This window comes from Pseudomonas sp. UYIF39 (genome assembly GCF_029963765.1).
Classification (GTDB): Bacteria; Pseudomonadota; Gammaproteobacteria; order Pseudomonadales; family Pseudomonadaceae; genus Aquipseudomonas.
This window is the reverse complement of record NZ_JALBYU010000016.1, coordinates 1-55,923: the sequence shown is the minus strand read 5'-3', so window position 1 is coordinate 55,923 and position 55,923 is coordinate 1. Positions and strand designations below refer to the sequence as shown.

Genomic DNA, 55,923 nt, shown 5'->3' with positions numbered 1-55,923 from the left:
TGCATGCTGACAATACCGGCCCCGAGCACCAGGCTGGCGCTGTATTTGAGCAGTTGATGGAACAGACCGGTGCCGTCACGCAGATGACTTGATATCAGCAGGGCTGCAAGGCTGGCACCGATGGCGATCACAATGGAGAGGGCGAATAGCGCGGGTTGGTAATAGGCCATCGCACTCGAACGCATGGCGGTCATGCCCACGTAATGCATGGTGGCAATACCCAGGCCAATGCAGATCGAAGCCTGGAGGTACTGCCAAAAACTCAGGCGGGGATGACTGAGAGCATGCATGGCCAGCCACGAGGCGAGCAGGGCGATCAACAGAGAAAGGAGGGTGATGGGTAATTCATATTGAATGTCGATCGGAGCCTGAAACGCTAGCATGCCAATGAAGTGCATGGCCCAGATCCCACCCGCCAGGCAACCGGCGCCGACCCAGCGCCAGAGCCGCTGCGAGGCGGGGTTTTGCGCGTGACCGACCCGTTCGGCCATGTCCAATGTGGCAAAGCTGCCGACACAGGCGACCAAATAGGCCAGCAGTACAAGAAAAGGGTTATGTGTGCAGTTGAGTATTACCTGACCGTTCGCCGTCAGCTCGGTAATGAAATGCAAGCCAAGCCACTCCATAGCATGCCCCATTGTCATCCTGGCTGGCGCCATGAACGCTGGCGAATGCTTAGGAGTATAGAAGGCAGGTTTAGAGTGCAAACCATAGTGGCAAATTGGCTCTAACCATTTTGAAATGAGCGTTAGAGCGTTTGGAAATAACAATTGCATGGGCTGCGACATCTTCCATGGGCGGATATCAGCTTTACAAATAATGACAGACAGCTCTGGCGGGCCTGACTAGATTGCAGGTTCCGGGCTCGGATGCGCTGGCAGTGAAGCCCCAATAACAATAAAAGAGACGGACCCATGCAGAACTCGACCCAAGCGGCGAATGCCTGGCGCATTCTGTTCCTGCTGTTCCTGGCCAACCTGTTCAACTTCTTCGATCGCACCATTCCGGCCATCATCATCGAACCGATCCGCATGGAATGGCACCTCAGCGACTTTCAGCTGGGAATCATCGGTACCGCATTCACCCTCGTTTATGCCATTGCCGGCCTGCCTCTGGGACGGATGGCCGATACCGGTTCGCGCAGCAAATTGATGGGCTGGGGCCTGGCGGCGTGGAGCGGGCTGACAGCGGTCAACGGCCTGGTGGGGAGTTTCTGGGCTTTCCTGATCGTGCGCATGGGCATCGGCATCGGTGAAGCCAGTTATGCACCGGCCGCCAACTCGCTAATCGGCGACCTGTTTCCGGCCCACCGCCGGGCGCGGGCGATGGGTATCTTCATGCTGGGGCTGCCGTTGGGGCTGCTGCTGGCGTTCTTCACCATTGGCGCGATGGTCAAGGCCTTCGACAGTTGGCGCGCGCCGTTCTTTATCGCGGCAGTGCCGGGGCTGATCCTGGCGATCTTCATGTTCTTCATCAAGGAACCCAAGCGCGGTGCCGCGGAGAGTGTGCAAGTCTCGCAGGAACGCGTAGACCGGCCGATCCGTCGGGTGTTGGCGGTGCCGACTTTCCTGTGGCTGGTGATGGCGGGACTGTGCTTCAACTTCGCCACGTATGCCTGCAACTCGTTTCTGGTGCCGATGCTGCAGCGTTATTTCCTGATGCCGTTGCAGGAAGCGGCGGTGGCGACCGGGGTGATCGTCGGCGTGACCGGGTTGTTCGGCCTGACACTGGGCGGTTGGGTCGCGGACAAGATTCACCAGCGGGTGGCCAATGGGCGACTGCTGTTTGCCGCGTTCAGCTTGATCATCTCGACGGTGTGCACGGCCTGGGCGCTGCATTCCGGGCGGATCGAGATCGGGGTGTTTGTGGCGGTGTTCAGTGTGGGCTGGTTGTTTGCCTACAACTTCTACACCTGCGTTTACACCGCCATTCAGGATGTCGTCGAGCCGCGCTTGCGGGCTACGGCCATGGCGCTGTTCTTTGCCGGGTTGTATTTGCTGGGGGGTGGTTTGGGGCCGGTGGTGGTGGGCGCATTGTCCGACCACTTTGCACATACAGCGATGCTCTCGGCCGGAGCTGAACAGATGACCGAGGCATTCAAAGCTGTCGGCTTGCATGACGCGATGTATTTGATCCCGGTGGCGCTGTTTTTCACCATGGTGTTTCTGTTCCTGGCTTCGCGTTGTTTTGTGAGGGATGCGAAGCGGATGAAGGAAGGGTTGGTGGCGGTGGTTGAGCCTGAAGGTACTCCGGTGACTGCGTAACCGCTTTCGCGAGCAGGCTCGCTCCCACATTTGGAATGCATTCCCCTGTGGGAGCGAGCTTGCTCCGGGCGGCGTTCCGACGATGAGGCCATCAGCAACACCACATCATTCCCGCAGACAAAAAAAGGCCCGCATCGCTGCGGGCCTTTTGTTTTAGCGGTGGAGCCGGGGGACTTAACCCGCCACCAACACCCGAATCGCTTCCAGTCGCAGCGCAGCCTTGTCGAGCATGGCCAGGCCTTGCTCGCGTTGCTTGCGCAGGGCAACCAGTTCGCTGTCGCGCACGGTCGGGTTGACCGCTTGCAACGCGGTCAGGCGCGCCAGTTCTTCGTCGGTGTCGGCGGCCAGGCGACGCTGCGCCTCAGCCACGCGCTCGGCGTGACGCGGGAAGATCTTCTCTTCGCCGGCGTTGATCCGTGGCGTCAGCTGATCGCGCTGGGCCTGGATGAACTTGTTGGCGCTGGCACGCGGTACGCTTTCCAGCTGATCGTTAAGGGTTTCGAACGAGACCCGGGCTGACAGGTCGTTGCCATTGGCATCCAGCAGGCAGCGCAGGGCGGCCGGTGGCAGGTAACGGCCAAGTTGCAGCGAGCGCGGGGCAACCACTTCGCTGACGTAGAGCAACTCGAGCAACACGGTGCCAGGTTTCAGCGCCTTGTTCTTGATCAGCGCCACGGCGGTGTTGCCCATGGAACCGGACAAGACCAGGTCCATGCCGCCCTGAACCATCGGGTGTTCCCAGGTGATGAACTGCATGTCTTCGCGAGACAGCGCCTGGTTGCGGTCGTAAGTGATGGTCACGCCTTCGTCGTCGCCCAGCGGGAAGCTGGCGTCGAGCATTTTTTCGCTCGGCTTGAGGATCAGCGCGTTTTCCGAGTGGTCTTCGCTGTCGATGCCGAACGCGTCGAACAGAGTTTCCATGTAGATCGGCAGGGCGAATTGGTCGTCTTGCTCAAGGATGTCCTCGACCAGTGCATCGCCTTCACCGGCGCCGCCGGAATTGAGTTCCAGCAAGCGGTCGCGGCCGGTGTGCAACTCGGCTTCCAGACGCTCGCGCTCGGCGCGGGCTTCGTCGATCAGCGCTTGCCACTCGCCGTCATCGGCGTTTTCCAGCAGCGGCAACAGGCGCGGGCCAAACTGATGCTGCAGGGCGTTGCCGGTCGGGCAGGTGTTGAGGAACGCGTTCAGCGCTTCGTGGTACCACTGGAACAGGCGCTCTTGCGGTCTGGTTTCCAGGTACGGCACGTGCAGTTCGATGATGTGCTTCTGGCCGATCCGGTCCAGACGACCGATACGCTGCTCCAGCAGGTCCGGGTGCGCTGGCAGATCGAACAGCACCAAGTGGTGCGAGAACTGGAAGTTACGACCTTCACTGCCGATTTCCGAGCAGATCAACACTTGCGCGCCAAATTCTTCGTCGGCGAAGTAGGCAGCGGCGCGGTCACGCTCGAGGATGTTCATGCCTTCGTGGAAGACCGTGGCCGGGATGCCGGAGCGCACGCGCAGGGCGTCTTCCAGGTCCATGGCGGTTTCGGCGTGGGCGCAGATCACCAACACTTTGGTGCGTTTGAGCATCTTCAGCGTGTCGATCAGCCATTCGACCCGTGGGTCGAATTTCCACCAGCGTTCTTCTTCGTTGGCGTCCGGCTGGGCCTGGAAGCTGACTTCCGGGTACAGCTCGGCGTGATCGCCCAACGGCAGTTCGAGGTATTCGTCCGGGCACGGCAGCGGGTACGGATGCAGTTTGCGCTCCGGGAAACCCTGCACGGCGGCGCGGGTGTTGCGGAACAGCACGCGGCCGGTGCCGTGGCGGTCGAGCAGTTCGCGCACCAGGCGGGCGGCGGCTTCGGTGTCGCCATCGTTGACGGCGGTCAGCAACGCTTCGCCTTCGTTGCCGAGGAAACCGTGAATGGTCTTGTGCGCTTCAGGCGACAGGCGCCCCTTGTCCAGCAACTCCTGAACGGCTTCGGCCACCGGGCGATAGTTTTCGCTCTCGGCGCGGAAGGCGTGCAAGTCGTGGAAACGGTTCGGGTCGAGCAGGCGCAGACGCGCAAAGTGGCTGTCCTGACCCAGTTGTTCCGGGGTCGCGGTCAGCAGCAGGACGCCGGGAATGACTTCGGCCAGTTGTTCAACCAGCGAGTATTCCGGGCTGGCCTTGTCTTCATGCCACACCAGGTGGTGCGCTTCGTCGACGACCATCAGGTCCCAACCGGCGGCGAACAGCGCGTCCTGGGCCTTCTCGTCTTCCACCAGCCACTCGAGTGCAACCAGCGCGAGCTGGGTGTCTTCGAACGGGTTGGCGGCATCGCTTTCGATGAAGCGTTCTTCGTCGAACAGCGCGACTTGCAGGTTGAAGCGGCGGCGCATCTCCACCAGCCACTGGTGCTGCAGGTTCTCCGGAACCAGGATCAGCACGCGGTTGGCGCGGCCCGAGAGCAGTTGGCGATGGATCACCAGACCGGCTTCGATGGTTTTGCCCAGGCCCACTTCGTCGGCCAGCAAAACCCGCGGTGCAATGCGGTCGGCGACTTCACGGGCGATATGCAGCTGGTGCGCGATCGGTTGCGCACGCACGCCACCGAGGCCCCAAAGCGCGGACTGCAACTGGCGGCTGGTGTGTTCCAGGGTGTTGTATCGCAGGGAGAACCAGGCCAGCGGGTCGATCTGCCCGGCGAACAAACGATCGCTGGCCAGACGGAACTGAATGAAGTTCGACAGTTGGGTTTCCGGCAGGGTGACCACTTCGTTCTGCCCGTTGAGACCGTGGTAAACCAGCAGGCCATCGACGTCGTCGACTTCTTGTACGGTCAGTTTCCAGCCTTCGAAGTGAGTGATCGAGTCACCCGGCGAAAACCGCACGCGGGTGAGGGGCGCATTCCGTAGCGCGTACTGGCGAGTCTCGCCAGTGGCCGGGTAGAGCACGGTCAACAAGCGGCCGTCCTGTGCCAGAACGGTGCCCAAACCCAGCTCGGCTTCGCTGTCACTGATCCAGCGTTGCCCCGGTTGATACTGCTGCGCCATGCTGCCTGACTCCCACCTTGAAAAAGCGGGCTATCTTAACGGAATGAGGCCCTGAGGCCAAAGGATTACGCGTGTAAACGCATGTAGGCGCTGGCGAAGCCTGCGATCTTTTGATCTTAGGGAGCGCCACGGTTCCACGTTGTCCGATTAAAAGTTCGCAGCCTTCGGCAGATGCTGCAGTGCCAACCGGTTCACAACTTTGCGACCGATGGCTCAAGTCGCCACCCGCCTGGCCGACAGCCTGAAGACAGGAGACTAATAATCATGCTGCAACCGATGCTGCCCTTGAGTGCCGTGCCGATCACCTCTCAGCAGGACCCGATCCGCCAGCGCCCGGATATTCCGCCGGTCGTGCCGGTGCAGAAAGGCTCAGACGAAAGCACGATCGACCTGCAAAAACGCGACCCGGAAGAGGCCGCCCTGCAACTGCGCGAAGAACAGCGCCGTCGGCAGGAACAGGATCGCCGTCGCCAGGAAGCCGACGAAGACCCGGAAGTACACCTGGCGATTCCCGGTGACGAACTCAATGCCGACAACACCGTGCCAGTCGCACCGTTGATCGATGACGAGCCGCGCCAAGGCCTTTGGGTCGATATCCAGATCTAAAACTGACTCTGCCCCCGTAGGAGCTGCCGAAGGCTGCGATCTTTTCAGACGCCGCCACCCTCGGCCAATTCCCGCAAATGCCCCAGCAACACCTCAATCTCCTCCTCGGTATTCAAATAACTCACGGCAATCCGCGCAATGCTCTCCAGCCCCCTGGCCTGCATATCCAGCGGCGTATACGCCACGCCATTGGCGCCGATATTGATCCCGTGCTGCGCCAATCGCTGTTTCAATTCAACGCTGTCCCACCCCTTGAGCGTGAACGCGATCAGGCCGGATTGATGATCCGTGGGGCCGAGGTTGTGCAGCGTCAGGCCGGGAAGGGTGACGAGACGTTTGCGCAAATCCTGGCTCAGCGAATCGATCCGCTGACGAATATTTGCCGGGCCCAACGCGTTGCATTCCTCCAGCGCATTCGCCAACCCGGCCAGCAAAGCCACCGACACTTCACTGGTTTCAAAGCGCCGAGCATCGCCGCGCAGGGCAAAACCTTCGCCATCCCACGGGGCTGAAAGCACATCGAGTTGCGTCGGTTTGAGCCGTTGCATAAACCCCGGCCTTATATAAAGCAGCGCGGTGCCCCGTGGCCCGCGAAGGAATTTGCGCCCGGCGCCCTTGAGCACATCGCAATTCAGCGCCTGCACGTCGCAGGGTAATTGCCCCAGCGCCTGGCCGGCGTCGATGAAATAGGCAATGCCATGCTCTCGCGCCAGCGCGCCAATCGCCTCGGCGGGGTTGATCAGGCCGCCATTGGCGGGGAGCCATGTCAGGGCGATCAGCTTCACCTGCGGGTCGATCATTTGCTGTAGCGCGGTCACCGACACCGCGCCGCTTTCATCGCAAGGAATCACCTCCAGTTGCGCGCCAGCGGCGACGGCCCGGGCGATGCAGGCCAGGTTGCCGCCCCATTCGTGGCGACCGACCAGAATCCGCTCCCCGGTTTTCCACGGCCCCAGCGCATTGAACGCCATGCCCCAGGCCGCCGAACCGCTGCTGGCGAAGGCAATCGCTTCGGGCGCGCCGTTGAGCAACGTGGCGGCGGACGTGCGGGCGCGGGCCTGCACGTTTTGATCGGCCGCCTCCATCGGGCCGCCGAGGGCTTCGCGCTGCAATTGTTCAAGGATGGCGTCGAGGGTTGCCTGGCTCGGCAACGAGGCGCCGGCGTGGTTGAAGTGAACCACGCGGGCGCAACCGGGGGTGGCCGCGCGCAAATGCGTCACTTCGGCGCGGTTCATGGATGCAGCTCGAAGATCGCGTCGATTTCCACTGCCACGCCAGCGGGCAGGCTCGAAACGCCAACCGCCGTGCGTACATGCCGGCCTTTCTCGCCGAGGGTGTTGACCAGCAGGTTTGACGCGCCGTTGGCCACGACGCCCTGGTTTTTGAAATCCCCGGCGCTGGCGATAAACACGCCGAGGCGGATGATGCGCACCAGTTTGCTCAAGTCGTCACCCAGCGCATGGCTGAGTTGCGAAAGCAGCCCCAGCGCAGCCAGTTCGGCGGCATTGGCCCCTTCTTCGTCGCTGATCGCTTCGCCCAGTCGCCCGACGAATGTCGGTTTGCCGTCGAGCAACGGAATCTGCCCGGAAATGAACAACTGGTTCTGGCTGCGCACATGGTTGACGTAGTTGGCGATCGGCTGGCTCGGGGTCGGCAAGGCCAAGCCCAGTTGCTGGACGCGTTGGGCGAGTGAATCGGTCATGGGGAATCCTCCTGAATGAAGGGTCCAGCATGTTGGCGTTGGAGGAGGGCGACAAACGGATAGATTTAATCCGACGTATCCAAATAACTCATGTGTCGGCGATGTCACTCAACCATTGTGCGAAGCACTGCGCGGCATCGCTGGGCGGACGCTCCGGGGTGACCAGCCAGTAGCCGATTTCGCCGGTGAACGGCGGCGTGTCGAAGGCCTCGACCAGCGCGCCTTCCTTGAGCCGGCGTTCGATCAAATGCTGCCGGCCCATGGCGATGCCCTGGCCGGCCACGGCGGCCTCCACGACGATGTTGTAGTCGTGCAGCATCACGCTGGGGTAATGGGCGAGGTCGACGGCGTTGCGCGCGCTCCAATCGATCCATTCGAACGGCTGATGGGACTTGGCCATGAGCAGTGGGCCTTTGTCGACACCTTGGGCCTTGAACGCGGGGCTGCACACGGGGGTCAGTTTTTCCGCCATAAAGCGGCGGGCCTGGACCCTGGGCCAGCCGCCCTTGCCATAGCGGATCGCCAGGTCTACTTCGCCAGCGCTGACATCCGCCAGTTGCACCGACGGCAGCAGTTCCACATGAATCTGCGGATGGCGCGCGTTGAAACCGGCCAGGCGCGGCGCCAGCCACAGGGTGGCGAACGAGGCGAGCAGGCCGATGCGCAGGGTGATTGGCTGTTGCTCATCGCCGCGCAGTTCGCGGGTAGCCGCAGCAATAGACGCCAGTGCCGGTTGAATCTTGCGGTAGTACCGTTCGCCGGCCGGTGTCAGGTCGATGGCCCGGGTGCGGCGGACAAACAGCGGCTGATTAAGGGATTGCTCAAGCTTGTGCACTTGATGGCTGATTGCACTTTGGGTCACCGACAACTCCTCGGCAGCCTTGATGAAGCTCAAATGCCGGGCCACGGCCTCAAAGGCGCGCAGGGCCATCAAGGGCGGCAGGTCCTGGTGCAATTCCACGGTTGGGTCCTTTGGGTCCATCGCAAAGCGCCAATTGTGCGGCGAAAAATCGGCGTGAGCACATATTTTGTATGGCCTTGCCGCGCAGGTGACTGGTCAGCGCGGGCGCCAGACCGCATTATTGGCGCAATTCCGTTCACGCGATGCACAGAACACCATGAGCCAAGACGACAAACTGATCGACCTCAACGCCGAACGCGCCAAGCGGGTGCATGACCTCAACGACAAACGCCTGAACGAAGTACGCCAGGCGTTCGAACAGGCCATGCCGTTGGGTAAAGCGAAGAAAAAGCCGAAAAACAAACCGAAAAAGCGTTGAAACACCCTGCATCGGTTGATGCAGGTCAGTTATTTCCCCTCCTTTACGCCCAGTCTCGGGCGACATTGATCCCGGTCAATTTCTTCTCCTGTCTGATTGGTTAACTTAGCCCCATCGCAACAAGGCAAGTGCAGGAGGCCAGTCATGTTTTTCGACAACGTGGTGATCGCCGGAGTGCTGACAGTCGGCCTCATGGTTCTGTTTTTTGCAGGGTTTGGATTTTTTATCTGGAAGGATTCGCATAAGCGCAAACCGTAGGTCTTTCTGGAAGCAATGAGCACGCAAGGCATTTTGGGCAACTTCGGTTGCCCTTTTTTTGTGTCTGAAAATCTATCGGAATACGTGCCTGATCGTTCCGGCGGCCATAAAAAAGGCGCGAACCTCACGGAACGCGCCTTTTTTAGCAGCGATGGATCAGCTGCCCAGTGCCTTCGACGCCAGCCAGAACAGGCCGGCCGACAAGGCCACTGTGGCTGGCAGGGTCAGGACCCAGGCCAGCAGGATGGTTTTGACGGTGCCACCCTGAAGGCCGCTTTTATTGGCGACCATGGTGCCGGCCACGCCCGACGACAGGACGTGGGTGGTGGAGACCGGCAGGCTGAAGATGTTGGCCAGGCCGATCATGCACGCAGTGGTGATCTGTGCAGACATGCCTTGAGCGTAAGTCATGCCTTGCTTGCCGATCTTCTCGCCGATGGTCAGAACCACGCGTTTCCAGCCGACCATGGTACCCAGGCCGAGGGCCAGGGCGACCGCCAGAATCACCCAGAACGGGGCGTATTCGGTAGTAGTGGTCAGGTCTTTGCGCAGCTTGTCCAGGTCAGCCTTTTCACGGGGGGCGAGGCCAGGCAGCTTGCCGACTTTCTTCGCCGTGTCGTCCAGGCAGAGCAGATAACGACGCACTTCGATGCGGCTTTCAGACGGCAGCGAGTGGTAGTCCGCTACACCTTTAAGGGTGCCGAGCAGGGCGGTGATGGTCGGTTCGGTCTGTTGCGGGTTGCAACGGAACTTCTCCGGTAGATCGCCTTCCACGCTTTTGCCCAGGGCCAGGTACTCACCCAGCGTTTCGGCATTGCGCTTATAGAACTGGCTCAGGTGCAAGGTCGCATCGCGGGTCCGCTCGATCTGGTAGGTCGTGCTGCTCAGGTCGAGTACGAACTGCGCCGGCACGATACCGATCAGCACCAGCATGATTAGGCCGATGCCTTTCTGGCCATCGTTGGAACCGTGCACGAAGCTCACGGCCATGGCCGAGATCACCAGTACCAGGCGGTTCCAGAACGGTGGGTGCTTCTTGTCATCGAGTTTGCGGCGCTGGTCCGGCGTCTTGTGCATCTTCGACAGTGGGCGCCACCATTTCAGTCCGATCAGCACCAGAGCGGCAACGATGAAACCGGCCATTGGCGAGAACACCAGGGACGCACCGATATCGATCGCTTTCTGCCAGTTCACGCCATCAGCCAACGGAATGTCGTTGATCAAGGCGTTGGCAAGGCCAACACCGAGGATCGACCCGATCAGCGTATGGGAGCTGGAAGCCGGGATACCGAAGTACCAGGTGCCCAGGTTCCAGGTGATGGCGGCGGCGAGCAGTGAGAACACCATGGCCAGCCCGTGACCGGTGTTCACATTGATCAGCAGCTCCACCGGCAGCAGGTGGACGATGGCATACGCCACGCCGACACCGCCCAACAGCACGCCGAGAAAGTTGAAAACACCGGAAAAGAACACCGCCAGATGGGGCGGCATGGCTTTGGTGTAGATAACGGTGGCCACCGCGTTAGCGGTGTCATGAAAGCCGTTGATGAACTCGAAGGCGAGGACAAAGGCCAGGGCGAGCAAGAGGCTCACAAGCACCCAAGCATCTAGTCCGCTGAATAAATCGATCATGAAGGTTTTCTGACCCGGTCGTAAGGGGGCGCGATTATGCCAGAAAAGACTGCTAATCGATGCACTAGGTGCTCATCGGTAACATTCTTCAACGAATTAATTTTTAGCAGCAGCCCAAGTCCCAGGTTTTTACTGGGTTTTGCAAGTCATTGAATTGCTTTGAAAAGGCCGCAGCCACAAGGCGTCCTCTCGTAGGAGCAAGAGGTTTTAACGCTTGTGTGAAATATCTGAAAAGAGGGCCAGACATGCGCCATTTGCCTCATCCGGGGGGTGAGGTGGCCGCTGCCCGCTGGTAGCGGGCGCGAAAGGCATCATCGATACTCCCGCTTTTAACGGGTGCAGACGCAGACCCTTGAAAGGATTCAGGCGAGGGCTTATGGCTCTTCGGCTTTGAGTTCCTTTTCCATTTTCTGCAATTCTTGAGTGAAAGCCTGATCCTGAACGGTGGCGCGTTTACGCCAGGGTTTGCGTTCCGGTTCGGGCTGAGCGGCGTAGGTGGTGACTTCCCCGCCGTAAACTTCCTTGTAACGTTGTTCCTGGCGCTCAAGTTCCGCGCGCAGTTCGTCTTTCGTCACAGTGCTACCTGATTGAGTTGAGATAAATTCTGGTGAAACGCGCTGCAGCAAATGTATTTGACCACGCTCGCCGAAAGGACAAGGCCCGCAAAGGCATCATTTTTTACGGCATTGCGATCAATTACTTCCATTTTGCAGGCGGCCACGGCACCAGAGATAAATAGCTGACGTAGCATCAGTTTCCTGTTTCAGCGAACGCCTTGGCCAAGCATATGAAATGAGTGTCAGGCGCTTGCTGCGGTAACGGCGATGGAACATCGCGCTACCGGGTGGCGGAATCGGCAATTAAAAACCGGTCACCACTGAATTTCATTATAGCGGTCGATTCGAAGAACACTATCGTCAAAGAGTTAAAAGTGGGTCTTGATGTGTGATTGTTTTGTTACTCGCAACTTAGTACGGCTAACTAGGTCGTTCGGCGGCACGACGTTACAGTGATGTCTTTCTGACGCCATTAAGTCGAACAAGTTAGGACAATTACATCGACCCTTCTAGTCTGCGTCAGAGCCAATGTAAAAATAGTCCAAGCCATTCGATAGTCGGCTGGTCCTGAGGGAGTTGATTGCGATTATCGGTCGATGGTTCGATAATCGCACAGTCTTGGCTGCTCGGGCTTGTGTGAGGGACCGGCTGCCGCTTGTAATAGCCGCTGAACCGTGTGGGAAAAGGACCTTATATGAACGATCAAATGCGCAATTCCTTCGCTTCAGTGGCGCCGCCGATCGTTGCCTCGCCCGCCAAGCGGATTCAGGCACTGACCGGTGACCCGGATTTCATGACTTCCCTGGCCCGTGGCCTGGCCGTGGTGCAAGCGTTCCAGGAGCGCAAACGTCACCTCACCATCGCCCAGATCAGCCACCGCACGGAAATCCCCCGCGCTGCTGTGCGACGTTGCCTGCACACACTGATCAAACTCGGCTACGCCACTACCGACGGCCGCACGTATTCGCTGCTGCCCAAAGTACTGACGCTTGGCCATGCCTATGTGTCCTCGACGCCGCTGGCGGTTTCCGCTCAGCCCTACCTGGACCGCATGAGTGAGCAACTTCATGAAGCCTGCAACATGGCCACTCTGGAAGGCGATGACATCTTGTACATCGCTCGTTCGGCCACCACCCAGCGACTGATTTCCGTCGACCTGTCGGTGGGTGGACGTCTGCCCGCCTATTGCACCTCGATGGGTCGGATTCTTCTCGCGGCGCTGGATGATACGTCGTTGCGCGAGTACCTCGACCATGCAGAGCTGCAAGCCAAGACCAGCCGAACCTTGCACACCCCCGAGGCGTTGCTCGAATGCCTGCAAGAGGTACGGCAGCAAGGCTGGTGCATCGTCGATCAGGAACTGGAGCAGGGTCTGCGCTCGATTGCCGTTCCGGTGTACGACGCTTCCGGCCAAGTCGTAGCGGCGCTAAATGTCAGTACCCACGCCGGCCGAGTCAGCCGCAACGAGCTGGAACAACGTTTCCTGCCCGGCCTTCTGAGCGCGAGCCGCGACCTCAGCGCGCAACTCTTTGCCTAAGCTGTTCGATAAACGCACAGAGTCGCGTTTATCGAATTGACGCTCTTTCCCCAAGATCACTAATGTCGCGGCAGCGCCAGCCCTGGCTGGCTCCCGTCCGACTGCGTTCTTTGCGTGGAATAAAAATAATGAACCAGCCTCAGTCTGCTGTAGGAAACTGCCTCGACGTGCAGTCCTTCATCAATGCTCAACCCATTTCGCGCTACCAATGGCGAGTGGTGATCCTGTGTTTCCTGATTGTTTTCCTCGATGGCCTCGACACGGCGGCCATGGGTTTCATCGCGCCCGCCCTGTCACAGGATTGGGGCATCGACCGCGCCAGTCTCGGCCCAGTGATGAGTGCGGCGTTGATCGGCATGGTCTTTGGCGCACTGGGTTCTGGCCCTTTGGCTGACCGCTTCGGGCGAAAAGTCGTACTGGTGGGCGCGGTGCTGTTGTTCGGCGCGTTCAGCCTGGCTTCGGCTTACAGCACCAACGTCGATCAGCTGCTGGTGCTGCGATTCCTCACCGGCCTGGGCCTTGGTGCCGGCATGCCGAACGCCACGACGCTCCTGTCCGAATACACCCCGGAGCGCAAAAAATCCCTGCTGGTGACCAGCATGTTCTGCGGCTTCAATCTCGGAATGGCGGGCGGCGGCTTCATTTCGGCCAAATTGATTCCGGCCTTTGGTTGGCACAGTTTGCTGATGATCGGCGGGATTTTGCCGCTGATCCTCACAGTCGTTTTGTTTTTCTGGCTGCCGGAATCGGCACGCTACCTCGTCGTCCGCAATCGCGGCACTGACAAAGTGCGCAAGACCCTGGCGCCCATCGATCCAACCGTCGTCGCCCAGGCTTCGAGCTTCAGCGTGCCGGAACAGAAAACCGTAAAGGCCCGCAACGTATTCGCGGTGATCTTCTCCGGCACCTACAGCACCGGCACCTTGTTGCTGTGGCTGACCTACTTCATGGGGCTGGTGATCGTTTATCTGCTGACCAGTTGGCTGCCGACGCTGATGCGTGACAGCGGCGCGAGCATGGAGCAGGCGGCATTCATCGGCGCGTTGTTCCAGTTTGGTGGGGTATTGAGCGCGGTGGGTGTGGGCTGGGCGATGGACCGGTTCAATCCGCACAAGGTTATCGGCATTTTCTATCTACTCGCCGGGGTGTTTGCCTACGCGGTGGGGCAGAGCCTGGGCAACATCACGGTATTGGCGACGTTGGTGCTCGTGGCCGGGATGTGCGTCAACGGCGCGCAATCGGCGATGCCTTCATTGGCGGCGCGGTTTTATCCGACGCAGGGGCGGGCGACCGGGGTGTCGTGGATGCTCGGGATTGGCCGCTTTGGCGCGATTCTCGGTGCGTGGATGGGGGCAACGCTACTGGGGCTGGGCTGGAACTTCGAGCAGGTGCTGACAGCGCTGGTGATTCCAGCGGCATTGGCAACCACGGCGGTGGTGATTAAAGGCATGGTCAGTCATGCAGATGCGACCTGAATCCAGGGTTCAGGGGATCGGTAGCCAGACAACAATCTGTTCGATAAACGAACACTCAGTCGATTATCGGATTGTTTGGCGTTTTTCAGGGGCTTACTCTTCAGTCATTCCGGCGCTGCGCATCGCGCCTTTTTCTTCCACTGTCGGTTCATAACAAAACGGGAGCCTGCCCCATGGCTGAAATCCTTTCGCTGCACGACGCGGTGAAGCAATTCGTAAACGACGGCGATACCGTCGCGCTCGAAGGCTTCACTCACCTGATCCCTACGGCGGCGGGTCACGAAATCATTCGCCAGGGCAAGAAAGACCTGACCCTGGTGCGAATGACGCCTGACCTGATCTACGACCAGTTGATCGGCGCCGGTTGTGCTCGCAAGCTGATTTTTTCCTGGGGTGGCAACCCGGGTGTCGGTTCGCTGCATCGCCTGCGTGATGCCGTCGAGAAGCAGTGGCCTCACGCGCTGGAAATCGAAGAGCACAGCCACGCCGACCTGGCCAATGCCTACGTCGCTGGCGCCTCCGGCCTACCGTTCGCGGTGCTGCGTGCCTACGCCGGCTCCGACCTGCCGAAGGTCAACCCGCTGATCAAAACCGTCACCTGCCCATTCACTGGCGAAGTGCTCGCGGCCGTGCCTTCGGTGCGCCCGGACATCACCGTGATTCACGCGCAGAAAGCCGACCGCAAAGGCAACGTGCTGCTGTGGGGCATTCTCGGCGTACAGAAAGAAGCCGCACTGGCCGCCAAGCGTTGCATCGTCACCGTCGAAGAAATCGTCGACGACCTCAATGCACCGATGAACTCCTGCGTTCTGCCGACCTGGGCCTTGAGCGCGGTCTGCCACGTCCCTGGTGGCGCGCATCCGTCCTACGCTCACGGCTATAACGAGCGTGATAACCGTTTCTACCAGGCTTGGGACCCGATTGCCCGCGACCGTGAAACCTTCACCGCGTGGATCAACGAGTACATCCACGGCTGCGCTGACTTCAGCGAGTTCCAGGCCAAACTGGCCGCTGCTTCGGAGGCCAAGTAATGACTTACACCACCAATGAAATGATGACCGTCGCCGCTGCCCGTCGTCTGAAAAACGGTTCGGTGTGTTTCGTCGGCATCGGCCTGCCGTCGAAAGCCGCCAACCTGGCGCGTCTGACGTCCTCGCCGGATGTCGTCCTGATCTACGAATCGGGTCCGATTGGTGCCAAGCCGAGCGTACTGCCGCTGTCGATCGGTGACGGTGAACTGGCGGAAACCGCCGACACCGTCGTCCCGACCGGTGAGATTTTTCGCTATTGGTTGCAGGGCGGGCGCATCGATGTCGGTTTTCTCGGCGCAGCGCAAGTCGACCGCTTCGGCAATATCAACACCACCGTGGTGGGCGACTACCATCAGCCGAAAGTCCGCCTGCCGGGTGCCGGCGGTGCGCCGGAGATCGCAGGTTCGGCCAAAAGTGTGTTGATCATCCTCAAGCAGTCGGCGCGTTCCTTTGTCAACAAACTCGACTTCATTACCTCGGTCGGCCATGGCGAGGGCGGTGATTCGCGCAAGCGTCTCGGCCTGCCGGGCGCCGGTCCGGTCGGCATCATTACCGACCTGTGCATCATGGAGCCGGAAGCGGATACCCATGAATTCGTGGTCACCGCGTTGCACCCAGGGGTGACCCGTGAACAAGTGGTCGCCGCAACCGGTTGGGCGATTCGCTTCGCCGACACTGTAGAAAACACTGCCGAGCCGACCGAAGTCGAGCTTAAGGCACTGCGTGATCTGGAAGCCCGCACTGCCGCGGCCCACGGCCAAGCACCCGGAGAAGCCTGATGCGTGACGTTTATATCTGCGACGCAATGCGCACCCCCATCGGCCGTTTCGGCGGTGGCTTGGCGGCGGTTCGCGCCGACGACCTGGCCGCCGTGCCGATCAAGGCATTGATGGAGCGCAACCCGTCGGTGGACTGGAACGCGGTGGACGAGGTGTTCCTCGGTTGCGCCAACCAGGCCGGCGAAGACAACCGCAACGTAGCGCGCATGGCGCTGTTGCTGGCTGGCCTGCCGGAAACCATTCCGGGCGTGACCCTCAATCGCCTCTGCGCCTCGGGTATGGATGCCATCGGCACTGCATTTCGGGCGATCGCCAGTGGCGAAATGGAGCTGGCGATTGCCGGCGGCGTCGAGTCGATGTCCCGTGCACCGTTCGTGATGGGCAAGGCGGATGCCGCGTTTTCGCGCAACATGAAGCTGGAAGACACCACCATCGGCTGGCGTTTCATCAACCCGTTGATGAAAGCCCAATACGGCGTGGATGCGATGCCGCAGACCGCCGATAACGTGGCTGACGATTACGAAATTTCCCGCGAGGATCAGGACGCTTTCGCACTGCGCAGCCAGCAACGGACAGCCGCCGCGCAAGCCGCAGGATTTTTCGCCGAAGAAATCGTGGAAGTGCGCATTGCCCACAAGAAGGGTGAAAGTGTCGTCAGCCAGGATGAGCATCCTCGCGCCGAAACCACCCTGGAAACCCTGGCCAAACTGAAACCGGTCAACGGTCCCGACAAAACCGTCACCGCCGGCAATGCTTCCGGGGTGAACGACGGTGCCGCGGCGTTAATTCTGGCCTCCGGCGACGCGGTGAAAAAACACGGCCTCACGGCTCGCGCCAAAGTGCTGGGCATGTCCAGTGCCGGTGTCGCACCCCGGGTGATGGGCATTGGCCCGGTGCCGGCGGTGCGCAAGTTGACCGAGCGCCTCGGCCTGGCCGTCAGCGATTTCGACGTGATCGAACTCAACGAAGCGTTCGCCAGCCAGGGTTTGGCGGTGCTGCGTGAACTGGGGCTGGCGGACGACGCGGCCCAGGTCAACCCGAACGGTGGCGCCATTGCCTTGGGCCATCCGTTGGGCATGAGCGGTGCCCGCCTGGTACTGACCGCGCTGCATCAACTGGAAAAGACCGGAGGCAAGAAAGGTCTGGCGACGATGTGCGTCGGCGTAGGCCAGGGTCTTGCCTTGGCGATCGAACGGGTCTGACGCGCAGCGTTGATGAATAAGAACTGAGGAATGCTTCATGACTGACAAGCCTGGTTACCGCCGCCCGCAGGAAGACACCCAGCCGGAATACCTGCACCCGGCCTATCAATCCACCAACCGTCGCTCGCCGTCCAAGCCGTTGGTGTTTTTGCCCCATTCGCTGTCGGAAATTACCGGCCCGACCATCGGTGCCGAGCGCATCCAAGCGCAGGACAACGACCTGACCGCCCAGAACAAGGGCGAGCCACTGGGCGAGCGCATCATTATCCACGGCCGTGTGCTGGATGAAGATGGTTTGCCGGTGCCGGGTATTCTGGTGGAGATCTGGCAAGCCAACGCCGCCGGTCGCTACAACCATGACCGCGATCTGCACGATGCGCCGCTGGACCCGAATTTCACCGGCACTGGCCGCACCGTGACCGATGCCGATGGCTGGTACCAGTTCCAGACCATCAAGCCCGGCGCCTATCCGTGGGGCAACCACCACAACGCGTGGCGCCCGGCACACATCCATTTCTCACTGTTCGGGCCGAGCATTCTGACGCGCCTGGTCACTCAGATGTATTTCCCGGGCGATCCGCTGCTGGCCTATGACCCGATCTACAACTGCGTACCGGACACCAGCGCCAAAGAACGTTTGATCGCCAGTTTCGACCTGGAAAAAACTATCCCTTCCTATGCCCTCGGTTATCGCTGGGACATCGTCTTGCGCGGCCGCGAAGCCACGCCGATGGAGAAATAAGATGACGCTGAACGCGACCACATCCCACACCGTCGGGCCGTATTACCACATCGGCCTGACCTGGCTGAACCGCGAAGACCTGACCGTCGAACAAACCCTGGGCGAGCGCGTGGCGATCACCGGGCAAGTCATCGATGGCAATGGCGACGTCGTCAACGACGCGATGCTGGAAGTCTGGCAAGCCAACGCCGCCGGCAAGTATGACCACCCCGAAGACGATCAGGACAAACCCCTGGACCCGAACTTCGAAGGGTTTGGCCGGGTGCCGGTGGATGCGCAAGGGCGCTTTCGTTTCACCACGATCAAGCCGGGCACGGTGGAAGGCTTGAAAGGCACGACTCAGGCGCCGCATCTGGTGGTGCTGGTGTTTGCTCGCGGGTTGGTGAAGCACTTGCTGACGCGGATTTACTTTGATGGCGAACCGGCGAATGTCGAGGATCCGCTGCTGGAGTGTGTGCCGGCTGAGCGTCGCCATACTTTGCTGGCGAAGAGGGATGCGTCCGGTGTGTACCAGTGGAATGTGATCCTGCAAGGCACCGATGCCGAGACGGTGTTCTTCGACTACTAAGTACATCGCCAATCCTTGTAGGAGTGAGCCTGCTCGCGATAGCGGTGCATCAGAGCCATCAATGCTGAATGACACTCCGCCATCGCGAGCAGGCTCACTCCTACAGGGGAACGGGACTGTTGCAAAGTATGTCTAGACTGTCACTGTCCCCAAAGAGTGAAAAACAATGACAACGCCTACCGCTACTACGGCGCACTACACCGGCGAAGAGCGCAGTAAACGGATCTTTGCGATTGTTGGCGCCTCGTCCGGCAACCTCGTCGAATGGTTCGACTTCTACGTCTACGCTTTTTCCGCGATCTATTTTGCCCCGGCCTTTTTTCCTTCGGATAACCCGACTGTGCAGTTGGTCAACACGGCGGGTGTATTCGCCGCCGGCTTCCTGATGCGGCCCATCGGCGGCTGGATCTTCGGCCGGCTGGCGGACAAGCACGGACGCAAGAATTCGATGATGATTTCGATTCTGATGATGTGCTTCGGTTCTTTGCTCATCGCCTGCCTGCCGACGTACAACAGCATCGGCGTCTGGGCGCCGATCATGCTGTTGTTCGCCCGCTTGATCCAGGGCCTGTCGGTGGGCGGTGAGTACGGCACCACCGCGACCTACATGAGCGAAGTCGCCCTCAAGGGCCAGCGTGGTTTCTTCGCCTCGTTCCAGTACGTGACGCTGATCGGTGGGCAACTGCTGGCGGTGTCGCTGGTGGTGATCCTGCAACAGTTCCTCACTGAAGATGATTTGCGTGCCTATGGCTGGCGGATCCCGTTTGTCGTCGGTGCGTTGGCGGCGTTGATTTCTCTGTTCCTGCGCCGTTCGCTCAAGGAAACCACCAGCAAGGAAATGCGTGAAAACAAGGACGCCGGCAGTATTCGTGCGCTGTTCCGCGACCACAAAGCGGCGTTCATTACCGTGCTCGGTTACACCGCCGGCGGCTCGCTGATTTTCTACACCTTCACCACGTACATGCAGAAGTACCTGGTGAACACCGCCGGCATGCAGGCCAAGACCGCCAGCTACATCATGACCGGCGCGCTGTTCCTTTATATGTGCATGCAGCCGCTGTTCGGCATGCTCGCGGACAAGATCGGCCGACGTAATTCGATGCTCTGGTTCGGCGCCCTCGGTACGCTGTTCACCGTGCCGATTTTGTTGAGTCTGAAAAGCGTCAGCAGTCCGTTCCTGGCCTTCGTGCTGATTACCGTGGCGCTGGCGATTGTCAGTTTTTACACCTCCATCAGCGGCCTGGTAAAAGCCGAAATGTTCCCGCCGGAGGTGCGCGCCCTGGGCGTCGGCCTGGCTTACGCCGTGGCGAATGCAATCTTCGGTGGTTCGGCGGAATACGTGGCCCTGAGCCTCAAAGCCGGGGGCATGGAAAACTCCTTCTACTGGTACGTGACGGTGATGATGGCGGTGGCGTTCCTGTTCAGCCTGCGCTTGCCGAAACAGGCGAAGTATTTGGAAAACGACCATTGATCTTTACCCGTGGGCCTGACCGGCCCACGCCTCCAGGGACTGTTTATGAACGAGCGACCGGGCAATCAATTGTTCGATGCCTATTTCACTGCCCGCGACATGCGTGAGGTGTTCTGCGATCAGGGCCGGGTTCAAGCGATGCTTGATTTTGAAGCGGCACTGGCCCGGGCCGAGGCGCGAGTCGGGCTGATTCCACAAACGGCTGTCGCGTCGATTGAAGCGGCCTGTCAGGCCGGGCATTACGACTTCGCCGCCCTCGGCGAGGCGATTGCCACGGCGGGCAATTCGGCAATTCCGTTGGTCAAGGCGCTGGGTAAACAGATCGCGGCCAACCATGCCGAAGCCGAGCGCTACGTGCATCTGGGCGCGACCAGCCAGGACGTGATGGACACCGGTCTGGTGTTGCAATTGCGTGGCGCGCTGGCACTGATCGAAAGCGATTTGGCTCAACTGGGCGAAACGCTGGCGACCCAGGCGATGCGCTACGTCGCCACACCGCTGGCCGGGCGCACCTGGTTGCAGCACGCGACACCCGTCACCCTCGGCATGAAAATCGCCGGTTGGTTGGGCGCTGTGACACGCAGCCGTCAACGTCTGCAACAACTCAAACCGCGACTGTTGGTGCTGCAATTCGGCGGCGCCTCCGGCACCCTCGCGGCTCTCGGCGAGCAGGCAATGCCGATTGCCCAAGCGCTGGCTGAAGAATTGAAACTGACACTGCCGGATCAACCTTGGCACACCCAGCGAGACCGCTTGGTGGAGTTCGGCTCGGTACTGGGATTGATCGCCGGCAGCCTCGGTAAACTGGGGCGTGACATCAGCCTGTTGATGCAGACCGAAGCGGGGGAGGTGTTCGAGCCCTCGGCACCGGGCAAGGGCGGTTCTTCAACCATGCCGCACAAACGCAACCCGGTGGGCGCGGCGGTGTTGATCGGTGCTGCGACGCGCGTTCCGGGTTTGCTCTCGACGCTGTTCAGTGCCATGCCTCAAGAACACGAGCGCAGCCTTGGCCTGTGGCATGCCGAGTGGGAAACCCTGCCGGAGATTTGCTGCCTGGTGTCCGGCAGCCTGAAGCAGGCGCGGCTGGTGGCGGATGGACTGGAAGTGGACGCCGAGCGCATGGCCCGCAACCTCGATCTGACTCAAGGGCTGGTGCTCGCCGAAGCGGTGAGCATCGTCCTCGCTCAACGAGTGGGGCGCGATACTGCGCACCATTTGCTGGAGCAATGCTGCAAGCGCGCAGTGGCTGAACAACGTCATCTACGAGCGGTACTCGGCGACGAGCCGCAAGTGACCGCCGAACTCTCGCCTGCTGAACTCGATCATCTGCTGGACCCTGCCCATTACCTCGGTCAGGCCCATACCTGGGTCGAGCGAGCGGTGGCTGAACATTCTGCGTTGACTGCCTGAAGGAGATTGCTGTGGCTTTCGTACAACTCGCCGAGGGCGAACTGCACTACCAACTTGACGGCCCGGCGGATGCGCCGGTACTGGTGCTGTCCAACTCGCTGGGCACCGACCTGCACATGTGGGACGCGCAGATTGCGGCGTTCACCGAGCATTTCCGCGTGCTGCGTTTCGACACCCGTGGCCATGGCAAATCGCTGGTCACGCCGGGGCCGTACAGCATCGAGCTACTGGGCCGCGACGTGCTGTCGCTATTGGATGCCTTGCACATCGAGCGCGTGCATTTCTGCGGCCTGTCCATGGGCGGGCTGATTGGGCAGTGGCTGGGGATCAATGCTGGTGATCGCCTGAACAAACTGGTGGTGTGCAACACCGCGGCGAAAATCGGTGATCCGTCGGTATGGAACCCGCGGATCGAAACCGTGCTGCGTGACGGTCCGGCCGCCATGGTCGCGCTGCGTGATGCGTCGATTGCGCGCTGGTTCACTGCGGATTTTGCTGAAGCCAATCCTGCTGCCGCGAAAAAGATTACTGACATGCTCGCGGCCACCTCGCCTGAAGGCTATGCCGCGAACTGTGGCGCCGTGCGCGATGCCGATTTCCGCGAACAGCTGTCCTCGATCAAGGTGCCGCTGCTGGTCATCGCCGGCACCGAAGACGCGGTGACGCCGCCGTCCGGCGGGCACTTCATTCAGGAACACGTGCAGGGCGCCGAGTATGCCGAGTTCTACGCCGCGCACTTGTCCAACGTCCAGGCCGGTGCTGCGTTCAGTGACCGGGTAGTGACGTTTTTGTCAGCTCATTAAGGGGATTGTTGTGGACGAGAAACAACGTTACGACGAGGGATTGAAAGTCCGCCGAGCCGTACTCGGCGACGCCCATGTCGACCGTAGCCTGAACGCGCTGACCGAGTTCAACTCGGAGTTTCAGGAGATGATCACCCGTCACGCCTGGGGCGACATCTGGACCCGCCCGGGCCTGCCGCGCCATACCCGCAGCCTGATCACCATGGCCATGCTGATCGGCATGAACCGCAACGAAGAACTCAAACTGCACCTGCGCGCTGCCGCCAACAACGGCGTGACCCGCGGCGAGATCAAGGAAGTGATCATGCAGAGCGCGATCTATTGCGGCATTCCGGCAGCGAACGCGACGTTCCACCTGGCGGAGTCGGTGTGGGATGAGCTTGGCGTTGAGTCGCGGGAGTGAGGCTGTGGACTTGCGGTGTCTGAGAGTTGAGTCGCAATGCCGGTGCCGCATCCCAGGTCGTAGATGCGTTTGGGTTGTTTGAGGTCAACGCGATCTAGCAGCTCGCTCACCGGTCGTTGTCGAAGACGCGAGAATTGTTGGTAAGCCTTGGCGTCCCAATCGGTAGCGACGGGCTCAGATTTGAGTCGAGCGATCATGAGGTGGTCCTCTGGGGATCAGTGGTGTCTTCCGATGACAGCCTGGCTCAAGTCTTGGGGACCAACATCAACAGATAACGGAAGTGGGGGAGGGCTGAATATCGCCTGAGTCCTGTCAGGTTTTTTCACTGTAATTGAAGCTCGGCAAAGCGCCAGCCAGCCTGACGGGCGGCTGGCTGACTGACTGATCGCCTTACAACAAACTGATCGGATAGCTGACGATCAACCGGTTTTCATCGAATTCGTTGTTGCTGAAGTCACGGCGAATGGTCGAGTTGCGCCATTTAACGTTGAGGTCTTTGAGCGCGCCGCTCTGCACGGTGTAACCCAGTTCGCTTTCGCGGCCCCATTCCTTGCCGTCGGTGATGGTGCCGGTGTGGACGTTGTCGCCGCTGATGTAGCGGTTCATCAGGGTCAGGCCGGGAATGCCGAGGGCGACGAAGTTGTAGTCGTGCCGTACCTGCCAGGATTTTTCTTTCGCATTGTCATAACTGGCGTTGTAACTGTCGTTGGCCAGGGTGCCGCCGCTGGTGCCGTTGACCCGCATCCAGGCGTTGTCGCCGGTGAGTTTTTGCAGGCCGACATAGAAGGTGTTGCCGCCGTATTTGGCCGAGAACAGGCCAGACCAGGTCTTGTTGTCCAGCTCGCCAGCCCGGGCGCTGCCGTCATCCTTGCCGTAGAAGAAACCGAGGTTGGCGCCCAGGGTCCAGTCGCCGATGGGCTGGCTGTGGATCAGATTCACGTACTGCTGGCTGTAGATGTCCTTGAGTTCGGCGTTCCACACACCGATCTGGGTGCGCTTCTCGTTGAAGGCGTATTCGCCACCCTGGAAGTTGAAGCGGTCGGAGGTGAACGCTGGTTTGCCGGTCATCGACATGTCGTTCATGCTGCTGTCGTCCCGCGGGCTGTTGGCGCGGAACTGGCCGCCGTAGAGCGTCAGGCCGTTGACTTCCTTGGAGGTGATCTGGCCACCACGGAAGGTTTGCGGCAGTGAACGGCCATCGTCCGAACGCAGGATCGGCAGCACCGGCATCCATTCGCCCACCTTCACTTCGGTCTGCGACAGCTTGGCCTTGAACGCCACGTTGGTGCGCCCGAAGTTGTCCGCCGGGCGACCGTCGTGATCCAGCGGCAGCAACTGCGTACCGCCCGTGCCTTTACCGCCGTCGAGTTTCACTGAGTACAGCCCCAGCACATCCATGCCGAACCCGACGGTGCCCTGAGTGAACCCGGACTTGGCGTCGAGGATGAAGCTTTGTGTCCACTCTTCAGCCTTGCCCTGGGTTTTGGTCGGGTTGGTGAAATTGCGATTGATGTAGAAGTTGCGCAGGTTCAGGTTGACCTTGGCACCTTCGACAAAGCCTGACTCCTCGGCCATGGCGGGCAGAGCCGTACTGGCCAGTGCAACGGCGAGAAGGCTGGGGAACCAGTATTGAGTATTGGAAGGTGTCATGTGTTCGGGTCTCTCTAGTTTTTAGGCGTGAAACGGGGCGCTGCCGCAACCTGGGGTTGCAGACGAAAATTTGAATTCGGGATAAAAACGAACGGGATCAGCCGGACAGGGCAGGGCGCGGGGACATGTCGTCGAACCTGTTGTTATTGGTCTTGTGCGACGAATGGTGCGGGGAATGGACTGGATGGTTCAATCGGGAAAAGCGGGTTTTGGGCGATTATCGAACATAAGATTGGCTGGGAATTTGTGTTGTCTGTTCCGGCCTCATCGCGAGCAGGCTCGCTCCCACATTGGTCATTCTGTGCGCATGCGATCTGTGGCAGACACAAATCTCCTGTGGGAGCGAGCTTGCTCGCGATGAGGCCAGTCCTGGCGCCACAACTTTCCCGCAGACAACAAAAAGCCCACCAAAAGGTGGGCTTCTTGTTTTACAGCGCTATCAGAACAACTTCAGCTTCGGTGCTTCTTCTTTCAACGGTTCGTTCTTCGCCGTCTGCTCGTTCCAGCCACCGCCCAGTGCCTTGTACAGATTGACGGCACTGACCAGTTGCGCCAGACGGTCGGTGATCAGTACCTGTTGGGCACTGAACAGCTGGCGCTGGGCATCGAGGAAGGTCAGGTTGCTGTCGACACCAATGCGGTAACGACGCTCGGCCAGACGGTAGTAGTCCTGGTTCGCGGTGACGAAATCACGCTGGGCCTGCAACTGATCGGTATAGGTCTGGCGGGCAGCCAGGCCATCGGCGACTTCCTGGAAGGCCGTTTGAATGGACTTCTCGTAGTTCGCCACGCCAATGTCTTTCTGGATTTTTGAATAATCCAGGCTGGCGCGCAGGCTGCCGGCGTTGAAGATCGGCAGGTTGATCTGCGGCTGGAACAGCCAGGTGCCCGAACCGCCCTTGAACAGACCCGACAGGTCCGGGCTCAGGCTGCCGGCATTGGCCGTCAGGCTGATGCTCGGGAAGAATGCCGCCCGCGCCGCGCCGATGTTGGCGTTGGCCGCTTTCAGGTCGTATTCGGCCTGGAGGATGTCCGGACGACGATGCAGCAAGTCCGATGGCAGACCGGCCGGCACTTCGCTCAGCAGGTCGTCAGCCAATGGCTTGGCCGCTTGCAGATTGGCCGGGACGCCAGTGCCGAGCAGCAGCACCAGGATGTTTTCATCCTGGGCGACTTGACGGGTGTACTTGGCCTTTTGTGCGCGGGCGTTTTCCACCGAGGTACGCGACTGGGCGAGGTCCAGGGCCGAGGCGACACCCACTTCGTTGCTGCGGGCGGTGAGCTTGTAGCTCTCCTCGAACGCACCCAGGGTTTCCTGGGTCAGTTTCAGCAGTTCCTTGTCGGCCTGCCAGGTCAGATAGGCGTTGGCCACACTGGCCACCAGGCTGATCTGGGTGCTGCGGCGCGCTTCTTCAGTGGCGAAGTACTTCTGCAGCGCTTCTTCGCTCAGGCTGCGAACCCGACCGAACAGGTCGAGCTCATAGGCGCTGATGCCGACTGTGGCCGAGTAGGAACTGGTGATATCCGATTCGCCGGTCTGCGAGGCCCGAGCCGGGACCCGCTGACGGCTGCCGGTGCCGTTGGCCGATACAGCCGGGAATAGATCGGCACGCTGGATGCGGTATTGAGCCGCAAAGGCGTCGATGTTCAGTGCCGCGACACGCAGGTCACGGTTGTTTTCCAGGGCGACCTGGATCAGCTGTTGCAGCGCCGGGTCATGGAAAAACTGCTTCCAGCCCTGTTCGGCGGCAGCCTGGGCAGGCGCCTGGGCCGACGAATACGCCGGACCTTGCGGGTACTGGCCCGCCACCGGTGCTTCAGGCTGCTGATAATCGGGTATCAGCGAGCAGCCACCGAGCACGAACGCGGCAACAGCCAGGGAAAGTAGCGACTTGCTCATAAGCCAGCCTCTTTAGAAGGTTCAAGTGCGTCGTCCTGGTCAGCGGTTTTGCGCTGCCCCATGGCCGACACAGTGACGAAAAACAGCGGGACCCAGAAGATCGCCAGGATCGTGGCCGTGAGCATACCGCCAATCACCCCGGTACCGATCGCATGTTGGCTACCCGAACCTGCACCCGTGGAAATTGCCAGTGGTACCACACCGAGGACGAAAGCGAGCGACGTCATGATGATCGGTCGCAAACGCATCCGGCAGGCTTCGACCGCGGCATCGCGCAGGCTACGCCCTTGTTCATGCAGTTCCTTGGCAAATTCGACAATCAAAATGGCGTTTTTCGCCGCCAGACCAATGGTCGTCAACAGGCCCACCTGGAAATACACGTCGTTGGACAGACCGCGCAGGCTGGTCGCCATCAGCGCACCGATGATCCCCAGCGGTACCACCAACATCACCGCGATCGGGATCGACCAGCTTTCGTACAGCGCCGCCAGACACAGGAACACCATCAGCAGCGACAGGGCGTACAGCGCTGGCGCTTGCGAACCGGACAACCGTTCCTCGTACGACAGACCCGTCCAGGAAATACCGACACCGGCCGGGAGTTTCTTGGCCAGGGCTTCGACTTCGAGCATGGCTTCACCGGTGGAATAACCGGGTGCCGGGGCACCGAGGATTTCCATCGCTTCGACGCCGTTGTAACGTGACAGCTTCGGTGCACCGTAGATCCACTCACCCTTGGCGAACGCCGAGAACGGAACCATGGTGCCGGCGCTGTTGCGTACATACCATTTCTTGACGTCTTCAGGACTCATGCGCGCACCCGGCTGGCCTTGCACGTAAACCTTCTTCACCCGACCGCGGTCGATGAAGTCGTTGACGTAGCTACTGCCCAGGGCAATCGACAGGGTGTTGTTGATGTCGGTGAGGGTGATGCCTAGAGCGCTGGCCTTCTCGTCATCGATTTCCAGCTGGTATTGCGGTTCGTCGTTCAGACCGTTCGGGCGGACCTGCGACAGCACCTTGCTCTGCGCTGCCATACCGAGGAACTGGTTGCGTGCAGCCATCAGTGCGTCGTGACCGATACCGGCACGGTCTTGCAGGAACACGTCGAAACCGGTGGCGTTACCCAGTTCCAGCACCGCCGGAGGTGCGAAAGCAAACACCATGGCGTCACGGAAGGTGAAGAAGTGCTGCTGGGCTCGGGCTGCGAGTTTGAACACGCTGTTTTCGGCGTTACGTTCGTCCCACGGTTTGAGCATGATGAACGCCATACCCGAGCTCTGGCCACGGCCGGCGAAGTTGAAGCCGGTCACGGTAAACACCGAGGCCACCGCGTCGCCTTCACCGCCGTCCTTGCTCGGACGCAGCAGGAATTCACGCATTTCATCCACGACCACTTGCGTGCGCTGTGCACTGGAACCGGCCGGGGTTTGCACCTGGGCAAACAGTACGCCCTGGTCTTCTTCCGGCAGGAACGCGGTTGGAATGCGGGTGAACAGCCAGATCATGCCGACCAGGATGATGAGGTAGGCCAGCAAGTACGGAGCCTTGTTCGCGAGCATGTTGCCCACGCCACGCTCGTAGCTTTTGACGCCACGGTCGAAATTGCGGTTGAACCAGCCGAAGAAGCCGCGTTTCGGCACGCCGTGCTCGCCTTTCGGAATCGCCTTGAGCATGGTTGCGCAGAGCGCCGGGGTGAAGATCAGCGCGACCAGCACCGACAGGGCCATGGCCGAGACGATGGTGATCGAGAACTGCTTGTAGATCACACCGGTAGAACCGCTGAAGAACGCCATCGGCAGCAGTACCGCCGACAGCACCAGGGCGATACCGACCAGTGCACCCTGGATCTGCCCCATGGATTTCTTGGTGGCCTCCTTGGGTGACAGCCCTTCTTCGCTCATGACCCGTTCGACGTTTTCCACCACGACGATGGCGTCGTCCACCAGCAAGCCGATGGCCAGAACCATGCCGAACATGGTCAGGGTGTTGATGCTGAAGCCGAACGCCGCGAGGATCCCGAAGGTACCCAGCAATACGACGGGCACGGTCATCGTGGTGATGACGGTGGCACGGAAGTTTTGCAGGAACAGGAACATCACCAGGAACACCAGCACGATCGCTTCGACCAGGGTTTCAACCACGCCCTTGATCGACTCGGTCACCACAGGCGTGGTGTCGTACGGGAACACCACTTCCATCCCTTGCGGGAAGAACGGCTTGAGGGTTTCGATGGTCTTGCGCAGGGCTTTTGCAGTGTCGAGTGCGTTGGCACCGTTGGCCAGTTTCACTGCCAGACCGGAGGCCGGGCTGCCGTTGAACTGGGCGCTGACGCTGTAGTTCTCACCGCCAAGAGCGACATCGGCGACATCGCCGACGCGCACTTGCGAGCCGTCCTTGTTGACCTTGAGCAGGATCGCCTTGAACTGCTCGGCTGTTTGCAGACGGGTCTTGCCGATGATCGTCGCGTTCAGTTGCTGCCCCGGAGCGGCAGGCAAGCCGCCGAGTTGACCGGATGAGATCTGGACGTTCTGCGCGGCGATGGCGGTTTTCACGTCGCCCGGGGTCAGGTTGAAGTTGTTCAACTTGGCCGGGTCGAGCCAGATCCGCATTGCGTACTGGGCACCGAAGACCTGGAAGTCACCAACACCGGCGGTCCGCGAGATCGGGTCCTGCATGTTCGACACGATGTAGTTGGACAGGTCGTCCTTGGTCATGCTGCCGTCGCGCGACACCACGCCGATCACCATCAGGAAGTTTTTCACTGCCTTGGTCACGCGGATGCCCTGTTGCTGCACTTCTTGCGGCAGCAGCGGGGTGGCCAGGTTCAGCTTGTTCTGGACCTGAACCTGCGCGGTATCGGAGTTGGTGCCCTGCTCGAAGGTCGCGGTAATGGTCATGCTGCCGTCGGAGTTACTGTCCGAGGAGACATAACGCAGGTTATCGATACCGTTGAGCTGTTGCTCGATCACTTGCACCACGGTGTCCTGCACGGTTTGTGCGGACGCGCCTGGGTAGGTCACCTGGATCGCAATGGCCGGAGGCGCAATGCTCGGGTATTGGTTGATCGGGAGTTTGAGGATCGATAGTGCCCCGACCAGCATGATCACCAGGGCAATTACCCAGGCGAAAATCGGACGGTCGATAAAAAATCTGGACATGGTTTACTCCCCTTTGCCGCTGGAAGCCTTGTCAGCTACTTTTGCGGGGGCCGGGTTCTTTGCGCCAACGTTTGTCGCCTCAGTGGCTTTGACTTCAATGCCAGGTTTGACGTATTGCAGCCCTTCGGTGATCAGTCGATCGCCGGCCTTCAGACCGTCTTCGATCAGCCACTGGCTACCGACAGTGCGGCTGGCCTTGAGCTGACGCAGTTCGACCTTGTTGTCAGCACCGACGACCAGCGCGGTCGGGGTGCCTTTAAGGTCGCGCGTCACACCTTGTTGCGGGGCCAGAATGGCTGCGGCGTTTACACCGGCCTGAAGCTGGGCGTGTACGAACATGCCCGGCAGCAGGGTGTGGTCAGGGTTGGGGAACACTGCACGCAAGGTGACGGAACCGGTGGTCTGGTCAACCGAGACTTCCGAGAACTCGAGCTTGCCTTCCTGTTTGTACTGGCTGCCGTCTTCGAGGGTCAGCTTGACCTTGGCCGCGTTGTCGCCAGATTTTTGCAGACGACCGCTTTCCAGTTCGCGGCGCAGTTCCAGCAGCTCTACCGAAGACTGGGTCACGTCGACGTAGATCGGGTCGAGTTGCTGAATCACCGCCATCGCTTCGACCTGGCCGCTGGTGACCAGCGCGCCTTCAGTCACTGTAGAACGGCCGATGCGGCCGGAGAGTGGCGCGTAAACCTTGGTGTAGCGCACATTGATCTGGGCGCTTTGCAGGGCGGCTTCCGATTGCAACCGGTTGGCCAGGGCTGTGTCGTATTCCTGACGGCTTACAGCCTGTTCGTTGACCAGTTGCTTGTAGCGATCGGAGATCGATTTGGTCTGCTGCAGATTGGCTTCGGCGCTTTTCAGGGTGGCGTCATAAACCGCCGGATCGATCTGATACAGCTGCTGGCCGGCCTTGACGTCGCCACCTTCCTTGAACAGACGCTTGAGAATGATGCCGTTAACCTGAGGGCGAACTTCGGCGATGCGGTACGCGCTGGTACGGCCCGGAAGCTCGGAGGTCAGGGTGAAGGCTTGAGGTTGCAGAGTAACGACGCCGACCTGAGGGGGTGGTGCGGCAGGTGCCGCCTCTTCCTTTTTGCATCCGCTGAGCAGCGATGCCAAGGCGAGGGCGGTGACCAGAGCGGTAACAGCTGGCTTGAATTGCATGAAAATCCTCGGGTCAGGCGCGCAAATTGCGCACGAGAAATGTGGAAAGGTAAAAAATATGCGCTGAGTGGATAAGTAGCTTGCTAAGGAATATACTTACGTTCATGGTTGTTTGTAAATACCTTGGCCGCGTATCCACACCGTTACAAAAGCCGTTCAAGGGTTCGAATTGTAGGCCGGGGACGACGCCCGAGAGCGCTCGCCCCACTTTTATTCAGCGGATGTTCAGACATCGCTGAAGCATCCTGATTGAGGTTGTACTGCCATGGTCCGTCGTACCAAAGAGGAAGCTCAAGAAACCCGCAGCCAGATACTGGAAGCGGCAGAAAAAGCCTTTTACGAAAGGGGCGTGGCGCGCACGACACTGGCGGATATCGCTACCCTGGCCGGGGTCACGCGCGGGGCCATCTACTGGCATTTCAGCAACAAGGCGGATCTGGTGCAGGCCATGCTTGATACCTTGCATGAACCGCTGGATGAAATGGCCAGGGCCAGTGAGAGCGAAGATGAACTCGACCCCTTGGGCTGCATGCGCAAACTGCTGATTCATTTGTTTCATCAAGTTGCTCTGGACCCGAAAACCCGACGCATCAATGAGATTCTGTTTCATAAGTGCGAATTCACCGATGAAATGTGCGACCTGCGCCAGCAGCGCCGAGAGGTCAGCCTTGATTGCAATGTGCGGATCGCCCTGGCCCTGAGTAATGCGGTCAATCGGGGGCAGTTGCCGGAAGACCTCGACACTGCGCGAGCGGCCATCAGCATTCATGCTTATATCGATGGCATCCTGTATCAGTGGCTGTTGGCGCCCGACAGCTTTGAACTGCACATCGACGCCGAGCGTTTGGTTGATACAGGGTTGGACATGCTGCGCTTGAGCCCCAGCCTGCGCAAATGAAACAAAATGCGTAATTGGATCCGGTTGTATCAACATTTGAGGCGGATGAGAATCACCCTGACGCTCGCCTGATTGCAATGGGGTGCTTTTATATACGTACGCTCGCCAGGTTGATAGGTAGTGAGCTACCTGATTTGTAGGGATTTTGTGAGTAACCCGGTTGCAAAAAAGCCCCGGCTCTTTCGAGTCGGGGCTTTTGCATTTCAAGGGGGGACGCTTACAACACCGGGTAGTCGATGTAACCAACCGCGCCCTTGGAATAAAACAGCTCAGGACGTGGCTCATTCAACGGTGCATCGGCCTTCAAGCGTGCCGGCAGGTCCGGGTTAGCAATGAATGGCACGCCGAAAGCGACTGCATCAGCCTTGCCGCTGGCCAGCCAGGCGTTGGCACTGTCCTTGGTGAAGCGTTCGTTGACGATGTACGGGCCGCCGAACGCTTCTTTCAATTGTGGACCCAGGCTGTCGCCATCTTCTTTCTCGCGGGAGCAGATGAAGGCGATGCCACGTTTGCCCAGTTCGCGAGCCACGTAGGTGAAGGTCTCGGACAGGTTGTCGTCACCCATGTCGTGGGAATCAGCGCGCGGTGCCAGGTGCACACCCACGCGGCCCGCGCCCCAGACTTCAATCGCTGCGTCGGTCACTTCCAGCAACAGGCGAGCACGGTTCTCCAGGGAGCCGCCGTAGTTGTCGGTGCGCTGGTTGGTGCTGCTTTGCAGAAACTGGTCGAGCAGGTAACCGTTGGCGCCGTGGATTTCCACGCCGTCGAAACCGGCCGCCTTGGCGTTCTCGGCACCCACGCGGTAGGCGTCTACGATGTCGGCGATCTCAGCGGTTTCCAGAGCGCGCGGGGTTGGGTAGTCGGCCAAAGGACGGACCAGGCTGACATGACCTTTTGGCTGAATGGCGCTGGGTGCGACCGGCGCTTCACCGCCCAGGTACGACTCGTGGGAAACCCGGCCGACGTGCCACAGTTGCAGGAAGATTTTGCCGCCTGCGCCGTGGATAGCTTTGGTTACGTTGCTCCAGCCACGTACTTGATCGTTGGACCAGATACCCGGGGTGTCCGGGTAGCCGACGCCCATCGGCGTGACCGAAGTGGCCTCGCTGAGGATCAGGCCGGCGGAGGCGCGTTGTACGTAGTACTCGGCCATCAACGCGTTTGGCACGCGGCCTTCGTCGGCGCGGCAGCGGGTCAGCGGCGCCATGATGATGCGGTTGGCCAACTCGAGGTCGCCCAGTTTGATCGGATCGAAAATAGTCGTCATGAAATAGCTCTCTTGTAGAGATCAGTTGGTAGCAGGGGCCAGTTCGGGATTGCCGCTCTGACGGAAAGTAATCAGGGTCACCAGCAGGGCGAGTACCGCCAGTGCGGCTGCCGCGAGAGGAACGCTGGTCAAGCCGAAACCGTGGGCGATGACGCTGCCACCGACCCAGGCACCCAGTGCGTTGCCGATATTGAAAGCGCCGATGTTCAGGGTCGACACCAGGTTCGGTGCGGCGTTGCCGTAGGTCACCACGTTCACTTGCAGGGCGGGCACTGCGGCAAAGCACGCGGTGGCCCAGAGGAACAGGGTGATTTCGGTCGGAATCAGCGCAACGCTGGTCCAGGTCAGTACGGTCGAGATCACGGCCATCGAGATAAAGACGCCGATCAACGTTGCGGCCATGCCTTTGTCAGCCAGCTTGCCGCCGATGATGTTGCCGACCGTCAGGCCCAGGCCGATGAGCATCAGGGTCCAGGTCACGCCTTTGGGCGAGACGCCGGTGACATCGCCAAGCAGCGGGGCGACGTAGGTGAACAGGGTGAAGACGGAAGCCGCGAACAACGCGGTCATGCTCAACGACAGCCAGATCCCGGCGCCTTTGAGGGCGCGCAGTTCTGCGCGCATGTCGAGTTTCTCTTCATCACGCTTGGCCGGCAGGAAGCGGATCAGGCCGATCAGCGCGATTACACCAATCACGGTCACCGCCCAGAAGGTCGAACGCCAGCCGGCTTCCTGACCGAGCGCGGTGCCCAGCGGAACGCCGAGCACGTTGGCCAGGGTCAGGCCGGTGAACATCAATGCCACGGCCGAAGCGCGCTTGTTCGCCGGAACCAGGCACGCTGCTACCACTGAGCCAATGCCGAAGAACGCACCGTGGCAGAGGGCGGTCACCACACGGGCAAACATCAGCACGTTGTAGTCGGTAGCCATTGCACAGAGCAGGTTGCCGACGATGAAAATGCCCATCAACGCTACCAAAGCGGCTTTGCGCGGCAGTCTGGCGGTGGCCAGTGCCATGAACGGCGCACCGATGGCTACGCCCAGGGCGTAACCGGTCACCAGCCAGCCGGCGCCGGGAATCGACACCCCCAGGTCCGCCGCCACATCGGGCAACAAGCCCATGATGACGAACTCGGTGGTGCCGATGGCGAAGGCGCTCAAGGCCAGAATGAGTAGCGAGAGGGGCATTGTTGATTCCTTATCGGCGTACTGACGTAAAGGGTCAGAGCTCTTTGCTGAAGGTTTTGAGGAATTCCTGAATGGTTTCCTCATTGCGCTTGAAAAAATGCCACTGGCCGACTTTGCGGCTGCTGATCAGGCCGGCGCGTTGCAGGGTTGCCAGGTGTGCAGACACCGTGGACTGCGACAAACCACAACGTTGATCGATCTGCCCGGCGCAGACGCCGTGCTCGTTGCTGTGGGACTGGTCGGGGAATTCGACGGTCGGGTCTTTGAGCCAGTGCAGGATTTCTCGCCGTACTGGGTGTGCCAGGGCTTTTATTATTTCGTCGAGGTCGATGGTCATGGTTTGGGCTCGTGATGAGTAAAACGCTATATCGCGATGGGGCGAACTTTAAATCGGTATTTCGCGATATACCAATATGATTTTGGTCTGACGACCGAGTAATTCGGTATATCGAGTTATAACGATATTGTGGGTGTAACGATACAAAGGCGCAGTGCTAAGCTGCGCGCATGAACTATCTCGCACATCTGCACCTCGGTGGTCAGCGCCCCGGTCAATTGCTCGGCAGTCTTTATGGCGATTTCGTCAAAGGGCGGCTGCAAGGGCAGTTCGATCCGGAGATCGAAGCGGCCATCCAGCTGCATCGCAGCATCGATGTCTTTACCGACCGCCATCCGTTGGTGGACGTTTCGTTGTCACGGTTTTCCCTGACCCGCCGGCGTTACGCCGGGATCGTGCTCGACGTGTTTTTCGACCATTGCCTGGCCCGGGACTGGACGCTTTACGCCGACCAACCGCTGGAGCAATTCACTTCAGGCGTGTATCGGGTGCTGTCCACCGAGGCGCAATTGCCGGAACGGCTGGCGCAGATCGCGCCGCACATGGTCGCCAATGACTGGTTGGGTTCCTATCGCGAATTTGCGGTGCTTGAGCAGGTGCTGCGGGGGATTTCACGGCGGCTGACGCGGCCCGAGGAACTGGCCGCAGCGATGCGGGAATTGCGGGTGTTGTATGAGCCGTTGAGCGATGACTTTCGGTTGTTCTATCCGCAGCTTCAGGATTTCGCCAAAAACCGCTGACACCCATCTCTGTAGGAGCAAGCTTTGCTCCTACAGAAAAGCGGGGTCAGGCGGCGATGAGTTCGCCAGTACGCCGTGGTTCCGCCGGTTTGGCCACTTCGCCAAACAACGCCTTCTGCACCGCCTGCTGCGCCTCGAACGCCAGTGCTGCACGTTCGCGACCTTCACACGCGATCGGCTTGAGCAAATGAATCTCCACCTCACCCCGATCATGGGCAAACAAGCGCATCAGGTGCGAGAGCAAATCATCATCGCCAATGAACGGCGCCAGCGAGTCGAGCTTCCCGTCGCGCAGATAACGAATCGCCACCGGCTGCAACTTCACTTCCGAGTCGATCGCCGCAGACAGCAATCGACCGTGGAAAGTGCGCAACGAACGGCCATCGGTGGTGGTGCCTTCCGGGAACATCAGCAGCGGATGTTCCTGCTCCAGATGACGGGTCATCTGTTTGCGAATCAACTGGCTGTCGCCCGATCCTCGGCGAATGAACAAGCTGCCGGCCTTGGCCGCCAACCAGCCCGCCACCGGCCAGGTGCGCACTTCGGCCTTGGACAGGAACGACAGCGGCGTGAGCATGCCCAGCAGCGGAATATCGGTCCAGGACACATGGTTGCTGACCCACAGCATCGGCGCTTTCGGCAATTGACCGTGCACGGTCACGCGAAAGGGCAGGGCGTTGCTCAAGCGCGCCATGAAGAACCGCGACCAGCGTTGGCGGCGGACCATCGAATGAGCAATCCCCAAACGCTCGAACAGTCCGAACACTCCGGCCATGCTCAACCCCAGCGCCACCACCACCAGCACTCGCGCAATTCGCGCGTATACCCGTAACCGACTCATCACACGGCCGCCTTGAAGTGTTTGGCATAACGCGGGCAGAGTTCGTCGCGCTTGAGCAGGATGAACACGTCGGCGACCTGGAAGTCTTCGTCCCAGCACGGCTCGCCGCAGATCTTCGCGCCAAGACGCATATAGGCCTTGAGCAGCGGCGGCATTTCGGCGATGACGTTGGACGGGATGTCGAGGCTCGGCAGCGGTTTTTTCGGTTCGGCCCGCAGGTGTTCGGTGCACAGGTAGCGTTCGCGCAGGCGCTGCATGATTGCGTGGGCCTGAATGCCGCCGTCCTGCATCGGGATGCTCGCGCAACCCATCAAATAGCTGTAGCCGCCCTGGTTCAGCACTTCGGCCAGTTCGCCCCAAAGTACGGCGATGGTGCCGCCGTTGCGGTAGGCGGGGTCGACGCAGGTGCGGCCGATTTCCAGAATCGGGCCTTTCAGATGGAGCAGGCCGTGCAAGCTGAATTCTTCTTCGCTGTAGAACTTGCCCAGGCTGCTGGCGGCCGTATGGTCGAGCAAACGGGTGGTCGCCACCAGACGCCCGGTGTTCAAGTCCCGTACACCGATGTGGGCGCAGTGAACATCATAGTCATCCATGTCCAGACCCAGCTCTGCGCCTTTCAGCTTTGCGTTGAACTCGCCGCTGAACACGTTGAAGCGCAAGGCCTGGGCTTCCTGCAAGGCCTCGGCGCCCACCAGGCGTTCGGCTTGCAGGCGGCGTTCATTGCCGGTGTCGCTGATGCGGGCGATCTGAGTCATTGCGAATCTCCATACGGGCCGGTCACCCGTCTTGGGTTGCAGCCGATCGACTTTCTTTATGCGGCCGTGTTGTGCAAAGTCAGGCTATGTAGCCCCGGTGTCATCGCCATGAAGCTTTGGTGATGCTTATATGACAGCCCACGAGGAGCCTCTTATGCCCTGGCAAAACCTGCTGCGCCGCCGCGATCGTCTGCCCGCCAACCCGGACCTGGGCGAGGGGTTCGCGACCTTGTTGCACCAGTTGGGCAACGTCACGCCGTTCGAACTGGCGGTGGCTGGCGGGCGTTTGATGTCGACGCCGGGGCTGGCGTTTCTGGTGGGCTATCAGGCGGCGTTGCGCATGCTCTGGCCGAGCGCGCCGCTGAGCCTCGGCGCCTTGTGCGCGACCGAACAGCGCAGCCTGAAGGTGGCGGATATGCAGACCCGTCTGCACGATTTGCGTCTGAGCGGGCGCAAGGATTTTGTCACCGCAGGCGATGCCGCCGATTGGCTGCTGATTGCTGCTCGCAGTGAAGCCCCCGACGAAAAACCGCGCCTGAGCCTGGCGGTGGTCTATCCCGATGAACCGGGCGTGCGTCTGGAAAAGCTACCGGCGATCCCGTTGATGCCAGACATCAGCCATGGCCGGCTGTTTCTCGATAACGCTCAGTGCGAACTGCTGGCGGGGGATGGCTGGGATGCTTACATCAAACCGTTTCGCACCCTTGAAGACATTTACGTTCTGAGCGCCATGACCGCCTGGCTGTACGGCATCGGTCAGGACAGCGACTGGCCGCAAGGCTTGCAACTGCGTTTGCTGGCGCTGCTGGCCGGGTGTGCGGAAGTCAGCCGGCAGGCGCCGAATAATCCGTCCGGGCATGTGTTGCTTGGTGGCTTGTTCGCGCAGTTCGATGGGCTCAAGGCTGAGGTGACTCAGGCATTGGCCGATGGCCCGCAGCATTGGGGCGCGATGTGGCAGCGCGATCAGGGTGTGATGGATTTGGCGACGGGTGCGCGGGGGAAGCGATTGGCCAAGGCGCTCACGGGATCTTCGCTGGATTGACTGGCCCCTTCGCGAGCAAGCCCGCTCTCGCAGGAGGAATGCATTTCAAAATGTGGGAGCGAGCCTGCTCGTGAAGGCGGCCTCAAGAACAATGCAAACTCAAAAACTGTCATCAACCGCGACTAGGCTCAGCAGGTCCACCCCTCCGAGCCCTCACCATGTCCAAAGGCTTGTCCCTGGTTTTTATGCTCCTGCTCAGCCTCACGGCCCACGCCGAATATTGGCCTGCCGAGCAATGGTCAACCGGTCCGACAGTCAGCGGGCCGGCGCTTCAAGCGCTGGAGACTTACGCCTTCCCACCCCGTGATGAGGCCACCCGAAAAGGTATCCGCACCGATGCCTTGCTGGTGATCCGCGACGGCCAGTTGATCTACGAACGCTACGCCGGCCCGACCACCGCTGACACCCTGCACCTGTCCTGGTCCATCAGCAAAAGCTTGATGGCCACGGTCCTCGGCGTGGCCTATGGCGAAGGCCTGTTCAAGCTCCAGGACCCGGCGCTGAAGTTTTATCCACCGCTGGAAAAACACCCGATGATGACCATGGCCGACCTGCTGCATTGGGCCTCGGGCCTGGACTGGCAGGAAGACTATGAATACGCACCGTTGAAATCCTCGGTGGTCGCGATGCTCTACACCCGTGGTCACCCGGACATGGCCGCGTTCACCGCCGATCACGGTGAATACGCCAAACCCGGTCAGGCATTCCGTTACTCCAGCGGTGACAGCAATTTGTTGTCCGCCGCGCTGAAAACCATCGTCGGCCCGACCCGCTATCCGGACTATCCATGGACTGCTCTGTTCGAACCCTTGGGGATTCGCCACGCCGTCTGGGAAAGCGATGCCACGGGAACCTTCGTCGCTTCGTCCTATGCCTATCTCACCGCCCGGGATCTCGCGCGAGTCGGTCTGTTGATGGCCCGCAACGGTCGTTGGGGCGAGCGGCAATTGCTGCCCAAGGACTGGATTGCTTTCAACCGCGAACCGTTCGCCCACTATCAAGCCCATCAGGACGACGCCGTCCCCGGCGGCCATTGGTGGCTCAATCGAGCTGCGGATGGCGCGGCAAAACCCTGGCCCGATGCACCCGCCGACACCTTCTCCGCGCTGGGCCATTGGGGTCAGGCAATGTACGTGATTCCCGGCGAAAACCTGGTGATCGTGCGCTACGGCGATGACCGTGACGGCAGCTATCAGCACAACGATTTGCTCAAACTCGCGCTCAAGGCATTTGCCGCGAAGGTGCAGCCATGAACCGTCGCAGCTTTGTTCGTCGCCGACCGTTCAGCACGCTGTTGTTGATCCTGTTGATCGCCTTGCTCGGCTGGATCTGGCAGGAGCGCGTGGCGCTGTGGGCGTTCCCGGACATCATCAGCGCCTACACCGCGAAGGAGTATTGTTCGTGTCGTTACGTGATGAACAACCCGACCGAGTACTGCCACGGCTATTTAAAGCAGTGGCTGCCGACCAGTGGCTTTACTGATGACACGGCCAGCAAGCGCGTTACCGTCAGCGGCATGGGCCGCAGCAACAGCGCCGTGTGGGTCGGCGAACGCCAGGGCTGCCGCTTGAATCCCTGAGCACCACTGTCCTTGTAGCAGCTGGCGAAGCCTGCGTTCGGCTGCGCAGCAGTCGTGAAATCAGACACCGCGGTGTGTCTGGAGAATCTTGCATGCAGGATTTACGACTGCTTGGCAGCCGAACGCAGCCTTTGGCAGCTGCTACAAGTTTGCAATTGGCTCACGGGCGGTTAAGGTTCGTTCAGGTTTATCTGCCCCACGAGTCTCTATGTTCAACCGCTTCCTCTGCCAAACCCTCGCTTTCCTGTTATTGGGCGGCACCGCCCTGTCGGCGCATGCCGATTGGTATCTGGATGGCGAGTCCTCGCGGCTGTCGTTCATCAGCACCAAAAACACCAACATTTCCGAAGTGCAGCGCTTTCTGTTGCTGCACGGCAAGGTCAGCCCCAAAGGCCTGGCCGAGGTGGAAGTCGAGATGGACTCGGTCAACAGTGGCATCCCGCTGCGCGATGAGCGCATGCGCAAGGACCTGTTCGAGATCCAGACTTTCCCCGAAACACTGATCACCGCGCAGATTGACCTACGCCCGATCAACGATCTGGCGCCCGGCGCGCAACTTGAATTGCGCCTGCCGCTGGCCGTCAACCTCCATGGTAAACAACACGAATACACCGCCGAACTGCTGGCAACCCGTCTCGATGACCGGCGTTTCCAGGTGGTGACCCTCGAACCGCTGATCATCAATGCCGCGGATTTCGACCTGGCCCCCGGCCTGGAAAGTTTGCGCAAGATCGCCGTTTTGTCGGCCATCAGTCTGTCGGTGCCGGTGGGTGCGGTACTGATTTTCACGGCGCGCTGACATGGCCGGCGCGATTTTTCCCTGGCGTGAAGGCAACCGTTTTGAGCTGTTGATCGACGGTCCGCAGTTTTTTCCACGGATGCTGGTCGCGATTGCTCGCGCCGAAGAACAGGTCGAGCTGGAGCTGTACCTGGTGGAGGCGGGTGCCTGTGCCGAGGCGATGGTTCAGGCGTTGGTTCAGGCCGCCGAACGTGGTGTGCGCGTGCGCTGCCTGTTCGATGATTACGGTAGCCTCGCGTTCACCCTGACCCTGCGCCGGCGATTGATGGCGGCGGGTGTGGAGCTGCGTTTCTACAATCGCCTGAGCTGGCGGCGCTGGGTGGGCAACTTCTACCGCGATCACCGCAAGCTGTTGCTGGTCGATCAGAGCATGGCCGTGGTGGGCGGCACCGGGGTGACGGATGAATTCTGGACGCCGGGTGAAGACACCAGCGAATGGCACGAAGTGATGGTGGAAATCACCGGCCCTTTGGTCATCGACTGGCAGTTGCTGTTCGACCGCCAATGGATCGCCAACCGGTATCGGCGCGCCTGGAAACCCGCTTCGCATTTTGGCTTGCCGCGTCTGCCACGCGTGCCGTCCATGGGCGAGGGCATGGGCCGGGTCGCCTATGCCGACGCCCGCCAACACCGGGACATCCTGCAATCGTTGATTCGCGCGTTGAACAGCGGCCAGCGGCGGATCTGGCTGGCGACGCCGTATTTCCTGCCGACCTGGAAAGTCCGTCGTTCATTGCGCCGGGCTGCCGCCCGAGGCGTTGACGTGCGCCTGCTGCTGACCGGGCCACGCACTGATCACCCGTCGGTGCGCTACGCCGGGCATCGCTACTACCCGCGATTGCTCAAGGCCGGGGTGAAAGTCTTCGAATACCAGCCGTGTTTCCTGCATTTGAAAATGGTCTTGATCGACGACTGGGTGAGCATCGGCTCGTGCAATTTCGATCACTGGAATTTGCGCTTCAACCTGGAAGCCAACCTTGAGGCGCTGGACCCTGGACTGACGCGGGCGGTGGCGGCGAGTTTCGAGAGGGACTTTGCGCAGAGCCAAGAGGTGAGCCTGGAGGCATGGCAACGCCGGCCGCTGTGGCGGCGGGTGAAGCAAAGGATTTGGGGATGGGTGGATCGGCTGGTGGTGAATCTGCTGGATCGACGGGGATAGTCGCCACACCAAATACCACTGTGGGAGCGGGCTTGCTCGCGATGAGGTCATAACATCCAACATCTCTGTTGACTGTTACACCGCCATCGCGAGCAAGCTCGCTCCCACAGGTTTCGCAGTGTTTGGACGGTTACAGCAACTCGAAACTCTGCTGCGTCACGTCCTGTGAATCCAGGCCGATCTGCACGTTGAACTTGCCGGGTTCTGCCGCGTACTTAAGCTGGGCGTTGAAGAACTTCAGGTCGTCCTCGGTGATGGTGAAGTGCACGACTTTCTGTTCGCCGGCCTTGAGCGTGATTTTCTGGAAGTTCTTCAGTTCCTTGAGCGGACGGATCATCGAGCCGGTCACGTCCTGGATGTACAACTGCACCACGGTTTCGCCGTCACGCTTGCCGGTGTTTTTCACCATGACGCTGGCGTCGAGCTTGCCGGTTTTGTTCAGTGTGGTCGACGACAGCGCCATGTCGCTCAGGCTGAAATCGGTGTAGCTCAGGCCGAAACCGAACGGGAACAGGGGCCCTGTGGTGTCATCGAAATACTGCGAGGTGTAGTTGCCCGGTTTGCCCGGCGTGAACGGCCGGCCGATGCTCAGGTGGTTGTAGTAGGTCGGAATCTGGCCTACCGATCGCGGGAAGGTGATTGGCAATTTACCCGACGGGTTGTAGTCGCCGAACAGTACGTCGGCGATGGCGTTGCCGCCTTCGGTGCCGCTGAACCATGTTTCCAGAATCGCGTCGGCCTGTTCCTTCTCTTCGAGAATCGACAGCGGACGGCCGTTCATCAGCACCAGCACCAGCGGTTTGCCGGTGGCCTTCAGGGCCTTGATCAAATCGCGCTGGTTGGCCGGGATGTTCAGGTCGGTGCGGCTCGACGATTCGTGGGACATGCCACGGGACTCGCCCACCGCTGCCACCACCACATCGGCATCCTTGGCGGCTTTCACGGCTTCGTCGATCAGTACTTGGGCCGAACGCGGATCGTCCACCACTTCCGGTGCGTCGAAGTTGAGGAAGTTCAGGTAATCCAGCACCTTCTTGTCGCTAGTGATGTTGGCGCCGCGAGCGTAGATCAGCGTCGATTGCGCGCCCAGTGCGTTGGTCATGCCGTCGAGCAGCGTCACCGATTGCGCCGGTTTGCCGGCGGCGGCCCAGCTGCCCATCATGTCGATCGGTGCCTTGGCCAGCGGGCCGACCAAGGCGATTTTCGCGGTTTTCTTCAGCGGCAGGGTTTCGCCCTGGTTCTTCAGCAACACCATGCTGCGGCGCGCGACGTCACGGGCTTCGGTGCGGTGCAGACGGCTTTCGGCGTAAGTGTCGGCCGGATCATCCTCAGCCTTGCCGATGCGCAGGTACGGGTCCTTGAACAGGCCCATGTCGTACTTGGCGGCGAGCACTTCACGCACGGCGTTGTCGATGTCGCTTTGCTGGATCTCACCCGCCTTCAACAGCCCCGGCAGCTCTTTACCGTAGAGGGTGTCGTTCATGCTCATGTCGATGCCGGCCTTGATCGCCAGCTTCGCGGCTTCGCGACCGTCACGGGCGACGCCGTGTTTGATCAGCTCGAAAATCGCCCCGTGGTCGCTGACGGCCAGGCCCTTGAAGCCCCATTGCTTGCGCAACAGGTCGTTCATCAGCCAGGTGTTGGCGGTGGCTGGCACGCCGTTGATCGAGTTCAGCGCAACCATCACCCCGCCAGCACCGGCGTCGATGGCGGCGCGGTATGGTGGCAGGTAGTCCTGGAACATCTTGACCGGGCTCATGTCGACGACGTTGTAGTCGCGACCGCCCTCGACCGCGCCGTACAGGGCAAAGTGCTTGACGCTGGCCATGATGCTGTCGGCCGCGTTCGCGCCCGTGCCCTGGAAGGCTTTGACCATGACGCCGGCGATGCGCGACACCAGGTACGTGTCTTCGCCGAAGCCTTCGGAAGTCCGACCCCAGCGCGGATCACGGGAGATGTCGACCATCGGTGCGAAGGTGATGTCGAGGCTGTCCGCCGCGGCTTCCTTGGCGGCGATGCGCCCGGACAGGCCGATGGCGTCCATGTCCCAACTCGAGGCCAAGGCTATCGGGATCGGGAAAATGGTGCGGTGGCCGTGGATCACGTCATAGGCGAAGAACATCGGGATCTTCAACCGGCTGCGCATGGCCGCATCCTGCATCGGACGGTTTTCCGGGCGGGTGATCGAGTTGAACGTGCCACCGATGTTGCCGGCCGCGATTTCCTTGCGGATCAGCTCCCGAGGCATTTCCGGGCCGATGCTGATCAGGCGCAACTGGCCGATTTTTTCATCGAGGGTCATCTGCTTCATCAGGTTGCTGATGAACGCGTCCTTGTTTTCCAGAGGTGCGGGCGTCGTGGCGGCCAATACGTTATGACTGGCCAGGCTGACGAACAGGCCCAGCAAACACAGCTTCTTCATGAATAGTTTTCTCAAAAGCCTAAACGGCAGTGAATACGCGCCGGTCAGCCAAAATTTAGGGAGCGACTATTGTTGTTCAAGTAAATGCAGCACACTTCTGCGTGTTTTCGCGCTGGGGCATCTTTTAGCCCATTGGCTCGATGCAATCCAGTGGTGGCCGCAGATTATGCCCCAAGAGCCGGGTTCAAAGTTCGCAGGTTGTTTTTCAACGGAATGTGCAAGGGAGCGTCAACCAGATGAATGTACGACACCACTATCGGTCGAGCCTGCAGGTTGCAGCCTTGATGTTGCTGACCACACTGCTGGCCGGCTGCGGCATCAACACGATCCCGACCCTCGACGAACAGGCCAAGGCCGCCTGGGGCCAGGTGCAGAACCAGTACCAGCGCCGTGCCGACCTGATTCCCAACCTGGTGGAAACCGTCAAGGGCTACGCCAAGCACGAAGAAGAAACCCTGACCGCCGTGATTGAAGCCCGGGCCAAGGCCACATCGATCCAGGTCGATGCCAAGACTCTGGATAACCCGGAAAAACTCAAACAGTTCCAGCAGGCCCAGGATCAACTGACCGGTGCCTTGAGCCGTCTGATGGTGGTGTCCGAGCGTTACCCGGACCTCAAGGCCAACCAGAACTTCCTGGCTCTGCAATCGCAACTTGAAGGCACCGAGAACCGCATTGCCGTGGCGCGTAGGGACTTCATCCTCGCCGTGCAGAAATACAACACGGAAATCCGTACGTTCCCCGGTCGCCTGTGGCACTCCGTGATGTACAGCGATTTGCCGATCCGCGAAACCTTTGAGGCCACCAGCCCCGATGCGGAAAAAGCGCCGCAAGTGAAGTTCCAGTAAGCGCCGGGACGGGTTTAAAGCGTCACCACGGATGAGGTTGCCCATGCGCGTGTTGAAAATTGGCCTGGTGCTGTTGCTCTGGGTGTTTGCCCTGACGGCCCAGGCTGCGTTGAAGTTTCCGGAACTGACCGGGCGGGTGGTCGATAACGCCCAGATGATCGAGCCTGCGGTGCGTGAGCAGCTGACGCAACAGCTTCAGGCCCATGAAAAAGCCACCGGCGAGCAGCTGGTGGTGGTCACGTTGCCGAATTTGCAGGGCACCGACATTGCGGACTTCGGTTATCAACTGGGGCGCTACTGGGGCATTGGCCAGAAGGACAAGAACACTGGCGCGCTGCTGATCGTTGCGCGTGACGATCGCAAGCTGCGGATTGAAGTCGGTTATGGCCTGGAAGATCGGCTGACCGATGCGCAAAGCTCGGTGATCATCAATCAGGTGATCACCCCGGCGTTCAAAACCGGCAACTTCAGCAAGGGCATCAGCGACGGGGTCGCGGCAATGCTCGTGGTGCTGGGCGGCAATCCGCTGGATGAGCCGTCCACGGTGTATGACTCCGGCGGCAATCAGGAAAGCGACTTCGTCTCACGGCATCCGGGGATCTTCGTGTTTCTGGTGATGCTGTTCATCCTGACGATTTTCGTCTGCCAGATGCTCGGGATCCTGCCCAGCGGCGGCGGCCGAGGCGGTTCTAGCGGCGGTTTCGGCGGTGGAGGTTTTGGTGGCGGCGGTGGAGGCGGGGGCTTCAGCGGTGGCGGGGGCAGTTTCGGGGGCGGTGGTTCCTCGGGCGGCTGGTGATAACACTGCAGTTAATAACAATAGCGAACGGGCATTGGTGAACATGGCTTTATTGACTGAACACGAACAACGCAAAGTTGCCGAGGCGATTGCCCGTGTCGAGCGCGACACCGACGCCGAACTGGTGACTGTGCTCGCGGCCCGCGCCGACGACTACGCGTACATCCCGCTGCTCTGGGCCAGCCTGCTGGCGCTGGTGGTGCCGGGTATCGTGCATTACCTCACGGGCTGGCTGACCCTGCACAGTCTGTTGCTGGTGCAATGGATCAGTTTCATCGTGCTGTGCCTGGTGTTCCGGATTCCGAAAATCACCACGCGCCTGATTCCGCGCTCGGTGCGCCACTGGCGTGCATCCAATCTGGCGCGTCGGCAGTTTCTGGAACAAAACCTGCACCACACGGTGGGCAGCACCGGCATGCTGATCTTTGTCTGCGAAGCCGAGCGCTATGTGGAAATCCTGGTGGATGAAGGGATTTCCAAACGGCTGGACAACAAGAACTGGGATGGGATTGTTGCGACGTTTACTGAGCAGGTGAAGCAGGGGCAGACGTTGCAAGGGTTTGTGACGTGTGTGGAGGCGTGTGGCGAGTTGCTCAAGGTGCATGTGCCGGTGACGCATGTGCGGAATGAATTGCCGAATCGCTTGGTGGTTTTAGGCTGAGCTTACGCTCCGGATTTGACACACATCATTGTGGCGAGGGGACTTGTCCCCGTTGGGTCGCGAAGCGGCCCCATTCGATTCATCGGTTAGACCGAGTTCTCAGGTTTTACGACTGCTTCGCAGCCGCACGGGGACAAGTCCCCTCGCCACAGGGAACTCTGCTTGCCTCACGATTCGCACCGTTCGGTAAATAACTGCGTGTTCCTGACGGCCTTCGCCCCTAAAATACCCGCCATTCCCCGATCCGCACCGCCCGAGGCCGTTTTTCCCATGTCTGTCACCGCCACTCCCGCCAGCCTCGCGCCGGATCATCACGCCCAGTTCATCGACCTGCTGCAATCCAGCCTTGACCAGAACGCCTTCATCAAACTGGTGCTGGCCAAGTACGTCGGTACTGAAGTGGACTTGCAGCGGCTGATCATCAAGCAACTGACAGTCAAGGATCAGCCCTGCCTGTCCTTCGTCTACCGCTACAAAACCCGCGACATCACCAAGAATTTGCCGATTGCCGAGGGTGTAGCGACCATCGCCGAACTCTTACCGGCATCGTTCAAAAATGCGCATTTGCTGTCGCTGACGGATGAAGCCCAGCTGGAATACAGCAAAAAGGGCAAGTCTTCGCTGTTCAAGAGCAAACCTCAGCAATTGCGTGAGGTGCCGTCCGCTGAGCATAACCGCGAGAAGAACCGCTTTCTCGACCTGAGCCGGCCGTTCCTGGCCGACCTTGGTGTGACGAACAGCAAGCACGAGCTGATCCCGGCGATGTCGCGCAAGTGGAAGCAGATCAACAAGTTCATCGAGGTCTTCAGCCACGCGCTGACCACCTCGCCACTGGCGTTGGACAAGCCGGTTCAGGTGGCGGACTTCGGCTCGGGCAAGGGTTACCTGACGTTCGCGATCCATGACTATCTGCGCAACACCTTGAAGGCCGAAGGCGTGGTGACCGGCGTCGAGTTGCGCGAAGAAATGGTCAATCTGTGCAACGCTGCGGCTGCAAAGCTGGAGCATCCGGGGCTGGTGTTCAAGTGCGGTGATGTGCGCAGTGTGGCGCCGAGCGAGCTGGACGTGATGATCGCGCTGCATGCCTGCGACATCGCCACCGACTACGCGATCCACACCGGCATTCGCTCCGGCGCCTCGATCATCATGTGCTCGCCGTGCTGCCACAAGCAGATCCGCCTGCAAATCCAGAGCCCGGCGCTGCTCAAGCCGATGCTGCAATACGGTCTGCATCTGGGCCAGCAAGCGGAAATGGTCACCGACAGTTTGCGTGCGTTGTTCCTGGAAGCCTGCGGTTACGAGACCAAGGTGTTCGAGTTCATCTCACTGGACCACACCAACAAGAACAAGATGATCCTGGCGGTCAAACGTGCCGAGCCGGTTGATCCGGCCCAGCTGTTGGTGAAGATTCAGGAACTGAAGGATTTCTATCACATCAGTGAACATTGCCTCGAAACGCTGCTACAGGCCGATGGTCTGCTGGTTGCTAAGGCTTGACCTGAATCCCTGCCGGTAACGTGCCCGGTTGCGCCGGGCGCACGGCCGTCTTGCGTCCCAACATCACGGTCACGATCACTCCGGCGGCAAACAGCCAGGTGATCGGCTCAATGTGTTCGCCGAAGAACAGTGCCGAAAAAGCGATGGTGAAGAAGATCTGTAGCAATTGGATCTGACTGACCCGGGCAATGCCGCCCATCGCCAGCCCGGCGTACCAGGCAAAGAAACCGATGAACTGCGAAAACAGCGAGACGTAACCGAAGGCCCACCAGGTCTTGGCCGAAATCTCGCCCTGATGTTGCAGCGCCAGGTACACCACCGGCCCGATCAGCAACGGCGTCGACAGCACCAACGCCCAGCAGATCACCTGCCAACCGCCCATCTCCTTGGCCAATCGGCCGCCCTCGGCGTACCCCAAGCCGCCCACGGCAATCGCGCCGAGCATCAGCAAATCACCGGCCTGAATGCTGCCGGCACCGCTGATCAGCGCATAACCCAGCACCAGCGCACTGCCCAGCGCGGCGCAGGCCCAGAAGGCTTTCGACGGTCGTTCGTGGGACAACCACGCGGCGTACAGCGCCACGCACAACGGCTGTAAGCCGTTGACCAGCGCACCGTGAGACGCCGGCAAGGTTTGCATGGCCCAGGCCGACAACACGGGGAAGCCGAGGATCACCCCGGCGATCACCAGGGTCAGGCCTTTGACCTGCTTCCAGGTCGGCCACTTCTCCCGGCGCCAGAGCAACAGCAACGCCGCCGGAACCGCCGCGAACAGCGCACGGCCTAGGCCGTTGAGCAGTGGATGGAGTTCCTGCACGACGATCCGTGTGAAGGGCAGGGTGAGGCTGAAGATCACAACGCCGAGCAGGCCGAGGGCCATGCCGGTGTTTTCGCGCGAGGACATGATGGCAACCAGAATCTAGGGTGGCGGGAAGAGTCTTCATCTAGCCACAAACTGTGCAGGCTGCTCTGTTACAGCTAGGCGCAGAGTTATCCGTACAGTTGCGAGTAATGCTCCTACAGGGGATTGGCGTAGTAGTCGGGTATTACCTGTCATGCTGATTAAGGACTACCTTGAATACTCCTGCAGGCCCACGTATTTCCCAGAGGAGTCCTCCCCATGGCGGCTAAAAAAATTCTGATGCTGGTCGGCGATTACGTCGAAGACTACGAAGTGATGGTGCCGTTTCAGGCGCTGCTGATGGTTGGCCACACGGTGCATGCCGTTTGCCCGGACAAAACCGCCGGTCAGACCGTACGCACGGCGATCCATGACTTCGAAGGCGACCAGACCTACAGCGAAAAACCCGGTCACCTGTTTGCCCTGAACTTCGACTTCGCCAAGGTCAAGTCCGAGGACTACGACGCCCTGCTGGTGCCGGGTGGTCGTGCGCCGGAATACCTGCGCCTGAACGAAAAAGTCCTGGAACTGGTGCGCGCGTTCGACAAGGCCGGCAAACCGATCGCCGCGGTGTGTCACGGTGCTCAATTGCTGGCGGCCGCGGGGATTCTCGAAGGTCGCGAGTGCAGCGCCTACCCGGCCTGCGCCCCGGAAGTGCGCTTGGCGGGCGGTACGTTCATCGATATTCCGGTGACGGAAGGCCACGTACAAGGCAATCTGGCCACTGCGCCAGCCTGGCCGGCGCACCCGAGCTGGCTTGCCGGTTTCCTCGGGTTGCTGGGCACCAAAATCACGCTGTAACGAGGGACCTTTCCATGTGCGAGCTCTACGTCAAAGCCGATCCGATTCTCTACGAATCGCGCTCCCGCTCGCTACGCATCTGCGGGGTGGTCACCACCCTGCGGCTGGAGAATCAGTTCTGGGACATCCTCAGCGAAATCGCCGAGGTCGACGGCATGACCACCAACCAGTTGATCGCCAAGCTGTATGAAGAGGTGATGGACTACCGCGGCGAGGTGGTGAATTTCGCCTCGTTTTTGCGGGTAAGTTGTACGCGGTACCTGAGTCAGCGACGGGTGCAGGCGCCGGAGTTATCGGTGGTGCGTGCGGTGGTGAAGTAGGGCAGGTTGGTCTTTACTCTGAAGCGCGAAACCACTCAATTGCCAAGGAGAAAGAGCATGTCTGGATGGTATGAAGTGAGCAAAAGCAGCAATGGTCAGTTCAAATTTGTACTGAAGGCCGCCAACGCGGAAACCATTCTGACCAGCGAGCTGTACACCACCCGCGCTGCCGCCGACAAAGGCATCGTGTCGGTTCAGAGCAACAGCCCGAAGGATGAACGCTACGAGAAGAAAGCCACCAAGGATGGCCATCCTTACTTCAACCTCAAGGCAGGTAACCACGAGATCATCGGTAGCAGCGAGGCTTACACCTCCGCTGCCGCGCTGGAGAAAGGCATCGCCAGCGTAAAAGCCAACGGGCGGACCACGGTGATCAAGGACAAGACCTTGCCGGTGCTCTGAATCCACCATTCAAGTCCAATACAAATCCCCTGTGTGCGGGCTTGCCCGCGAAGGCGTCAGCCGCGTCGCTGCTAAACTTCGACTGGAACCGTAAGCTTCGGGCTACCCAACGCATGCGTCTTCGAATCAAAAAACCGCAACTCACTCCCGGTTCCTTCAAACACCTTCGCGTAATGCCGCTTCTGGTGCTGAACGAACGCCTTGCTGCGCGGATAAATCGAGATCGCCACCCTTTGCGGTTTCGCCTGGCGCAAGGCGTGGATGATGTGGCTGTCCTGCTCACCCAGGGCATGACCGAACAGGCACAACCCGTCGCCATGACTGAGTAGCTGGTCGTAGCAGAACGACAGATAGTCTGAGCTGCGAATGGTTTTAAGCTTGTCCTGCGCCGGACCTTCATTGACGAACAGCGGCACGTCGTCGAGGGTCTTGATCGTGTTGTTGATCGCGAAGCTGCCGAGCAGCGTGCCCTCGGTCGACATCAGTTTGCGCGCCGTGCCGTCCTGATTCCGTACCAGATGCAGCCCGCCATGCAGGTAAAGCAACCGGGTTTTATCGGTCGCCGTGGCGCTCAAATCGAAGCTCGGCTCTGCACCCTGAAACAGGTCGCTGATCGCATCAGGCTGGTGCTGGATCGCCCAGTAGCTGAGCAGATCGTAGTTGGTTGTGAACACAGTCCGGTAACGGCCCAATTCCTGATTGATCGCCGCCAGCGTCGAAGGCACCACCAGCCGCCACGGGATGTGCACCGCGTGCACGGTGTTGATCAGCGCTTCCTTGATCGCGTAGTAACGATTGCGCGGTGCGGCGGAACTCACGGCCAAGGCCTTGTTGACCCGGCTGGTGGTTTTCAGTGCGCTGAGCACCTGCTCGAAGCTGCGCGTCTGCATGGCATCAAACACGCTCAACTCGGACTGGCTCAGGGGTTTTTCTTCTACGGTACGGGCGTTTTCGAACAGCGAGTCGTAGCCGAAATCGTCCCACACGGCGCGACTGGCGCCGTTACCCACCAGCAGGCCGCTGAACGAGGCGGTGGCGCGCAAGGCGTTCCAGTCTTCAAGTTGGGCATCAACATCCTGGAAATCGGTCATTGCGTTCAAAGTCTCAAAGCAGAGGGTCTGATGGGGCGGCGACTTTATCACGACCAAGACTTGAGCCAGATCAAGTTACTTCATGACCGATAGGTCGATTCTGTGAGCCCCGCCAGATCGGCGCTGCCGATTCGGCTTCAATCAGGAGACTCGCTCATGAGCAGCACGTTTTTCATCCCCGCCGTAAACATCATGGGCATCGGTTGCCTCGACGAAGCCATGGACGCCATTGGCAAGTACGGTTTTCGCAAGGCGCTGATCGTCACCGACGCCGGGCTGGCCAAGGCGGGCGTAGCGAAGATGATCGCCGAGAAACTGGCGATGCAGGACATCGATTCGGTGATTTTCGACGGCGCCAAGCCTAACCCGAGCATCGCCAACGTCGAGAGCGGTCTGGGTCTGCTGAAAGAAACCCGCTGTGACTTCGTGGTGTCCCTGGGCGGCGGTTCGCCTCATGACTGCGCCAAAGGCATCGCGTTATGCGCGACCAACGGTGGGCAGATTCGCGATTACGAAGGCGTCGATCAATCCACCCAGCCGCAACTGCCGCTGATCGCCATCAACACCACCGCCGGCACCGCCAGCGAGATGACCCGTTTCTGCATCATCACCGACGAATCCCGTCACGTGAAAATGGCCATTGTCGATCGCAACGTCACGCCGCTGCTGTCGGTCAACGACCCGGCGCTGATGGTCGCCATGCCCAAGGGCCTGACGGCTGCCACTGGCATGGATGCGTTGACCCACGCCATCGAAGCCTACGTTTCCACGGCGGCCAATCCGATCACCGATGCCTGCGCACTGAAGGCGATCACGTTGATCAGCAACAACCTGCGCCTGGCCGTCCGCGACGGCAGTGACATGGCCGCGCGGGAAAACATGGCGTACGCGCAGTTCCTCGCCGGCATGGCGTTCAATAACGCATCCCTGGGTTTTGTCCACGCCATGGCTCACCAATTGGGCGGGTTCTACGACTTGCCTCATGGTGTGTGCAACGCGGTCCTGCTGCCCCACGTACAAAGCTTCAACGCTCTGGTTTGCGCCGATCGCCTTACCGATGTCGCCCTTGCGATGGGCGCCGATGTTCACGGTCTCACCCCGGAAGCGGGCGCCCAGGCGGCCATCGTGGCGATCCGCAGCCTGTCCAAAGACGTGGACATTCCCGCCGGTTTGCGTGAGCTCGGCGCCAAGCTCAACGACATCCCGATCCTCGCCACCAATGCCTTGAAAGATGCGTGCGGCCTGACCAATCCTCGCGTGGCGGATCAGCGCCAGATCGAGGAGATTTTCCGCAGCGCGTTTTAGGAGGTTTTGCGACCGGGCGCGAGCATCAAGCAAAGCATCGCGCCCAACGCCAGCAAGGTACACAACAGCGACAACGGCCATGCTTGTGGGCTCGCGATCAAACTGGCGATCCCGCCGATAACCGCGGCCATCAGTTGATGAATGAAACCGCTCAACGCCATCGCATACGCACCGCCGACCGGCGAACCGTCATTGGCCAGGGACAGGCTGATCGGATAAGTCAAAGACTGGCCGAAAACCGCCACGCAATAGGGCAACCAGAACAGCAGCGCCACTGAAGTGCCCGCCAAACTCCCCAGCAACATCACCGCGCTGCCGGCCAGCACCAGCCCCACACCCGCCGTCATCAACCCGCGTTGACCGGTGCGAAGTACAAAGCTATTGACCGCCAAAGCCCCCAGAAAATAGGCCGCGCTGATCGGCCAGCCCAACACCCCGTATTCCACGGCCGACCAGTTGAACGGTCCTTGCAGAATCAGCGGCGCTGCGGTGTTGAACGCGACAATCACCCCGTACCCAAGGCCGCCGGTGAGGGCCGGCAACAGAAAGGCGCGATGACGCAAAATGCGCCAGTAACTCGGCCAGGCGGATGACGGGGCATTCTCCTCGGCCAGCACCGGGAACGTAACCCGAGCCACGACCAGCCCCATCATCAGACTCACAGCACCCAACAGGTAGAAAATCGTTGGCCAGCCCAGCGCCACCTGGATGATCGACCCCAGGTATTGGCCGATCCCCAGCGCCACCACAAAGGAAATCGAAATCCAGGACAACGCCTTGGCCAGCAGCTCGCCGCGGAAACTGTCGCGGATCAGCACCCGGGCCATAACCGAAATGCCGCTGGCGCCAATGCCTTGAACCAGTCGAAACGCCAGGAACGATTCAAGCGTCTGGCTCAGGGGCAGGGCCAGATTGCCCAACCCGTAGATGCCCAGCGCAGCGAGCAGCACCGGTTTGCGGCCGATGCGCTGGCCCAGGCTGCCCCAGAACAACATCGGCAGCGCCATGCCGATCAGATACACCGCCAGCCCCCAGGAAACCTGCGAGGCGTCGGCGGACAGGTCCCGGGCAATCTCCGGCAGCGCCGGCAGGTAAATGCTCATGCCCAACTGGGCGAGGAAAACCGTGCTGCAAGTGACGAGGAGGGTGGTGGTGCTCTTCATTGAATCTTCCCTGGTTTCAGTTCAACAGCCGATGTCCCGGCCTCGAGTGCGTAAAAACCCGGTGATGAGTTCACAAAAGTGGCGGATCAGCGTCGGCTCCATGTCGGCGCGCAGGGTGATTCTGATGGCTGCCTTGCCTTGTGCGACCACCGGAAAAAACACGGCCGAGGTGAAGAAACCGTGATTGGCCAGTTCCATGGCGATGCTGTTGGCCAGCGCTGCTTCGCCGCATTTGACCAGTCGAATCGCCATGTTGCTGTTGTGTTGATCGGTTCGTATGAGGCTGTCAAAGAGCTGGATATTAGCCTGAAGTTTTTCCTGCAACGCGGCAAATTCCGGCGTGCGATGAAGCTGGATGGATGCTCTGCCTGCGCCAATGGCTGCACTGTTCAGGCTTTGCGACCAATTGCTGGGGCCGCCGTAACGTGCAATGAGCTTCTTCTGCCGTTCATTGCCCAGCATTACCAGACCACCGCTGGCGCCAAACGACTTGGCCAGCGAGGCGACGATCAGGCAGTCATCCCCCAGGGCGTGCATCCTGGGGCGCACGAGGCCTGCGCCTAATGTTCCGACGGCGGACAGCGCGTGGGAATCGTCCAGATAGAGAAACAACCCATAGCGGTCCTTCAGGTACAAAAGGCTGTCCATGTCCGCGACCCCGCCCATGCTGTAGGCGCCGTCCGCGACATACGCGACGGAACGGTGTTGCTGGCACTGCTTCTCGAGAAAATCCATGTCGTTATGAGGACAGGTCACGACCGTTGTTTCATCCGCGCAGGCGGCTTTGAGGTGATTCATCGAGTAATGCGCCAACCGGTCAAAGACCATCACGGGAGGGCGGTTTTCCGTAAACACGCCGCTAGCCAGCAAGGGCAGAATCCCGGCACTCGCCGCACTGCACGACAGGGCGCTCAGGCAACTGGCGCCGAACAACTCGGACAGTTCGGTTTCATACTGTTCCAGAATTGCCAGCTTGCAGCGGTTCTTTGAATTGGCGACGCGCAGGGTGCCGGCTTCCCACAGTGTGTTTATGGCGCCGTCGAGAATGTCGGGATGGTGATCCAGGCCCAGGTACGACGTCGTGCAGAAATGATGAAACGCGCGCCCGTGCTGATCGAGCATCCGGTTGGCACTTTTGATTTCGACGTTAAGCCCCGAAATGTTCCCGGCTTCGGCGCTCTCCCAATCGTGATCGGCCAACGCGATGACTTTGCGGTAGTTGGTGTAGCGGTTTGCCGCCTGTGCTGTCTGGTCCATATGAAAATGACTTTCCTTGAGTGAAACGATCCATGGAATTGTTGCAGTTCGTGTGTGTTTCCAGACTTTACAGAGCGCGGCGGAGGCTTTGAATCGGCTGTTTCCGGTACGGCTGAGTGTTACAAGAGATTTATGTGTAGGGCGATGCCTCGTGATGTTGTGGGCAATTTGCTTTGCCGAGTCGCGTAGAAACCGGGCTATCCTGCCGACTCAGTCGAACAGAAGTCATCGAGCCCTCCATGCTGGAAAAAAGCCTGATCCGCCGCCTCGACCTGATCACTCTCCAGCTGTTTGTCGCCGTTCATGAGGAGGGCACGCTGACCCGTGCCGCCGCGCGTGAAGCCATCGCCGTGTCGGCGGCCAGCAAGCGGCTGATGGAGCTGGAAGTAGCGCTGGGCATCAGCCTGTTCGTGCGCCAGGCCAAGGGCATGACCCTGACGCCGGCCGGTGAAACCTTGTTGCACCACGCTCGGCAGATGCTGTTCAACGTCGAGAAAATGGGGCTCGAACTGGGCGAGCACAGCCACGGTGTGCGCGGCTATGTGCGGATGCTCGCCAACCTGTCGGCGATCATCCAGTTTCTGCCCGAAGACCTGCGGGACTTTTCCGAGCGTCATCCTCAGGTCAAGACCGACCTCGAAGAACGCCCCAGCAGCGGGGTGATTCAGGGCGTGCTGGATGGCGTGGCGGACCTTGGGATCTGCTCCAGTGACAGCGACGTCAAAGGTCTGCACAGCGTGCTTTATCGACAGGACAAACTGGTGGTGTTGATGCTGCCCGATCATCCGTTGGCGAGTCGTTCCAGCCTGGCTTTCGCCGATACGCTGGGCAGCGATTACGTCGGTCTGCACTCTGCCAGTTCGATCAATATGCGTACCCACGCGGCCGCACGCGAGGCCGGCGAAGTGCTGCGGCTGCGGATTCATGTACCGGGTTTCGATGCCATGTGCCGGATGGTCCAGGCCAATATGGGCATCGGCATCCTGCCGCAAAAGGCCTATGAACTGTTTGGCCAGGCATTGGGCTTGCACGCGGTGCCGTTGACGGATGACTGGTCGGATCGCGCGTTGGTGCTGGTGGTGCGCGATGAAGCGGCGCTGTCACCGGTGAGCCGGATGTTGTTCGAGCATTTGCGTGGGGTGATCTGATTATTCTCGATTGGGTGGACTGGCCCCATCGCGAGCAAGCTCGCTCCCACAGTTGATCTGCGGCGTACACAAAACCCCTGTGGGAGCGAGCAT

The 55,923-nt window shown here is 60.2% G+C and carries 53 protein-coding genes and 1 pseudogene (1 of these 54 only partly in view); 31 read left to right on the top strand and 23 right to left on the bottom strand.

Annotated elements, in window-relative coordinates:
* A protein-coding gene (locus tag MO767_RS20540; RefSeq protein ID WP_282481996.1) for a bifunctional diguanylate cyclase/phosphodiesterase crosses the window boundary here: on the bottom strand, nt 1-626 show its beginning. Its footprint begins 1,657 nt before the window's first position; only the first 626 of its 2,283 coding nucleotides appear in the window; its start codon is at nt 624-626; the stop codon falls past the left edge of the window.
* A gap of 288 nt (nt 627-914) precedes the next feature.
* Between MO767_RS20540 and MO767_RS20535 the strand changes: the two genes are divergently transcribed.
* Nucleotides 915-2,264: an MFS transporter gene (locus MO767_RS20535; RefSeq protein ID WP_282481995.1), complete on the top strand. Its 1,350-nt coding sequence runs from the start codon at nt 915-917 to the stop codon at nt 2,262-2,264.
* Between the two features lie 174 nt (nt 2,265-2,438).
* On the opposite strand, the gene rapA is transcribed toward MO767_RS20535, so the two are convergent.
* A complete protein-coding gene (rapA, locus tag MO767_RS20530) occupies nt 2,439-5,285 on the bottom strand; it encodes an RNA polymerase-associated protein RapA (RefSeq protein ID WP_282481994.1) in 2,847 nt (948 codons plus the stop codon).
* Nucleotides 5,286-5,549: 264 nt separating this feature from the next.
* Here rapA and MO767_RS20525 point away from each other — a divergent pair, with 264 nt between their 5' ends.
* Nucleotides 5,550-5,891, top strand: coding sequence for an aspartate-semialdehyde dehydrogenase (locus MO767_RS20525; protein ID WP_282481993.1), 342 nt, complete (start codon nt 5,550-5,552; stop codon nt 5,889-5,891).
* A 44-nt stretch (nt 5,892-5,935) separates the two neighbouring features.
* Here MO767_RS20525 and MO767_RS20520 read toward each other — a convergent pair whose 3' ends face one another.
* The 3 genes from MO767_RS20520 to MO767_RS20510 form a co-directional block, all read right to left on the bottom strand.
* Complete coding sequence (locus MO767_RS20520; RefSeq protein WP_282481992.1) at nt 5,936-7,126, bottom strand: aminotransferase class V-fold PLP-dependent enzyme; 1,191 nt, start codon at nt 7,124-7,126, stop codon at nt 5,936-5,938.
* The gene (locus MO767_RS20515; protein WP_282481991.1) at nt 7,123-7,593 is read right to left on the bottom strand and encodes a RidA family protein; all 471 of its coding nucleotides are present in this window, start codon (nt 7,591-7,593) and stop codon (nt 7,123-7,125) included. The genes MO767_RS20520 and MO767_RS20515 overlap by 4 nt, the downstream gene beginning before the upstream one ends.
* An 88-nt stretch (nt 7,594-7,681) precedes the next feature.
* Entirely contained in the window at nt 7,682-8,554 is an 873-nt protein-coding gene (locus tag MO767_RS20510; protein WP_282481990.1) for a LysR substrate-binding domain-containing protein, read from the bottom strand.
* Between the two features lie 157 nt (nt 8,555-8,711).
* Between MO767_RS20510 and MO767_RS20505 the strand changes: the two genes are divergently transcribed.
* The gene (locus tag MO767_RS20505) at nt 8,712-8,873 is read left to right on the top strand and encodes a hypothetical protein (RefSeq protein WP_008016476.1); all 162 of its coding nucleotides are present in this window, start codon (nt 8,712-8,714) and stop codon (nt 8,871-8,873) included.
* 144 nt (nt 8,874-9,017) lie between these two features.
* Nucleotides 9,018-9,131, top strand: a complete 114-nt coding sequence (gene ccoM / locus MO767_RS20500; protein WP_010462558.1) for a cytochrome c oxidase subunit CcoM — start codon at nt 9,018-9,020, stop codon at nt 9,129-9,131.
* A gap of 156 nt (nt 9,132-9,287) precedes the next feature.
* Here the strand turns inward: ccoM and MO767_RS20495 are convergent, their stop codons facing one another.
* From MO767_RS20495 to MO767_RS20485, 3 genes are all read right to left on the bottom strand, one after another.
* On the bottom strand, nt 9,288-10,763 hold the full coding sequence (locus tag MO767_RS20495; protein WP_282481989.1) for an inorganic phosphate transporter: 1,476 nt from the start codon (nt 10,761-10,763) through the stop codon (nt 9,288-9,290).
* A 374-nt stretch (nt 10,764-11,137) separates the two neighbouring features.
* Nucleotides 11,138-11,338, bottom strand: coding sequence for a hypothetical protein (locus MO767_RS20490; RefSeq protein WP_007935837.1), 201 nt, complete (start codon nt 11,336-11,338; stop codon nt 11,138-11,140).
* Nucleotides 11,335-11,514, bottom strand: coding sequence for a hypothetical protein (locus MO767_RS20485; RefSeq protein ID WP_282481988.1), 180 nt, complete (start codon nt 11,512-11,514; stop codon nt 11,335-11,337). The genes MO767_RS20490 and MO767_RS20485 overlap by 4 nt, the downstream gene beginning before the upstream one ends.
* 500 nt (nt 11,515-12,014) lie before the next feature.
* On the opposite strand from MO767_RS20485, the gene pcaR reads away from it, so the two are divergent.
* The 11 genes from pcaR to pcaC all read left to right on the top strand — a co-directional run bounded on the left by pcaR (nt 12,015) and on the right by pcaC (nt 22,741).
* Nucleotides 12,015-12,857 carry a pca regulon transcriptional regulator PcaR gene (gene pcaR, locus MO767_RS20480; RefSeq protein ID WP_008147316.1) on the top strand — a complete coding sequence of 281 codons (843 nt, stop codon included), beginning with the start codon at nt 12,015-12,017 and terminating at the stop codon, nt 12,855-12,857.
* Between the two features lie 128 nt (nt 12,858-12,985).
* Entirely contained in the window at nt 12,986-14,332 is a 1,347-nt protein-coding gene (locus MO767_RS20475; protein ID WP_282481987.1) for an MFS transporter, read from the top strand.
* Between the two features lie 173 nt (nt 14,333-14,505).
* The gene (locus MO767_RS20470) at nt 14,506-15,363 is read left to right on the top strand and encodes a CoA transferase subunit A (protein ID WP_007947285.1); all 858 of its coding nucleotides are present in this window, start codon (nt 14,506-14,508) and stop codon (nt 15,361-15,363) included.
* Nucleotides 15,363-16,142 (top strand): CoA-transferase subunit beta, encoded by a 780-nt coding sequence (locus tag MO767_RS20465; RefSeq protein WP_282481986.1) that lies wholly within the window; start codon nt 15,363-15,365, stop codon nt 16,140-16,142. The genes MO767_RS20470 and MO767_RS20465 overlap by 1 nt, the downstream gene beginning before the upstream one ends.
* Nucleotides 16,139-17,344: a 3-oxoadipyl-CoA thiolase gene (pcaF, locus tag MO767_RS20460; RefSeq protein WP_282482057.1), complete on the top strand. Its 1,206-nt coding sequence runs from the start codon at nt 16,139-16,141 to the stop codon at nt 17,342-17,344. Before MO767_RS20465 ends, pcaF begins: the two co-directional genes overlap by 4 nt.
* Before the next feature lie 37 nt (nt 17,345-17,381).
* Nucleotides 17,382-18,086: a protocatechuate 3,4-dioxygenase subunit beta gene (pcaH, locus tag MO767_RS20455; RefSeq protein WP_282481985.1), complete on the top strand. Its 705-nt coding sequence runs from the start codon at nt 17,382-17,384 to the stop codon at nt 18,084-18,086.
* 1 nt (nt 18,087) lies between these two features.
* Nucleotides 18,088-18,654: a protocatechuate 3,4-dioxygenase subunit alpha gene (pcaG, locus tag MO767_RS20450; protein WP_282481984.1), complete on the top strand. Its 567-nt coding sequence runs from the start codon at nt 18,088-18,090 to the stop codon at nt 18,652-18,654.
* A 166-nt stretch (nt 18,655-18,820) separates the two neighbouring features.
* Complete coding sequence (locus MO767_RS20445) at nt 18,821-20,125, top strand: MFS family transporter (RefSeq protein WP_282481983.1); 1,305 nt, start codon at nt 18,821-18,823, stop codon at nt 20,123-20,125.
* Between the two features lie 45 nt (nt 20,126-20,170).
* Nucleotides 20,171-21,535, top strand: a complete 1,365-nt coding sequence (locus MO767_RS20440) for a 3-carboxy-cis,cis-muconate cycloisomerase (RefSeq protein WP_282481982.1) — start codon at nt 20,171-20,173, stop codon at nt 21,533-21,535.
* A gap of 11 nt (nt 21,536-21,546) precedes the next feature.
* Nucleotides 21,547-22,338 (top strand): 3-oxoadipate enol-lactonase, encoded by a 792-nt coding sequence (pcaD, locus tag MO767_RS20435; RefSeq protein WP_282481981.1) that lies wholly within the window; start codon nt 21,547-21,549, stop codon nt 22,336-22,338.
* Between the two features lie 10 nt (nt 22,339-22,348).
* Nucleotides 22,349-22,741 carry a 4-carboxymuconolactone decarboxylase gene (pcaC, locus tag MO767_RS20430; protein WP_033060940.1) on the top strand — a complete coding sequence of 131 codons (393 nt, stop codon included), beginning with the start codon at nt 22,349-22,351 and terminating at the stop codon, nt 22,739-22,741.
* A 23-nt stretch (nt 22,742-22,764) separates the two neighbouring features.
* Here the strand turns inward: pcaC and MO767_RS20425 are convergent.
* The 5 genes and pseudogenes from MO767_RS20425 to MO767_RS20405 form a co-directional block, all read right to left on the bottom strand.
* Nucleotides 22,765-22,938, bottom strand: a pseudogene (locus MO767_RS20425) (trans-aconitate methyltransferase); the annotation flags it as partial.
* Nucleotides 22,939-23,131: 193 nt separating this feature from the next.
* Nucleotides 23,132-24,391, bottom strand: a complete 1,260-nt coding sequence (locus MO767_RS20420) for an OprD family porin (RefSeq protein WP_282481980.1) — start codon at nt 24,389-24,391, stop codon at nt 23,132-23,134.
* 439 nt (nt 24,392-24,830) lie between these two features.
* The gene (gene emhC, locus MO767_RS20415) at nt 24,831-26,291 is read right to left on the bottom strand and encodes an efflux RND transporter outer membrane subunit EmhC (protein WP_282481979.1); all 1,461 of its coding nucleotides are present in this window, start codon (nt 26,289-26,291) and stop codon (nt 24,831-24,833) included.
* Nucleotides 26,288-29,452: an efflux RND transporter permease subunit EmhB gene (gene emhB / locus MO767_RS20410; protein WP_282481978.1), complete on the bottom strand. Its 3,165-nt coding sequence runs from the start codon at nt 29,450-29,452 to the stop codon at nt 26,288-26,290. Before emhB ends, emhC begins: the two co-directional genes overlap by 4 nt.
* 3 nt (nt 29,453-29,455) lie before the next feature.
* Nucleotides 29,456-30,613 (bottom strand): efflux RND transporter periplasmic adaptor subunit, encoded by a 1,158-nt coding sequence (locus tag MO767_RS20405; RefSeq protein ID WP_282481977.1) that lies wholly within the window; start codon nt 30,611-30,613, stop codon nt 29,456-29,458.
* A 265-nt stretch (nt 30,614-30,878) separates the two neighbouring features.
* Here MO767_RS20405 and emhR point away from each other — a divergent pair, with 265 nt between their 5' ends.
* Nucleotides 30,879-31,511, top strand: coding sequence for an efflux system transcriptional repressor EmhR (emhR, locus tag MO767_RS20400; RefSeq protein ID WP_282481976.1), 633 nt, complete (start codon nt 30,879-30,881; stop codon nt 31,509-31,511).
* 217 nt (nt 31,512-31,728) lie between these two features.
* Here emhR and MO767_RS20395 read toward each other — a convergent pair whose 3' ends face one another.
* Genes MO767_RS20395 through MO767_RS20385 form a run of 3 tightly spaced genes read right to left on the bottom strand, consistent with a single transcriptional unit; the run spans nt 31,729 to nt 34,303 of the window.
* Complete coding sequence (locus MO767_RS20395; RefSeq protein ID WP_282481975.1) at nt 31,729-32,778, bottom strand: alkene reductase; 1,050 nt, start codon at nt 32,776-32,778, stop codon at nt 31,729-31,731.
* A gap of 21 nt (nt 32,779-32,799) precedes the next feature.
* On the bottom strand, nt 32,800-33,966 hold the full coding sequence (locus tag MO767_RS20390; RefSeq protein ID WP_282481974.1) for an MFS transporter: 1,167 nt from the start codon (nt 33,964-33,966) through the stop codon (nt 32,800-32,802).
* A gap of 34 nt (nt 33,967-34,000) precedes the next feature.
* Complete coding sequence (locus MO767_RS20385; protein WP_282481973.1) at nt 34,001-34,303, bottom strand: helix-turn-helix transcriptional regulator; 303 nt, start codon at nt 34,301-34,303, stop codon at nt 34,001-34,003.
* A 170-nt stretch (nt 34,304-34,473) separates the two neighbouring features.
* Between MO767_RS20385 and MO767_RS20380 the strand changes: the two genes are divergently transcribed.
* The gene (locus MO767_RS20380) at nt 34,474-35,043 is read left to right on the top strand and encodes an ACP phosphodiesterase (RefSeq protein ID WP_282481972.1); all 570 of its coding nucleotides are present in this window, start codon (nt 34,474-34,476) and stop codon (nt 35,041-35,043) included.
* 46 nt (nt 35,044-35,089) lie between these two features.
* Here MO767_RS20380 and MO767_RS20375 read toward each other — a convergent pair whose 3' ends face one another.
* Together MO767_RS20375 and olsB are read right to left on the bottom strand one after the other, a co-directional pair.
* Nucleotides 35,090-35,884 carry a lysophospholipid acyltransferase family protein gene (locus tag MO767_RS20375; RefSeq protein WP_282481971.1) on the bottom strand — a complete coding sequence of 265 codons (795 nt, stop codon included), beginning with the start codon at nt 35,882-35,884 and terminating at the stop codon, nt 35,090-35,092.
* Nucleotides 35,884-36,639: an L-ornithine N(alpha)-acyltransferase gene (gene olsB, locus MO767_RS20370; protein WP_149629023.1), complete on the bottom strand. Its 756-nt coding sequence runs from the start codon at nt 36,637-36,639 to the stop codon at nt 35,884-35,886. The genes MO767_RS20375 and olsB overlap by 1 nt, the downstream gene beginning before the upstream one ends.
* 154 nt (nt 36,640-36,793) lie before the next feature.
* Here olsB and MO767_RS20365 point away from each other — a divergent pair, with 154 nt between their 5' ends.
* The 5 genes from MO767_RS20365 to MO767_RS20345 all read left to right on the top strand — a co-directional run bounded on the left by MO767_RS20365 (nt 36,794) and on the right by MO767_RS20345 (nt 41,218).
* Nucleotides 36,794-37,681, top strand: coding sequence for an acyl-CoA dehydrogenase family protein (locus MO767_RS20365; RefSeq protein ID WP_282481970.1), 888 nt, complete (start codon nt 36,794-36,796; stop codon nt 37,679-37,681).
* Between the two features lie 158 nt (nt 37,682-37,839).
* On the top strand, nt 37,840-38,934 hold the full coding sequence (locus MO767_RS20360) for a serine hydrolase (RefSeq protein WP_282481969.1): 1,095 nt from the start codon (nt 37,840-37,842) through the stop codon (nt 38,932-38,934).
* The gene (locus tag MO767_RS20355; RefSeq protein WP_282481968.1) at nt 38,931-39,260 is read left to right on the top strand and encodes an amidase; all 330 of its coding nucleotides are present in this window, start codon (nt 38,931-38,933) and stop codon (nt 39,258-39,260) included. Before MO767_RS20360 ends, MO767_RS20355 begins: the two co-directional genes overlap by 4 nt.
* 208 nt (nt 39,261-39,468) lie before the next feature.
* Complete coding sequence (locus tag MO767_RS20350; protein ID WP_282481967.1) at nt 39,469-40,059, top strand: YceI family protein; 591 nt, start codon at nt 39,469-39,471, stop codon at nt 40,057-40,059.
* A 1-nt stretch (nt 40,060) separates the two neighbouring features.
* Nucleotides 40,061-41,218 (top strand): phosphatidylserine/phosphatidylglycerophosphate/cardiolipin synthase family protein, encoded by a 1,158-nt coding sequence (locus MO767_RS20345; protein WP_282481966.1) that lies wholly within the window; start codon nt 40,061-40,063, stop codon nt 41,216-41,218.
* Between the two features lie 130 nt (nt 41,219-41,348).
* Here MO767_RS20345 and bglX read toward each other — a convergent pair whose 3' ends face one another.
* Entirely contained in the window at nt 41,349-43,640 is a 2,292-nt protein-coding gene (bglX, locus tag MO767_RS20340; protein WP_282481965.1) for a beta-glucosidase BglX, read from the bottom strand.
* Nucleotides 43,641-43,876: 236 nt separating this feature from the next.
* On the opposite strand from bglX, the gene MO767_RS20335 reads away from it, so the two are divergent.
* The 4 genes from MO767_RS20335 to MO767_RS20320 all read left to right on the top strand — a co-directional run bounded on the left by MO767_RS20335 (nt 43,877) and on the right by MO767_RS20320 (nt 47,442).
* Nucleotides 43,877-44,488 (top strand): LemA family protein, encoded by a 612-nt coding sequence (locus tag MO767_RS20335; protein ID WP_033058913.1) that lies wholly within the window; start codon nt 43,877-43,879, stop codon nt 44,486-44,488.
* Between the two features lie 43 nt (nt 44,489-44,531).
* The gene (locus MO767_RS20330; protein WP_282481964.1) at nt 44,532-45,284 is read left to right on the top strand and encodes a TPM domain-containing protein; all 753 of its coding nucleotides are present in this window, start codon (nt 44,532-44,534) and stop codon (nt 45,282-45,284) included.
* A 43-nt stretch (nt 45,285-45,327) separates the two neighbouring features.
* Nucleotides 45,328-45,945, top strand: a complete 618-nt coding sequence (locus MO767_RS20325) for a TPM domain-containing protein (protein WP_282481963.1) — start codon at nt 45,328-45,330, stop codon at nt 45,943-45,945.
* Nucleotides 45,946-46,215: 270 nt separating this feature from the next.
* Nucleotides 46,216-47,442, top strand: a complete 1,227-nt coding sequence (locus MO767_RS20320; protein ID WP_282481962.1) for an SAM-dependent methyltransferase — start codon at nt 46,216-46,218, stop codon at nt 47,440-47,442.
* On the opposite strand, the gene MO767_RS20315 is transcribed toward MO767_RS20320, so the two are convergent.
* Complete coding sequence (locus MO767_RS20315) at nt 47,432-48,346, bottom strand: DMT family transporter (RefSeq protein WP_282481961.1); 915 nt, start codon at nt 48,344-48,346, stop codon at nt 47,432-47,434. The two genes, MO767_RS20320 and MO767_RS20315, sit on opposite strands and share 11 nt — an antisense overlap.
* Before the next feature lie 216 nt (nt 48,347-48,562).
* Here MO767_RS20315 and MO767_RS20310 point away from each other — a divergent pair, with 216 nt between their 5' ends.
* From MO767_RS20310 to MO767_RS20300, 3 genes are read left to right on the top strand one after another with little or no spacing between them, the layout of a single operon-like run.
* Nucleotides 48,563-49,144, top strand: coding sequence for a DJ-1/PfpI family protein (locus MO767_RS20310; RefSeq protein WP_008152949.1), 582 nt, complete (start codon nt 48,563-48,565; stop codon nt 49,142-49,144).
* Nucleotides 49,145-49,158: 14 nt separating this feature from the next.
* The gene (locus MO767_RS20305; RefSeq protein ID WP_008025707.1) at nt 49,159-49,464 is read left to right on the top strand and encodes a ribbon-helix-helix domain-containing protein; all 306 of its coding nucleotides are present in this window, start codon (nt 49,159-49,161) and stop codon (nt 49,462-49,464) included.
* Between the two features lie 57 nt (nt 49,465-49,521).
* A complete protein-coding gene (locus tag MO767_RS20300) occupies nt 49,522-49,866 on the top strand; it encodes a YegP family protein (RefSeq protein ID WP_282481960.1) in 345 nt (114 codons plus the stop codon).
* Nucleotides 49,867-49,937: 71 nt separating this feature from the next.
* On the opposite strand, the gene MO767_RS20295 is transcribed toward MO767_RS20300, so the two are convergent.
* A complete protein-coding gene (locus tag MO767_RS20295; protein WP_282481959.1) occupies nt 49,938-50,957 on the bottom strand; it encodes a DUF4917 family protein in 1,020 nt (339 codons plus the stop codon).
* A 156-nt stretch (nt 50,958-51,113) separates the two neighbouring features.
* On the opposite strand from MO767_RS20295, the gene yiaY reads away from it, so the two are divergent.
* Nucleotides 51,114-52,262 (top strand): L-threonine dehydrogenase, encoded by a 1,149-nt coding sequence (yiaY, locus tag MO767_RS20290; RefSeq protein WP_282481958.1) that lies wholly within the window; start codon nt 51,114-51,116, stop codon nt 52,260-52,262.
* On the opposite strand, the gene MO767_RS20285 is transcribed toward yiaY, so the two are convergent.
* Entirely contained in the window at nt 52,259-53,425 is a 1,167-nt protein-coding gene (locus tag MO767_RS20285; RefSeq protein WP_282481957.1) for an MFS transporter, read from the bottom strand. The genes yiaY and MO767_RS20285 overlap by 4 nt on opposite strands.
* A gap of 21 nt (nt 53,426-53,446) precedes the next feature.
* Nucleotides 53,447-54,682, bottom strand: a complete 1,236-nt coding sequence (locus tag MO767_RS20280) for an aminotransferase class I/II-fold pyridoxal phosphate-dependent enzyme (RefSeq protein WP_282481956.1) — start codon at nt 54,680-54,682, stop codon at nt 53,447-53,449.
* Nucleotides 54,683-54,921: 239 nt separating this feature from the next.
* On the opposite strand from MO767_RS20280, the gene MO767_RS20275 reads away from it, so the two are divergent.
* On the top strand, nt 54,922-55,830 hold the full coding sequence (locus tag MO767_RS20275) for a LysR family transcriptional regulator (RefSeq protein ID WP_282481955.1): 909 nt from the start codon (nt 54,922-54,924) through the stop codon (nt 55,828-55,830).
* The last annotated feature ends 93 nt before the right edge of the window (nt 55,831-55,923 follow it).

What these genes read in the sequence shown, in the direction of transcription:
- MO767_RS20420 (WP_282481980.1), bottom strand. Translation starts at nt 24,391, where the DNA reads ATGACACCTTCCAATACTCAATACTGGTTCCCCAGCCTTCTCGCCGTT.
- MO767_RS20365 (WP_282481970.1), top strand. Translation starts at nt 36,794, where the DNA reads ATGCCCTGGCAAAACCTGCTGCGCCGCCGCGATCGTCTGCCCGCCAAC.
- MO767_RS20520 (WP_282481992.1), bottom strand. Translation starts at nt 7,126, where the DNA reads ATGAACCGCGCCGAAGTGACGCATTTGCGCGCGGCCACCCCCGGTTGC.
- MO767_RS20445 (WP_282481983.1), top strand. Translation starts at nt 18,821, where the DNA reads ATGACAACGCCTACCGCTACTACGGCGCACTACACCGGCGAAGAGCGC.
- MO767_RS20310 (WP_008152949.1), top strand. Translation starts at nt 48,563, where the DNA reads ATGGCGGCTAAAAAAATTCTGATGCTGGTCGGCGATTACGTCGAAGAC.
- MO767_RS20360 (WP_282481969.1), top strand. Translation starts at nt 37,840, where the DNA reads ATGTCCAAAGGCTTGTCCCTGGTTTTTATGCTCCTGCTCAGCCTCACG.
- MO767_RS20330 (WP_282481964.1), top strand. Translation starts at nt 44,532, where the DNA reads ATGCGCGTGTTGAAAATTGGCCTGGTGCTGTTGCTCTGGGTGTTTGCC.
- ccoM (WP_010462558.1), top strand. Translation starts at nt 9,018, where the DNA reads ATGTTTTTCGACAACGTGGTGATCGCCGGAGTGCTGACAGTCGGCCTC.
- olsB (WP_149629023.1), bottom strand. Translation starts at nt 36,639, where the DNA reads ATGACTCAGATCGCCCGCATCAGCGACACCGGCAATGAACGCCGCCTG.
- MO767_RS20345 (WP_282481966.1), top strand. Translation starts at nt 40,061, where the DNA reads ATGGCCGGCGCGATTTTTCCCTGGCGTGAAGGCAACCGTTTTGAGCTG.
- emhB (WP_282481978.1), bottom strand. Translation starts at nt 29,452, where the DNA reads ATGTCCAGATTTTTTATCGACCGTCCGATTTTCGCCTGGGTAATTGCC.
- MO767_RS20395 (WP_282481975.1), bottom strand. Translation starts at nt 32,778, where the DNA reads ATGACGACTATTTTCGATCCGATCAAACTGGGCGACCTCGAGTTGGCC.
- MO767_RS20325 (WP_282481963.1), top strand. Translation starts at nt 45,328, where the DNA reads ATGGCTTTATTGACTGAACACGAACAACGCAAAGTTGCCGAGGCGATT.
- MO767_RS20465 (WP_282481986.1), top strand. Translation starts at nt 15,363, where the DNA reads ATGACTTACACCACCAATGAAATGATGACCGTCGCCGCTGCCCGTCGT.
- MO767_RS20380 (WP_282481972.1), top strand. Translation starts at nt 34,474, where the DNA reads ATGAACTATCTCGCACATCTGCACCTCGGTGGTCAGCGCCCCGGTCAA.
- MO767_RS20525 (WP_282481993.1), top strand. Translation starts at nt 5,550, where the DNA reads ATGCTGCAACCGATGCTGCCCTTGAGTGCCGTGCCGATCACCTCTCAG.
- emhR (WP_282481976.1), top strand. Translation starts at nt 30,879, where the DNA reads ATGGTCCGTCGTACCAAAGAGGAAGCTCAAGAAACCCGCAGCCAGATA.
- MO767_RS20375 (WP_282481971.1), bottom strand. Translation starts at nt 35,884, where the DNA reads ATGAGTCGGTTACGGGTATACGCGCGAATTGCGCGAGTGCTGGTGGTG.
- rapA (WP_282481994.1), bottom strand. Translation starts at nt 5,285, where the DNA reads ATGGCGCAGCAGTATCAACCGGGGCAACGCTGGATCAGTGACAGCGAA.
- MO767_RS20335 (WP_033058913.1), top strand. Translation starts at nt 43,877, where the DNA reads ATGAATGTACGACACCACTATCGGTCGAGCCTGCAGGTTGCAGCCTTG.
- pcaH (WP_282481985.1), top strand. Translation starts at nt 17,382, where the DNA reads ATGACTGACAAGCCTGGTTACCGCCGCCCGCAGGAAGACACCCAGCCG.
- MO767_RS20305 (WP_008025707.1), top strand. Translation starts at nt 49,159, where the DNA reads ATGTGCGAGCTCTACGTCAAAGCCGATCCGATTCTCTACGAATCGCGC.
- emhC (WP_282481979.1), bottom strand. Translation starts at nt 26,291, where the DNA reads ATGAGCAAGTCGCTACTTTCCCTGGCTGTTGCCGCGTTCGTGCTCGGT.
- MO767_RS20390 (WP_282481974.1), bottom strand. Translation starts at nt 33,966, where the DNA reads ATGCCCCTCTCGCTACTCATTCTGGCCTTGAGCGCCTTCGCCATCGGC.
- MO767_RS20470 (WP_007947285.1), top strand. Translation starts at nt 14,506, where the DNA reads ATGGCTGAAATCCTTTCGCTGCACGACGCGGTGAAGCAATTCGTAAAC.
- MO767_RS20385 (WP_282481973.1), bottom strand. Translation starts at nt 34,303, where the DNA reads ATGACCATCGACCTCGACGAAATAATAAAAGCCCTGGCACACCCAGTA.
- MO767_RS20495 (WP_282481989.1), bottom strand. Translation starts at nt 10,763, where the DNA reads ATGATCGATTTATTCAGCGGACTAGATGCTTGGGTGCTTGTGAGCCTC.
- MO767_RS20440 (WP_282481982.1), top strand. Translation starts at nt 20,171, where the DNA reads ATGAACGAGCGACCGGGCAATCAATTGTTCGATGCCTATTTCACTGCC.
- MO767_RS20350 (WP_282481967.1), top strand. Translation starts at nt 39,469, where the DNA reads ATGTTCAACCGCTTCCTCTGCCAAACCCTCGCTTTCCTGTTATTGGGC.
- MO767_RS20535 (WP_282481995.1), top strand. Translation starts at nt 915, where the DNA reads ATGCAGAACTCGACCCAAGCGGCGAATGCCTGGCGCATTCTGTTCCTG.
- MO767_RS20275 (WP_282481955.1), top strand. Translation starts at nt 54,922, where the DNA reads ATGCTGGAAAAAAGCCTGATCCGCCGCCTCGACCTGATCACTCTCCAG.
- MO767_RS20285 (WP_282481957.1), bottom strand. Translation starts at nt 53,425, where the DNA reads ATGAAGAGCACCACCACCCTCCTCGTCACTTGCAGCACGGTTTTCCTC.
- yiaY (WP_282481958.1), top strand. Translation starts at nt 51,114, where the DNA reads ATGAGCAGCACGTTTTTCATCCCCGCCGTAAACATCATGGGCATCGGT.
- MO767_RS20355 (WP_282481968.1), top strand. Translation starts at nt 38,931, where the DNA reads ATGAACCGTCGCAGCTTTGTTCGTCGCCGACCGTTCAGCACGCTGTTG.
- MO767_RS20315 (WP_282481961.1), bottom strand. Translation starts at nt 48,346, where the DNA reads ATGTCCTCGCGCGAAAACACCGGCATGGCCCTCGGCCTGCTCGGCGTT.
- MO767_RS20485 (WP_282481988.1), bottom strand. Translation starts at nt 11,514, where the DNA reads ATGCTACGTCAGCTATTTATCTCTGGTGCCGTGGCCGCCTGCAAAATG.
- MO767_RS20475 (WP_282481987.1), top strand. Translation starts at nt 12,986, where the DNA reads ATGAACCAGCCTCAGTCTGCTGTAGGAAACTGCCTCGACGTGCAGTCC.
- MO767_RS20295 (WP_282481959.1), bottom strand. Translation starts at nt 50,957, where the DNA reads ATGACCGATTTCCAGGATGTTGATGCCCAACTTGAAGACTGGAACGCC.
- MO767_RS20300 (WP_282481960.1), top strand. Translation starts at nt 49,522, where the DNA reads ATGTCTGGATGGTATGAAGTGAGCAAAAGCAGCAATGGTCAGTTCAAA.
- MO767_RS20515 (WP_282481991.1), bottom strand. Translation starts at nt 7,593, where the DNA reads ATGACCGATTCACTCGCCCAACGCGTCCAGCAACTGGGCTTGGCCTTG.
- MO767_RS20405 (WP_282481977.1), bottom strand. Translation starts at nt 30,613, where the DNA reads ATGCAATTCAAGCCAGCTGTTACCGCTCTGGTCACCGCCCTCGCCTTG.
- pcaG (WP_282481984.1), top strand. Translation starts at nt 18,088, where the DNA reads ATGACGCTGAACGCGACCACATCCCACACCGTCGGGCCGTATTACCAC.
- bglX (WP_282481965.1), bottom strand. Translation starts at nt 43,640, where the DNA reads ATGAAGAAGCTGTGTTTGCTGGGCCTGTTCGTCAGCCTGGCCAGTCAT.
- MO767_RS20505 (WP_008016476.1), top strand. Translation starts at nt 8,712, where the DNA reads ATGAGCCAAGACGACAAACTGATCGACCTCAACGCCGAACGCGCCAAG.
- MO767_RS20280 (WP_282481956.1), bottom strand. Translation starts at nt 54,682, where the DNA reads ATGGACCAGACAGCACAGGCGGCAAACCGCTACACCAACTACCGCAAA.
- pcaR (WP_008147316.1), top strand. Translation starts at nt 12,015, where the DNA reads ATGAACGATCAAATGCGCAATTCCTTCGCTTCAGTGGCGCCGCCGATC.
- MO767_RS20320 (WP_282481962.1), top strand. Translation starts at nt 46,216, where the DNA reads ATGTCTGTCACCGCCACTCCCGCCAGCCTCGCGCCGGATCATCACGCC.